Raw genomic sequence first — 56,898 nt, 5'->3', positions numbered from 1 at the left:
ACCACAGGTTCTGCGCCTGGTAGTCGACGATGTCGCGCATGTTGAACGAGCCGGCCTGAACCACCACGCCCATCAGCGCAAGGCCCAGGAACACTTCGTACGACACGGTCTGGGCCGAGGCACGCAGGCTGCCGAGCAGGGCGTACTTGTTGTTCGACGACCAGCCGGCGAACAGCACGGCGTACACCGACAGACCCGCCATGGCGAAGAAGAACAACAGGCCGATGTTCAGGTCCGCCACGCCCCACAGCGGGGTGATCGGGATGATCACGAAGGCGATCAGCAGGGCGCTCATGGCCACCACCGGTGCCAGGGTGAAGATCATGCGGTCGACGAAGGGCGGGTTCCAGTCTTCCTTGAAGAACATCTTCAGCATGTCGGCAGCGATCTGGAACATGCCGAACGGGCCGACACGGTTCGGACCGTAGCGGTCCTGCCACCAGCCCAGCAGGCGGCGCTCGACGAAGCTGAGCAGCGCGCCGCAGACCACCACCGCCAGCAGGACCACGATGGCCCGGACGACGGTGAGGATCACATCGATCACTTCGGGGGTGAACCAGCTCATTGTGCTGCCTCCTGCAGGCCTTCGACGGATGCGCCGAAGATGGCTGGCGGAATACCGGCCAGGCCTTTCGGCAGGGCGACCAGGCCTGCGCCCAGCTGTTCATTGATGCGCAGCGGCAGGCGCAGCGACACGCCGGCCACGTTCAGGCTCAGCAGGGCACCATCGTTGACGCCCAGGCGGTCGGCCTCGGACTTGGCCAGGGCCACGTAGGCGGCCGGGATACGCTCTTGTACCGGGGCTGCGCGGGAGGAGGATTCCTCGCTGCCGAACAGGTGGTAGAACGGCACGGCAGTCCAGGTGCCGCGGGCCGGGTTGAAGGCGCCCGGGATGGCAGTGAACCAGTTCAGGCGATCGCCCTGCGACTCGATCAGGCGTACACCCGGGTCGCCGGCGCGCAGGTGGCCACCGACCTCGTCCTGGAACTTGTTCCAGGCCTGGGGCGAGTTCCAGCCAGGGGACCAGGCGAACGGTACCTGCTGGCGCGGTTCTGCGCTGCCCGAGTAGCCTTCCATGGAGAAGGCGAAGGCGGTGTCCTTGTCCTGCGGAGTGCGCGGCTCGTGCACGCTGATGTTGGCGCGCATGGCGGTGCGGCCGGAGTAGCGCAGGGGTTCACGCGCCAGCTTCAGGCCCTTGATGCGGAACGCAGCGCTTGGCGCGGCATTGACGATGCCGGCCAGCTGCGGCGCGACCTCGGCGCAGGCACTGGTGACCTGGTCGAGCTGGGTCCAGTCGACCGGCTTGTTCAGCAGGGTGGCACGCAGGGCGTGCATCCAACGCCAGCCTTCGTGGACCAGGATGCTGCTGTCCAGGTACTGCGGGTCGAACACCTGGAAGAAGCGCTGGGCACGGCCTTCCTGGCTGACCAGGGTGCCGTCGCCTTCGGCGAAGGTGGCGGCCGGCAGCACCAGGTGGGCGCGGTCGACGGTCGGGGTTTTGGAGTGGTCGGCGACGATCACTACTTTGGCCGCAGCCAGGGCTGCGTCGACCTTGGCGGCCGGTACGCGGGCGTACAGGTCGTTCTCCAGCACCACGATGGCGTCGGCCTTGCCGCTGATGACGGCGTCCAGCGCGGCGTCGACGGACTCACCGCCCATCATGGCCATGCCGAGGCTGTTTGCCTCAGGCACGACCAGGCTCAGCGAGCCGTTCTTCTCGCGCAGCTTCAGGGCCTTGGCGATGTTGGCGGCTGCTTCGATCAGTGCAGGGTCGGCCAGGGAAGTACCGGCGACCACCAATGGGCGGTTGGCGGCGACCAGGGCGTCGGCGATGCGCTGGGCCAGGGCCTTGGCTTCGTCGTCCAGGCCGGCAACGGCAGGCGCGCTCGGGTCGATGGCGTGGGCCACGGCGAAGCCCAGGCGGGCGAGGTCGGCTGGGGCGGCGTGCACGCACTCCTCGGCGACGTCGTCCAGCTTGGTTTCAGCCAGGCTGGCGATGAACAGCGGATACAGCGCGTGCTGGCCGATGTTCTTCACCGCGGCGTCGAGCCAGGGCTGTACGCGCATGGCGTCGGCCATGGCCTCGGCCTTGCCCTTGGTGGCCTGGCGCACGGCCAGGGCGACGCGGGCGGCGGTCTGGGTCAGGTCTTCACCGAGTACGAACACCGCGTCGTGGTCTTCGATGTCGCGCAGGGTCGGGACCGGCAGCGGGCTGTTGTTCAGCACGTCCAGTACCAGGCGTACGCGGGCCAGCTCGCCGGCTTCCATACCCGAGTAGAAGTAGTCGGCGCCAACCAGCTCGCGCAGGCCGTAGTTGCTCTCGAGGCTCGCGCGCGGCGAGCCGATGCCGACGATGGTACGGCCGCGCAGCAGGTCGGCGGCCTTGTCCAGGGCAGCGTCCAGGCCCAGCTTGGTGCCATCGGCCAGATGTGGCTGGCGCGGGCGGTCGGTGCGGTTGACGTAGCCATAGCCGAAGCGGCCGCGGTCGCACAGGAAATACTGGTTGACCGAACCGTTGAAGCGGTTCTCGACGCGGCGCAGTTCGCCGTAGCGCTCACCGGGGCTGATGTTGCAACCGCTGGAGCAGCCATGGCAGATACTCGGGGCGAACTGCATGTCCCACTTGCGGTTGTAGCGCTCGGAGTGAGTCTTGTCGGTGAACACACCGGTCGGGCAGACCTCGGTCAGGTTGCCGGAGAATTCGCTCTCCAGCACGCCATCCTCGACGCGACCGAAGTACACGTTGTCGTGGGCACCATAGACACCCAGGTCGGTGCCGCCGGCGTAGTCCTTGTAGTAGCGTACGCAGCGGTAGCAGGCGATGCAGCGGTTCATCTCGTGGGCGATGAACGGGCCGAGGTCCTGGTTCTGGTGGGTACGCTTGGTGAAACGGTAGCGGCGCTCGTTGTGGCCGGTCATTACCGTCATGTCCTGCAAGTGGCAGTGGCCGCCTTCCTCGCACACCGGGCAGTCGTGCGGGTGGTTGGTCATCAGCCATTCGACGACGCTGGCGCGGAACGCCTTGGACTCTTCATCGTCGATGGAGATCCAGGTGCCGTCGGAGGCAGGGGTCATGCAGGACATGACGATACGACCACGGGTGTCGTTCTCGTCGGTGTATTGCTTGACCGCACATTGCCGGCAGGCGCCGACGCTACCGAGCGCCGGATGCCAGCAGAAATAGGGGATGTCGAGGCCGAGCGACAGACAGGCCTGTAACAGGTTGTCTGCACCGTTGACTTCGAGCGCTTTGCCGTCTACGTGGATAGTGGCCATGGTTCAAAGTTCTTCGTTGGCCCGCGTGAGCGGGCGTGGCTAATGGAAATCGGTGTGCCTGCGGCTCGCGTCTGGGCGAGCCTGCTGGCGGGCGGATGGCATGGGCCATCCGCGTTTCATCTTGTTATGCGCCGACCACGACCGGCCCGGCCGGGATAGGCTTTGCCAGGTTCGGGCGCAGGGCGTCGCCAGCCGCGGCTGGGGCGACACCGGCCTCGAATTCCGAGCGGAAGTACTTGATGGCGCTGCCCAGTGGCTCCACGGCGCCCGGTGCGTGGGCACAGAAGGTGCGGCCTGGGCCGAGGAAGTTGACCAGACCCAGCAGGGTCTCGATGTCTTCGGCGCGGCCCTGGCCTTTCTCCAGGGCGCGCAGCATCTTCACGCTCCAGGGCAGGCCGTCGCGGCACGGGGTGCACCAGCCGCAGGACTCACGGGCGAAGAACTCTTCCATGTTGCGCAGCAGCGAGACCATGTTGATGCTGTCGTCGACCGCCATGGCCAGGCCTGTACCCATACGGGTGCCGACCTTGGCGATGCCACCGGCGTACATCTGCGCATCCAGGTGCTCAGGCAGCAGGAAGCCGGTACCGGCGCCGCCAGGCTGCCAGCACTTGAGCTTGTAGCCGTCGCGCATGCCGCCGGCATAGTCCTCGAACAGCTCGCGGGCGGTGACGCCGAACGGCAGTTCCCACAGGCCCGGGTTCTTCACCTTGCCGGAGAAGCCCATCAGCTTGGTGCCGTGGTCCTCGCTGCCTTCGCGGGCGAGCGACTTGTACCAGTCGTTGCCGTTGGCGACGATGGCCGGGACGTTGCACAGGGTTTCGACGTTGTTCACACAGGTCGGCTTGCCCCACACGCCGACGGCGGCAGGGAAGGGCGGCTTGGAGCGCGGGTTGGCGCGGCGGCCTTCCAGGGAATTGATCAGTGCGGTTTCTTCACCGCAGATGTAGCGCCCGGCACCGGTGTGCACGAACAGCTCGAAGTCAAAGCCGCTGCCGAGGATGTTCTTGCCCAGAAGGCCTGCGGCCTTGGCTTCCGCGATGGCGCGGTTGAGGTGCTTCGCCGCGGTGGTGTATTCGCCACGCAGGAAGATGTAGCCGCGGTAGGCTTTCAGGGCGCGGGCGCTGATCAGCATGCCCTCGACCAGCAGATGGGGCTGTTGCTCCATCAGCATGCGGTCCTTCCAGGTGTTGGGCTCCATCTCGTCCGCGTTGCACAGCAGGTAGCGGATGTTCAGGGACTCGTCCTTGGGCATCAGGCCCCACTTCACGCCAGTGGGGAAGCCTGCGCCGCCACGGCCTTTTAGGCCGGAGTCCTTGACGCTCTGCACGATGTCGTCCGCGGACATCTGCGCCAGCGCCTTGCGGGCGGCGGCATAGCCGTTCTTGGCCTGGTATTCCTCGAGCCAGATCGGCTCGCCGTCGTCACGCAGGCGCCAGGTCAGCGGGTGGGTTTCAGCCGAACGCGCGATGCGGTTGGCCGGGCCGAAGGAAGTGATGGTCATACGTAGCCCTCCAGCAATTTGGCAACGCCGGCTGGCTGCACGTCGCCAAAGGTGTCGTCGTCGATCATCAGGGCCGGAGCCTTGTCGCAGTTGCCCAGGCAGCACACCGGCAGCAGGGTGAAACGCCCGTCGGCCGTGGTCTGACCCAGGCCGATGCCCAGCTCGCTCTGGATCTGACTGACCACCGACTCGTGGCCGCCGATATAGCAGACCATGCTGTCACAGACACGGATGATGTGGCGGCCGACCGGCTGGCGGAAGATCTGGCTGTAGAAGGTGGCCACGCCTTCGACATCGCTGGCCGGGATGCCGAGCACTTCGCCGATGGCATAGATGGCGCCGTCCGGCACCCAGCCACGCTCCTTCTGGACGATCTTCAAGGCCTCGATGGACGCCGCGCGCGGGTCCTCGTAGTGGTGCATCTCGTGCTCGATGGCCGAGCGCTCGGTTTCGCTCAGGACGAAACGGTCGGTTTGGATAAGCGTGCTGTTCATGCTTAGCGGTCCACGTCAGCCATAACGAAGTCGATACTGCCCAGGTACGCAATGAGATCCGCGACCATGCTGCCTTTGATCACCGAAGGGATCTGCTGCAGGTGCGGGTAGCTCGGGGTACGGATCCGGGTGCGGTAGCTCATGGTGCCGCCATCGCTCGTCAGGTAGTAACTGTTGATGCCCTTGGTCGCCTCGATCATCTGGAACGACTCGTTGGCCGGCATGACCGGGCCCCACGAGACCTGCAGGAAGTGGGTGATCAGGGTCTCGATGTGCTGCAGGGTGCGCTCTTTCGGTGGCGGCGTGGTCAGCGGGTGGTCCGCCTTGTACGGGCCTTCCGGCATGTTGCGCAGGCACTGGTCGATGATGCGGATACTCTGGCGCATCTCCTCGACGCGGACCATGCAGCGATCGTAGGCATCGCCGTTGTGGGCCAGCGGCACTTCGAACTCGAAGTTCTCGTAGCCGGAGTAGGGGCGGGCCTTGCGCAGGTCGAAGTCGCAACCGGTGGCACGCAGGCCGGCACCGGTGGTACCCCACGACAGCGCTTCCTGGGTGTTGTACGCGGCGACGCCGATGGTACGACCCTTGAGGATGCTGTTCTGCAGGGCCGCTTTCTCGTACTCGTCCAGGCGCTTGGGCAGCCATTCGACGAAGTCCTTGACCAGCTTGTCCCAGCCGCGCGGCAGGTCGTGCGCGACGCCACCGATGCGGTACCAGGCCGGGTGCAGGCGGAAACCGGTGATCGCTTCGATCACGGTGTAGGCGCGCTGGCGGTCGGTGAAGGTGAAGAACACCGGAGTCATGGCGCCGACGTCCTGGATGTAGGTGCCCAGGAACAGCAGGTGGCTGGTGATCCGGAAGAACTCGGCCAGCATGACGCGGATGGTGTCGACCTTCTGCGGCACCTTGATACCGGCCAGCTTCTCGACGGCCAGCACGTACGGCAGGTTGTTCATCACCCCGCCGAGGTAGTCGATACGGTCGGTGTAGGGGATGAAGCTGTGCCAGGACTGGCGCTCGGCCATCTTCTCGGCACCACGGTGGTGGTAGCCGATGTCCGGGACGCAGTCGACGATCTCTTCGCCGTCCAGTTGCAGGACGATCCGGAAGGCACCGTGGGCGGAAGGGTGGTTAGGGCCCAGGTTGAGGAACATGTAGTCCTCGTTGGCGCCATGGCGCTTCATGCCCCAGGCTTCGGGGTTGAAGCGTGCCGATTCCTCTTCAAGCTGCTGCTTGGCCAGGTTCAGGCTGTACGGGTCGAACTCGGTGGCGCGCGCCGGGAAGTCCTTGCGCAGCGGGTGGCCTTCCCAGGTCGGCGGCATGAGGATGCGCGACAGGTGCGGGTGGCCGGCGAAGTCGATGCCGAACATGTCCCAGACTTCGCGCTCGTACCAGTTGGCGTTGGGCCAGATACCGGTGACCGACGGCAGGTTCAGGTCGCCTTCGCTCAAGGCCACCTTGATCATCACGTCGCTGTTACGCTCGACCGACAGCAGGTGGTAGAACACGCTGAAGTCGGCAGCCGGCAGGCCGCGGCGCTGGGTACGCAGGCGCTCGTCGACGCCATGCAGGTCGAACAGCATGCTGTACGGCTTGGCGACGTTGCGCAGGAAGGAGAGGACATCTTTGAGCTGGGCGCGGTTCACCCACAGGACCGGCATGCCGGTGCGGGTTTCCTGGGCGACGAAAGCGTCGGCGCCAAAACGGTTGTGCAGTTCGACGACCACATCCTGGTCGTCAGCCTTGTAAGGCGGAATATAAATAGCGGTGTCCGCTGTCATGGTCTCGGTCGCTTTGAGTCAACGTAGAGAATGAAGCCAGGCCGCCGGCTCCTTCCGGAACGGGCGGCATGTCGCTGGATCAGACTTCGTCGGGGCTGCGCAGGTTGGTGACCTGGATGCGCTGTTCACGACGCAGGTCTTTCTGGGCGGGCATCTCGGCACGGTAAATGCCTTGATCGCCGACGACCCAGGAAAGCGGGCGTCGCTCCTGGCCGATCGACTCCTGCAGCAGCATCAGGCCCTGCAGGAAGGCTTCGGGGCGAGGCGGGCAGCCAGGCACGTAGACATCCACGGGGAGGAACTTGTCGACCCCCTGAACGACCGAGTAAATGTCGTACATGCCGCCGGAGTTGGCGCACGAGCCCATGGAGATCACCCACTTGGGTTCGAGCATCTGCTCATAGAGGCGCTGGATGATCGGCGCCATCTTGATGAAGCAGGTGCCAGCGACGACCATGAAATCGGCCTGACGCGGCGAGGCCCGGATGACTTCGGCGCCGAAGCGGGCGATGTCGTGGGGTGCCGTGAAGGCCGTGGTCATTTCCACATAGCAGCAGGACAGGCCGAAGTTGTACGGCCAGAGGGAGTTCTTGCGACCCCAGTTGACCGCGCCACGCAGCACATCTTCGAGCTTGCCCATGAAGATGTTCTTGTGGACTTGGTCCTCTAGCAGCTGATCGGTGACGGTTTCCCGTTCACCGACAGGATACTGCTCGTTGGGCGCATCCGGATCGATTCTGGTGAGATTGTATTGCATGCCAAAGCCTCATTGTTTCAGCTTCGCTTGCCGCTTGCGGCGACCTTCGGGAGCCCAATCGAGCGCCCCGACGCGCCATAGGTAGACAAGACCAGCCAACAGAATTGCAATGAAAACGAGTGCTTCGACGAATCCGGTCCAGCCGCTTTCGCGGACGGACACAGACCATGCATACAGGAATAGGGCTTCGATATCGAAGATCACGAACAGCATCGCGACCAGATAGAATTTGGCGGACAGGCGCAGGCGGGCGCTGCCGACGGGCAGCATGCCGGATTCGAAGGGTTCGTTCTTGGCGCGGCCCCAAGCCTTGCTACCGAGCAGGCTGGACAGGCCGAGCATGAAGGCACACAGGCCGACGACACCCAGGAGGAAGATGGCAAAGCCCCAGTTATGGGCGATGAGTCCTACCGAATCGGACATGCTAGAAATCCTTATACAGAGACCCAGCTCTGCAGTCTGAAATAAGTAGAGCGGCGACGCGGTGTCGCGGTTGCAGTGACCAAATGTCGCAGCTGAATCAATCGGGCTGATTTTATGGGTAAACCCAGTGCAAGTAAAATTTCTGTGGCAAATTTATTCGTAGGATTAAGAACAAAAAATGTTCGTAAATGGCTGAAACCCTTGAGTTTCGGGCATTCCCGCCGCTTTTGTTAATTATGTTTCTTGCGTGGCGTAACGACACCCTGTTTATGTAATGATAATTACTATCATTTGAGGTGTTCTGCCATTTTTAACTTGGCCTGGTGCTTGCAAAGTGCATTTCAGCGGCGCCCCATCTTGCCAATGCGAAAGGGTCTCGTTCTAGCAGGTGCGCACAACCTTTGTACCGCTCTAGGTCAACACTTTATCGATTGAGCCGCCTGGGCCGGATCGTGACCGCTGGTCGATGCATATATAGGAGGGCGCGACCGGAGCGCGGACTCTTGTGGCGAACAGTCATAAGCATAGACGCGATTCGCAGGGATGCTGCGCTGGCCTTATCGCCGGTAAGCCCGCTCCCGTAACACCCGAAATAAGAAGGCCCAGGGCTTTCGCAAGCCCTGGGCCTTCATTAGCGCTTCCCTATCAGTGGAACTGCTCTTCCTCGGTCGAGCCGGTCAGCGCGGTCACCGAAGACGCACCACCCTGGATCACGGTGGTCATGTCATCGAAGTAGCCGGTACCGACTTCCTGCTGGTGCGCCACGAAGGTATAGCCTTTGCTCGCGTCGGCGAACTCCTGCTCCTGCAGCTTCACGTAGGCGGTCATGTCGTTGCGGGCGTAGTCGTGCGCCAGGTTGAACATGCCGTGCCACATGTTGTGGATGCCTGCCAGGGTGATGAACTGGTGCTTGTAGCCCATGGCCGACAGCTCGCGCTGGAACTTGGCGATGGTGGCGTCGTCCAGGTTCTTCTTCCAGTTGAAGGACGGCGAGCAGTTGTACGACAGGATCTGGTCCGGGTATTCCTTCTTGATCGCCTCGGCGAAGCGGCGGGCTTCGTCCAGGTCCGGCTTGGCGGTTTCACACCAGATCAGGTCGGCGTACGGGGCATAGGCCAGGCCGCGGGCGATGGCCTGGTCGAGGCCGGCGCGCACCTTGTAGAAGCCTTCGCGGGTGCGCTCGCCCACCACGAACGGCTGGTCGTACGGGTCGCAGTCGCTGGTCAGCAGATCGGCGGCGTTGGCGTCGGTACGGGCCAGGATGATGGTCGGTACGCCGGCGACGTCGGCTGCCAGGCGTGCGGCAACCAGCTTCTGCACCGCTTCCTGGGTCGGTACCAGGACCTTGCCGCCCATATGGCCGCATTTTTTCACCGAAGCCAGCTGGTCTTCGAAGTGCACGCCGGCGGCGCCTGCCTCGATCATGTTCTTCATCAGTTCGTAGGCGTTCAGTACGCCGCCGAAACCAGCCTCGGCGTCTGCCACGATCGGCGCGAAGTAATCGATGTAGCCTTCGTCGCCTGGGTTCTTGCCGGCTTTCCACTGGATCTGGTCGGCGCGGCGGAAGGCGTTGTTGATGCGCTTGACCACGGTCGGCACCGAGTCGACCGGGTACAGCGACTGGTCAGGGTACATGGACTCGGCCGAGTTGTTGTCAGCGGCCACCTGCCAGCCGGACAGGTAGATGGCCTGGATGCCGGCCTTCACCTGCTGGACTGCCTGGCCGCCGGTCAGGGCGCCCATGCAGTTGACGAAATCTTTCTCGGGGCGGAAGGACGGGTGGGCACCTTCGGTGACCAGCTTCCACAGTTTTTCTGCACCCTGGCGGGCGAAGGTGTGTTCCGGCTGCAGAGAACCACGCAGGCGGACGACATCGGCGGCGGTATAGGTACGGGTCACGCCTTTCCAGCGCGGGTTCTCGGCCCAGTCTTTCTCAAGGGCTGCAATTTGCTGTTCGCGTGTCAGTGCCATGGAAATAAAACCTCGTCGCATCAGTCTTGTGAAGTAGGTGCTTGTGCTCGACGCGGTCAGGGACTTGGCGGCTGTCTACTCGGCGGGAAAGCGCTTGCGATCGGGAGGCTCGAAGGGGGAAGAGGGTGCAGGCGGGCAGGGTGTGACTACAGGTCGGCTCGTGGTTGCCTTGCTGCGGTACGACAGGACTGCCGGTTGCTGCGGTGATGCGCTTCCGTCCCTCGGGACAACTTCTTCGTCGCAGTCGCAATCCCGTCGAACCGCCTTGTGGGCCGTATGGACACGAGACGCCTCCAAGGGGTAGGGAGGAGCGCATCTCGAAGGCCCTTGCCAGGGCCTCTGATTAGCGGGAGCGAGGCCATCATGCCCTTGGGAAAAAGTGCCTGTCAAATGTTTTGTAGTGCTTTTTTTCGCTTACTACATCTTTGGTCTAATGAGACTCTTCGGTCAGTTTCAAGGCCTTTGGTCGAGGCCTTGAATTGCCTGGGATCACTCCAAAAGGTCGACTTTGACCCGTAATGTCATGTTTTCACCCCGCTGGGTGCTGTAGGTAATGGCCGAGGCGCTTTGTCCGGCCTGGCTCTGCTGGTTGTGTCCGGCCAGGGTGATCCACTCGCCGAGCTTGCCGGTGACCGTCGTGTCGGTGCTCTGGACTTTTACTACATCCTGGCGTTCGCTGCTCAGTCGGTCATTATTGGTGCTTATTTGCAGACGAACCGTATCGCCGCTCAGGCTCGGGGTGACGTAGAAACCCTGGGTGACATTGCGGTATTCGGTGTCGCTATGAAGGCGGCCGTAGCCGTCGGTGCTGGTGCGGGTGATGGGGATGCTCTGGCCCACCTGGATCAGCGCCGGCTGGCCTTCGCTGGCCTGTATCTGCTGCATGCCGCCTTCGCGGTTGCTGGTGCCGTATTGGATGACCCGGGCGTTGCCGCGGTTGTCCTGGAAGTTGCTGTCGTCGTTGTCGACGCTGATCAGCAGGCGCTTGGGCGCGGTGTCGAGTTGCTGCAGCAGGGTGCGCAGGTCGTCGATGCGCTCGGGGCTGGCATTGACGATCAGTTTGTTCTCGAAGGCGCTGACGGTGCCATCCTTGCCCAGGAGCGACTGGGCCGTCGGCAGCAGTTCGGCGCTGGTGCGGTGCTGCAGCGGCAGGACTTCGGTGGCGGCCAGCGCATTGAGGCTCGCGGCCAGCAGCAGGGAGGCGATGAGAGGGCGTAGCGGCATGTCCATGATCTCCGCGGGTGGAATGATCATGATGGCAAATTTGTCGCAGATGTGCCGGGCCTGGATCACGGTGTCGGGCATTTTTGCCTGCCTGGGGCCATTCGCGGGTAAAACCATTCCCACAAGATTCTGTGGGAGCGGGCTTGCCCCGCGATAGGGCTCTCGCAGGCCACATGAACCTTTGCTCCGATCCGGCAGTCGCAGCCAGGGGAAGCCAACGGATTGTCACCTATGAAACCGGTTCTCGCCTTGCTGCTCTGCCTATTCGCATCCATCGCCAATGCCTCCCAGGAGCCCCTGCGCATCAAGCAGCTGCAGCGTTGCGCCGACCTGCTCAGCGATGCTCCACAGCAATGGTGCCTGCGCGCCCAGGGCCTGGGGCAAGGCAAGCCGGCGGTATGGATCGATGGCGTGCAGCTTTCCGAAGCCCAGGTCCTTCGTGATGGCGACATGCTCAAGCTGACCCTCGATCGGCCTCGCCAGCGCAGTGCCCCGCTGTGGCTTCAGGCCCATGGCCAGCAGAGCAACCCTGTGTGGCTTACCCAACGGCGCAGCCACGTGGTGGCTGCCGGCCCCGACGAGGTGGCGAAGAACATGGACGGCCTGACCACCTACCTGGACCTGGTCAGCCTGCTGATCGAGGAAAAGCACGATGGCCTGCCTGAGGCGCAGCGCATTGCCGCGAAGTACGGTGCCCAGGTGGTCGGTGCCATCCCGCCGTTGAACGTCTATCAGTTGCGCCTGCCGGTGCGCAACCTGGTGCAGCGCGATGCGCTGATCCTGCGTATGGGCAGCGAGACCAGCGTCGATGCCGTGATCATCGAGGAGTCCGCCCCGGAGCGAGGGGAGGAAAGTACCGATCACGCGGCCAAGGCCATCGACCAGCAAGACGAGTGGGCGGCCAATCGCTTCCTGGATGCGCTGTATTTCTACCAGAGGCGCATCCCACTGTCGTCCATACCCGTCCAGCCGCTGCGCGTCGGTGTCATCGAGCGGGAGGTGGACTTCGATGCGCCGGCATTCAAAGCCTACCGCGGTGGTTGTGGCAAAGCGCCGGTGTGCCTCTATGCCCGCGATGGCGACCAGGCGGACAGCCATGGCAGCCATGTGGCCGGCATCCTGGCCGGGCGCGGGGAGGGTGTGCAGGGCGGTTTCTTCAGCGGCCTGGGTAAGGCCAGCCCGGGCTTCGAAGTGATCGTCGAGCGCAACGCGGATGCTGGCATCACGGCCAACATCGCCGCCTCGGTGAACCTGGTGGAGGATGGCGTGCGGGTGTTGAACTGGAGCTGGGGCATCCACCGCGTCGGCGCGAAGAACGTGCAAGGCGACGAGGTCGATTCCCTGGTGCGCTCGGGCCTGGCCATGAGCGGCTACGAAGAACTGCTGGAAGAATTCTTCCTCTGGCTGCGCAAGGCTCACCCTGATGTGGTGGTGGTCAACTCGGCGGGCAACGGAGCGTCCTGGTCCGGCACCGACGAGTACCGCTTGCCGTCGTCGTTCGTCACCGAGCAGTTGCTGGTGGTCGGCGGCCACCAGCGCAGCGATCGCGCCGTTCCTGTGGAGGCCCCGGAACATGTGGTCAAGCGGCGCAGCTCCAACATCGACATGCGCGTGGACGTCAGTGCCGCGGCCTGTATTCGCCCGTCCCAGGCCGGCGACCCGCACTGTGGCACCTCCTACGCCACGCCGTTGGTGACCGCGACCGTGGCGGCCATGGTGTCGATCAATCCGCAGCTGGCCCCCGAGCAGGTGCGAATGCTGCTACGCCGCAGTGCCCTGACCCTGGGCCCGCGGCAGGATTTCGAGGCCATGGATGCCGAGGACCTGACGGCGCCGATCCTGCCGTCGGAGCGCAACGGTCAGTTGCAGCACCCTGATCTGGGCCGCTCGGCACGCCTGGACATGCAGCGAGCCCTCGACCTCGCGATACAGAGCCGTGAGCGGGTGCGCTGAGGTCGCCGCGGTGGCTGCTCGAAGACAAATTTCGTAACATCGCGCCCCTCGATGTTCAGCCCGGGCCGTCGTCACATCCCCGGAAACCATAGGAAACCCATGAAACCCGCCCGACTTCGCGCCGACGTGCTCGCCGGCCTCACCACCTCATTCGCCCTGGTACCCGAGTGCATCGCCTTCGCCTTGGTGGCGCACCTCAACCCGCTCATGGGCCTGTATGGCGCCTTCATCATCTGTACCCTGACTGCGCTGTTCGGCGGCCGCCCGGGCATGATTTCCGGCGCTGCGGGCTCCATGGCAGTGGTCATCGTCGCGCTGGTGGTACAACACGGTGCCCAGTACCTGCTGGCCACGGTCCTGCTCAGTGGCGTGGTGATGATCCTGTTCGGTGTGCTGCGCCTGGGCAAGCTGGTGCGCCTGGTGCCGTACCCGGTGATGCTTGGCTTCGTCAACGGCCTGGCCATCGTCATCGCCCTGGCCCAGCTCGAGCACTTCAAAGACGGCGAGCACTGGCTCAGCGGCTCACCCCTGTACCTGATGATCGGCCTGGTGGCCCTGACCATGCTGGTGGTCTACGTCCTGCCGCGCCTGACCCGCGTCGTGCCACCGGCCCTGGTCGCGATCCTGGGGGTGGGCTTGCTGGTCTACCTGCTCGACCTGCCGACCCGCACCCTCGGCGACATGGCCCACATCGCCGGCGGCCTGCCGCAGCTGGCGCTGCCGCAGGTGCCCTGGAACCTGGAGACCCTGACGATCATCTGGCCCTATGCGGTGTTGATGGCCATGGTCGGCCTGCTGGAAACGCTGCTGACCCTGAACCTCACCGACGAGCTCACCGAGAGCCGTGGCTATCCAGATCGCGAATGCGTAGCCCTGGGCGCGGCCAACATGGTTTCGGGGCTGTGCGGCGGCATGGGCGGCTGCGCGATGATCGGCCAGACCGTGATCAACCTCAGCTCCAATGGCCGAGGTCGACTGTCAGGCGTGGTGGCCGGGGTGATGATCCTGTTGTTCGTGCTGTTCCTGTCGCCGCTGATTGAGCGCATCCCGCTGGCGGCGCTGGTGGGCGTGATGTTCGTGGTGGCCCAGCAGACCTTCGCCTGGGCGTCGCTGCGGGTGTTGAACAAGGTACCAGCGAGCGATGTGCTGGCGATCATCGCGGTGACCGTGGTCACGATCTTCACCGACCTGGCCGCCGCGGTGCTGTTCGGCATCGTCATCGCGGCGATCAATTTCGCCTGGCAGCACGCCCGCGAGCTGTATGCCGACAGCCATGTCGATGACGAAGGCGGCAAGGTCTACCAAGTGCACGGCACCCTGTTCTTCGCCTCGACCACGCCGTTCCTCAATCAGTTCGACCCGGCGCAGGACCCGGCCAGCGTGACCCTGGACTGCAGGCACCTGAGCTTCGTGGACTATTCAGCAATCGCGGCATTGAAGACCTTGCGCGAACGTTATGCCAAGGCGGGCAAGCACCTGCGGGTGGTGCATCTTTCGGAACGCTGCAAGAAGCTGCTCAAGCGGGCGGGTGAGCAGCACTGACAAGCAGCACTGTCTGATCTGATGCATTCGCGGGTAATCCCGCTCCCACAGGATTTCGCGATCCCTGTGGGAGCGGGATTACCCCGAGTCGAGCGCGTAGCGCTCGCCTTATGACTCCCCGCGATTCTTCTTCACGATGACATCGGCGATGCTCGCCGGCGCTTCGGCATAGCGGGTGAACTCCATCGAGAAGCTGGCCCGACCCTGGGTCATCGAGCGCATCGAGGTGGCGTAGCCAAACATCTCGCCCAGCGGCACTTCGGCGCGGATCACCTTGCCCGCCGGGGTCTCGTCGCCGTCCTGGATCATCCCCCGGCGCCGGCTCAGGTCGCCGAGGATATCGCCCTGGTATTCCTCGGGGGTCACCACCTCGACCTTCATCACCGGCTCCAGCAGCACCGCCCCACCTTTTTGCGACAGCTGCTTGGTGGCCATCGATGCGGCGATCTTGTAGGCCATCTCGTTGGAGTCGACGTCGTGGTACGAGCCGTCGTACACCGCAGCCTTCAGGCTGATCAGCGGGTAACCGGCCAGCACCCCGTTCTTCATCTGCTCCTCGATGCCTTTCTGGATCGCCGGGATGTACTCGCGCGGCACCACGCCACCGACGATCTCGTTGACGAACTCCAGGCCTTCCTTGCCCTCGTCGCCTGGGGCGAAGCGGATCCAGCAGTGGCCATACTGGCCGCGCCCGCCGGACTGGCGCACGAACCGGCCCTCGATCTCGCAGGTGTTGCGGATCTTCTCACGGTAGGCCACCTGCGGCTTGCCGATATTCGCCTCGACGTTGAACTCGCGTTTCATGCGGTCGACAATGATGTCCAAGTGCAGCTCGCCCATGCCGGAGATGATCGTCTGGCCGGTTTCTTCATCGGTCTTGACCCGGAACGACGGGTCTTCCTGGGCCAGCTTGCCCAGGGCGATGCCCATCTTCTCCTGGTCGGCTTTGGTCTTGGGCTCGACGGCCACGGAGATCACCGGGTCGGGGAAGTCCATGCGTTCGAGGATGATCGGCTTGTCCATATCGCACAGCGTATCGCCGGTGGTCACGTCCTTCATGCCGATCAGTGCGGCGATATCGCCGGCGCACACGTCCTTGATCTCGGCGCGCTGGTTGGCATGCATCTGCACCATGCGGCCGATGCGCTCCTTCTTGCCCTTGACCGAGTTGAGCACAGCGTTGCCTGAACTGAGCACGCCTGAGTACACCCGGGCGAACGTCAAGGTGCCGACGAAAGGGTCGGTGGCGATCTTGAAGGCCAGGGCCGAGAACGGCTCGTTGTCGTCGGCGTGGCGCTCCAGGTGCTTGCTCTCATCGTCCGGGTCGGTACCCTTGATCGCCGGAATTTCGCTGGGGGCGGGGAGATAGTCGATCACCGCGTCGAGCATCAGTGGCACGCCCTTGTTCTTGAACGACGAACCGAGGATGGTCGGCACGATTTCGTTGTTCAGGGTGCGCTTGCGCAGACCGGCCTTGATCTCTTCGGTGCTCAGTTCTTCGCCTTCGAGGAACTTGCCGAGCAGCTCGTCATCGGCCTCGGCTGCCGCCTCGACCATGTGCGCCCGCCATTCATCGGCCAGCGCCTGCAGTTCGGCGGGGATGGCTTCTTCGCGATAACTGGTGCCCTGGTCGGCGTCGTTCCAGTAGATGGCCTTCATCTTTACCAGGTCGATCTGGCCCTGGAAATTTTCCTCGCTGCCGATGGCCAGCTGGATCGGCACCGGATGGTGGCCCAGGCGCTGGTCGATCTGCCTGACCACGCGCAGGAAGTCAGCGCCCTGGCGGTCCATCTTGTTGATGTAGGCCAGGCGCGGGACGTGGTACTTGTTGGCCTGGCGCCAGACCGTCTCGGACTGCGGTTCGACCCCGTCGGCGCCGCTGAACACCACCACCGCGCCGTCGAGCACGCGCAGCGAGCGTTCCACCTCGATGGTGAAGTCCACGTGGCCTGGGGTGTCGATGATGTTGAAGCGGTACTTGTTGGCGAACTGCTTGGTCGAGCCTTGCCAGAAGGCCGTGGTGGCCGCCGAGGTGATAGTGATGCCGCGCTCCTGCTCCTGGGCCATCCAGTCCATGGTGGCGGCGCCGTCATGGACCTCGCCCATCTTGTGGTTGACCCCGGTGTAGAACAGGATGCGTTCGGTGGTGGTGGTCTTGCCGGCGTCGACATGGGCGACGATGCCGATATTGCGGTACAGCTCGATGGGAGTCGTGCGGGCCATGGTCAGTCACCTGTGGGTGAACGGGTTCTCCCAAGGTAGCAGACGATGACGAACCTGACGGGGCCGTGGATGAGTATCCGACGGTTGCCAAGGCAAGGGCATGTGCCGCCTAATCCAAGGCTCGTTCGCTGACCTCCTGGAGTCGCCCATGGCCCTTGCCGTCCCGCTGGAAACCTGGTGCCAGCAGCACCCATTGATTGCCGACCTGGTGCGTCATGCGCAGGTTGCCTGGTTCAATCCGGGCGTCGTGCCCTGTGCCCAGGCGCTTGGCGATGTGCCGCTGGGCGCCGCCGATATCGCCCAGGCCAGCGCCCGGCTTGAGCGTTTTGCGCCGTTCATCGCCTCGGCGTTCCCGCAGACGGCAGCGTCCGGTGGCCTGATCGAGTCGCCCTTGAGGCCCTTGCCCACGCTGCAGGCAGCGCTGTGCGACGAGCTGGGTATCGCACCCAGCGGCCGGCTTTGGCTCAAGGCCGACAACCAGCTGCCCATTTCCGGTTCGATCAAGGCCCGTGGCGGTATCTACGAGGTGCTCAAGCATGCCGAGGACCTCGCCCTGGCCCACGGCCTGCTCAAGCCAGGCGATGACTACGCGGTGCTCGACAGCGACGCAGCGCGGGCTTTCTTCGGTCAATACAGCATCGCCGTCGGCTCGACCGGCAACCTGGGGCTGTCCATTGGCGTGATGGGGGCCCGGCTTGGGTTCCGTACCACAGTGCATATGTCCGCCGATGCCCGCCAGTGGAAGAAGGAGTGCCTACGCGCTTGTGGCGTGGAGGTGCGCGAGTACGAGGCCGACTACGGCGTTGCCGTGGCCCAGGGGCGGCGCGAAGCGGATGCCGACCCCAACTGCCATTTCGTCGATGATGAAAACTCCACCGACCTGTTCCTCGGCTACGCCGTGGCCGCCGAGCGCCTGCGCGGGCAGTTGCAGGGCGCAGGCATCCAGGTCGATGCCGATCACCCTCTGTTCGTCTATCTGCCGTGTGGCGTGGGCGGTGGGCCTGGCGGCGTGGCCTTTGGCCTGAAGCAGGCGTTCGGCGATGCGGTGCATTGCCTGTTCGCCGAGCCCACCCATTCGCCCTGCATGCTGCTGGGGGTCTATACCGGGTTGCATGAGCAGGTGTCGGTCTACGATTTCGGCCTGGATAACCATACCGCCGCCGACGGGCTGGCGGTCGGGCGGCCCTCAGGGTTCGTCGGGCGCAGCATGCAGCGCCTGGTAGATGGCTATTACACCGTCAGTGACGCAGAGCTGTTCCGCCTGCTGGCTTTGATGGACCGGCTCGAAGGCGAGCGGTTGGAGCCCTCGGCATTGGCGGGCGTGCCGGGCATGGGCCAGGTATTGCTGGAAAAACAGGGGTTTCGCCAGCGCATGGGGCTGGACGAGCGGCGCATGGCCAATGCCACCCATCTGGTATGGGCGACGGGCGGCAGCATGGTGCCGGACCAGGAGATGGAGGCGTACCTGGAGAAGGGGCGCGCCATCCTGCATGGCCGCCAGGGGCATTGAGCCCGAGCGGCCATCGGCGTGTGTCAGTCGGCCAGGGCCTGCAAATGCCACTGGCCGTCGCTTTCCCGGGCCAGGCCGCTGGCGGGCAGCAGGGCCAGCAGGCGCTCGTGCAGCGCAGCCTCGGTGAACGCCTTGACGGTACCCAGGTCCAGCTCGCCCACTGGTTGCAGGTCGGCCTTGGTGTAGGACAGCCAGGCTTTCTTCAGCACCTGCAGCACATCGCTGGCGGCAGTGTTGGCGAAGCGGCGATGCAGCGTGCGGCCTTCCAGGGCGAAGGTGTGGCGGTGGGCGTAGCCGGTCTCGTCGCCGCTCAGGTCTACGCAGCGGTGGCAGCGGCAGGTGCCTTCACCGAAGGCGTTGCGCAGGTAGCTGTTGAAATCCACGACGGGCTTGAGGGTCAGGCGTTTGTCGACCTCGAACAGGTCGGCGATCAGGGGTTCTTCGGCGCTCACTCGGAATCCTCGTGTGGTGTGGCGTGCATCGGCGGGCACCCTAACAGATTGGGGCGGGGGAGGCCATGTCGGTAGGCAGAAGGATGTTGTCCTGCAATGCCGACTCAATCGCCGGCTAGCCGGCGATTGGGCCAATGCTGCCGGTGCAAATATTCCCCGCACCACTCGCGCCTGGTCGTCACCTGCCGTACCCTAGGTACCCCTGGCGCCTGCTGCGCCGTCCCAGTTCCCACGAGGCACCCTGATTGAGCAAATACCCGTACATCGCCACCGTAACCGTCAGCGCCGAAGACCGTGGGGGTGACGCCGAAGCGATGGAAAACCCCAACATGCGTGTCGGCCTGGAAGCGGTTACCGAGACCCTGAAGAAAGTGCATTTCGTCGGCACCCTGGCAGCGCCGGAAAAGCCTGCCACACATATCTGCGTGACCTTGGAAAACGGCCTGACTTACTACGGCCCAATCGTCAACGGCCACGCCGAGCTCGAAGGCGGCTGGATCGCCTTCGAGTCCGACATGCTCACGCCCGAGGAGCTGGGGCTCTAAGCGCAGCCCAGTTCGGCCAGGCACTGTTCGAGGATATCCAGGCCTTCCTCGAGCACATCAGGTTCGATCGTCAACGGGGCCAACAGGCGAATGATGTGTCGCGCCTTGCCGCTGGGCATCAGCAACAGGCCCTTGGCTCGTGCAGCCTCCATCACCTTGGCCAATTGCGCAGGTGCCGGGCTGCCGTCGGCATTGACGAACTCCAGGCCGCGCATGGCCCCGGTGCCTGTCAGGCGGCCCAGCGCCGAAGTCAGCCCGGACGCCTTCCAGCGTTCGTAGCGTGCGACGATGGCCTGTTCCTGGCGCTCGCCCCAGGTGGCCAGGTTCTCATCGCTCATCTGCGCCAGGCTGGCCAGTGCCGCCGCGCAGGCGATCGGGTTGCCGGAATAGGTGCCGCCCAGGCCGCCCTTGGGCAGCGAGTCCATGATCGCCTTGCGCCCGACCACGGCCCCCAACGGCATGCCGCCGGCAATGCTCTTGGCCAGCAGCAACAGGTCTGGCTCGATCCCCAGGCGCGGGAAGGCGAAGCGCTGGCCGGTGCGGCCGAACCCGGACTGGATCTCATCGATGATGATCAGGATCCCATGCGCGTCGCAGAAACGGCGTAGCGCCTGGGCGAATGCCGGGTCCAGCGCCAGGAAGCCGCCTTCGCCCTGCACCGGCTCGAAGATGAATGCCGCCACATCCTCCACGGCCAGCTCGACGCTGAACAGCCGGTCCATCGCCTTGAGCGCCTGTTCGCAGGTCACGCCGGTGTCGGCGCTGGGGTAGGGCAAATGGTAGACCGGCCCTGGCAGCTCACCCACGCGCTGCTTGTAGGGCACCACCTTGCCGTTGAGGTTGAGGGTGGCCAGGGTACGGCCATGGAACCCTCCATCGAAGGCGACGATGGCACGTTTGCCGGTCGCGCCACGCGCCACTTTCAGGGCATTTTCAGCTGCTTCCGCACCGCTGTTGGTGAGCATGCCCGCCAACGGGTAGCTGACCGGCACGAAGTGTCGCAGGCGTTCCATTAGCTCCAGGTACGGGCCATGGGGCGCTGCATTGAACGCGTAATGGGTCAGGCGGGTGGCTTGGGCCTGGATCGCCTCTACCACGGCAGGGTTGCAATGGCCCAGGTTGAGTACGCCGATACCCCCGACGAAATCGATATAACGCTTGCCATCGGTATCCCAGACTTCGGCGTTGCGGCCATGGGAAAGTGTAATCGGGTGAACGATGGCAATGGAGTGGCTGATACTGTCCTGTTGCATGGGCATGCAAACCTTTTGTTTGGGTTTCTTATTATCGAAGCGTGCGGGCTCGGATTCGTGCAAACGAATTATTCGATTGCGGTCATTCCTTTAATTCTTGAATAAAGCAGGCCAGGTCGAACGGCTCCAGCGCGTTGAGGATATCTGGGTGCATGCATGGGTTACGTTTACCGATCCCCTTGAGCAAAAAAGGGAAGGAATTCATTCCGTAACGGAATTATGTGCTTCGAAAAGGTCGTTTGTTGACCTTGCCTTATAGATTAATACTGACCCGCGTCAACGATTACAACCCGCTGTCGATGTAGGAGAAAAACATGACGGTTGTCGATCTGCCCGCGCCTGTTTCCGAATAAAACAACAACAACTCAGCAACTACGACTTACTCGCATCCTGCTCCATTTTTCAGCCGCCCCTTGCGGCGGCCGACCCATTCGAGGGTTCCCCATGGCATCGCAACAACAAAAGAAACAGCGTTCGCTGCAGCACGGCCTGACCTCACGTCAGGTATCCATGATTTCCATCGCCGGCATCATCGGCGCGGGCCTGTTCATCGGCTCCTCCAACGCCATCGCCACCGCCGGCCCGGCCATCCTCATCTCCTACGCAATGACCGGCCTGCTGGTGCTGCTGGTGATGCGCATGCTCGGTGAAATGGCCATCGCCAACCCCAACAGCGGTTCGTTCTCCACCTATGCCGCCGAGGCCATCGGCCCTTGGGCAGGCTTCACCATCGGCTGGCTGTACTGGTGGTTCTGGGTGTTGATCATCCCGGTCGAGGCCATTGCCGGCGCGGACATTCTCCACGCCTACTTCCCGGTGGTGCCGTCCTGGCTGTTCGCCTTCCTGATCATGATCGTGCTGTCGGGCACCAACCTCATCAGCGTGAAGAACTTCGGTGAGTTCGAATACTGGTTCGCCCTGGTCAAGGTGATCGCCATTCTGGCCTTCATCGGTATCTGCAGCTTGGCTGTGTTCGGCGCCTGGCCCCTGGCCGAGACCTCCGGCGTCAGCCAGCTGTGGGCCAACGGCGGTTTCATGCCCAATGGTTTTGGTACCGTACTTGGGGGTGTGCTGATCACCATCTTCTCGTTCTTCGGCGCGGAAATCGTCACCATCGCGGCTGACGAGACCGCCAACCCCAAGGAGAAGATCCGCCGCGCGACCAACCTGGTGGTGTACCGCATCGCCATCTTCTACCTGGCGTCCATCTTCCTGGTGGTGTCGCTGGTGGCCTGGAACGACCCGGGCCTGAAGGCCGTCGGCTCGTTCCAGCGCGTGCTCGAGGTACTGAACGTGCCGGGTGCCAAGCTGATGGTCGACCTGGTGGTGCTGGTGGCGGTGACCAGTTGCATGAACTCGGGTCTCTACACCGCATCGCGCATGCTCTACTCCCTGGGCGCGCGGGGCGAGGCGCCGCGGATGATCAAGCGCATCTCAGGCAATGGCGTACCCACTGTGGCGGTGGTGCTGTCGACCCTGGCGGGTTTCGTCGGCTGCTTCGTCAACTACGTGTTCCCAGGCAAGGTGTTCGGCTTCCTGCTGTCGACTACCGGCGCCATCGCCTTGCTGGTGTATCTGGTGATCGCCGTGTCGCAGCTGCGCATGCGTGCCCGCGCCGAGCGCGAAGGCACGGAGCTGGCACTGAAGATGTGGCTGTTCCCCTGGCTGACCTGGCTGGTGATCGGCCTGATCGTCATGGTGCTGGGCTACATGCTGTTCAGCGATGCGTATCGCTACGAGACATTGATGACCGCCGCAGTGACCTGCTTCATCCTGTTGATCGCCTTGACCCGTCGTCGTACGGCTGCAAGGGCCGCGCAGCCTGCCTGACTAGGTTCGTGAAGCAAGGCCCAGCTGCTGTAGGGCCTTGCCTGCGATCTGCCGGGTCAGCTCGCCCGCATCCAGGTGCTGCCCCAGGCGCAACGCCTGGCCTGCCCATAGGTTGCTGAAGTCGCTGTTGCCTTGGGGGTCGCGGATCGCCCGCAGTGGCATCAGCGCGCCCCCGGCAAGGGGGAAGCGCGGCGCCAGCGGGCTCATCGGCCCGAGCTCGCGCATGATGCGGTTGTTGATGCCGCGCGCCGGGCGGCCGGTGAACAGGTTGGTCAGTGCTGTGTCGCTGGCCGGGGCACTGTCCAGCGCGCGGCGGTGGGCCGGCGATACCTTGGCCTGCGGGCAGAACAGGTAGGCGGTGCCCACCTGTACCGCCGAGGCGCCCAGGGCCAGGGCGGCGACCAGGCCGCGGTGGTCGCCGATACCACCGGCGGCGATCACTGGTACCCGCACCGCATCCACCACCTGGGGTACCAGTGCAAAGGTACCGACCTGGCTGGTGATGTCTTCGCTCAGGAACATGCCGCGGTGCCCACCCGCCTCGTAGCCCATGGCGATGACCGCGTCACAGCCATTGGCCTCCAGCCACACGGCTTCTTCCACCGTGGTGGCGCTGGACAGCACCTTGGCGCCACTGGCCTTGACTCGTCGCAGCAGGTCGGCCTGGGGCAGGCCGAAGTGAAAGCTCACCACCTCGGGGCGCAGCTGCTCCACCAGCTGGCAGCTCTGCTCGTCGAACGGGGCACGGTTGGAGACCGGCGTCGGGGCGTCGAAGTCCGCGCCCACTTCCTCGTAATACGGCTTGAGCGCCTGCTTCCAGCGCCGGTCGCGCTCGGCATCGGGTGCCGGTGGCTGGTGGCAGAAGAAGTTCAGATTGAGCGGGCCTTGGCAGCCGGCACGAAACGCCTCGATCTCGGCGCGCACCTGCTCGGCACTGAGCATGGCGCAGGGCAGGGCGCCGAGCCCGCCGGCATTGCCTACGGCGATGGCCATGGCTGAACCGGTGGCTCCCGCCATGGGTGCCTGGAGGATGGGCAACTGGATGCCCAGCAGATCGAGAATGCGTCGGTCGGGCCAGTTGCTCATGCGTTACTCCTTGTGGCGGGGGCGGGCGGGGATTACAGGGCCTTGCTGACCTGGATGTCGCTGATTTTCTCGGCGTCCTCGCCATGGATCTTGCGCAGCGCTTCCAGGGCTTGTTCCTGGGAGGCGTCCGGCATCAAGGCGAAGTCCCAGCGGCGCTCGCCGTCGAGCTTGTACTTGATCACGTATTTGATGGTCTGGGTCATGGCGGGGCCTTATCCGAGTCTGGAGGACGAACGGCGAATGATCTTGATCTTGTGGGTGAAGGTCGGCTTGCGCGTCACCGAGATCGGGCGCGGGCTCACGGTATCGATGGTGATGTTCCAGAAGCCGGTGCTGGGCACGGTGATCTTGGCCGGGAACTTGATGAAGTGCCCACCGTGGTAGGTGTGCCGGCCGCCATTCTTGAAGCTGCGGAAGTTGGCGTCGTTCATCAGGCGGATATTACAGCGCTGGGAGCATTCGATGACGACCACGTCGTCCTCGTTCAGGTGCTCGCGCTGGTGTACGAATTTCATGGGGTGCTCCGCAAGGGTTGGTTCAGCAAAGGCAAACGATACCACGATGTCAGGATGGACTCGCGCCCGGATGGTCGGGCCGAAGATAAATCTGCCAAAGCAGGGAGCAAATCCGCCCGGCTGTTGTCCAAGCGTTTCTTGTCGATTCCGAGGGTGGTGCGAATGAAGTGGTTGGTGGCGGCGATGTCGTTGGTGGTGCTGGGCGGCTGTGTCAGTGTTTCGGAACTCGAACAATCCCGGGAAACCCTGGACGTGATGTCCGGCAAGACGCCTCGCCAGTATGCCGACTGCGTCAAGAGCAAGTTGGCCGAAACGCGCGACCCTCTGGTGGAGGAGCCCCGCGGCGACGACGGCCTGCGCCTGATCGTGCCGCAGAAGCTTTCCGCAGGTGCCGGCCCTGCGGCCCTGGTGGATATCGACAAGCGTGGCAGCGGCAGCAGCATCAAGCTGCACGAGCGGCTGAACAACTTCCCTCTGCGCCTGGGTGACGTGCGCACCGCGGCGACCCAGTGCATCTCAGGATCTTGATCCAGCTCAGCCAATGAGCGATTAACAGGCAAATTGCCATTTTCTTGTCCGGTGGGCGTTGTTCCCCACCAGGGATAGGCCTACTCTTTCTAAGCTTATACCGAATAAGCCTAAGCTTATAACAAGGAAAATGGAGCGTCCCTGATGAAACCGTTGAGTCGCGTCGTGATCGGCAGCCTGCTGATCCTGGCCTGGCCCACGGCGCATGCCGTCGATGGCCAGAAGATCTTCACCCAGGGTGGGCAGAACCCCGCCGCCATGGCTTGCCTGGGCTGCCACGGCCCGGACGGCAAAGGCATCGCTGCCGCCGGCTTCCCCCGCCTGGCTGGCCTGCCGGCCGGCTACTTGAGCAAGCAACTGGTCGATTTTCGCGATGGCAGCCGCAAGCAGGCCGTCATGGAGCCGCTCGCCAAGGCCCTGGACGAGGACGAAATCAAAGCCGTCAGCGCCTACCTCGCCAGCCTGCCTGCCGACCCCGCGCCAACCCTGCGCCGCCAGCAGATCGCCAAGGACTCGGTGTCGCGCCTGGCCCTGTATGGCGACTGGAGCCGCCAGATACCGGGCTGCGTGCAGTGCCACGGCCCGGGCGGTGGTGGCATCGGTGAGCACTTCCCGCCGCTGGCCGGGCAGCCGGCCAGCTACCTAGTGGCGCAACTCAATGCCTGGCGCGACGGCAGCCGCAGCAACGACCCCAGCCAGCTGATGGTCGGTGTGGCCAAGGCCATGACCGATGACGAGGTCAAGGCCATCGCCGCATTCTTCGCCCAGCCCACCAGCCAGGAGGCCCAGCCATGAAGCCGGTTTACCCAGCCCTGTTGCTCCTGGCCCTGGGCACTGCCCAGGCGGCGCCGATCGCCATGGAAGACCAATCCCAGCTCAAGGTACCCGGCAGCCAGGCTGCACCGGTGTTCAGCCCACCGGCCGAAAGCGACCTGCCCGACAATGCCTTCGGCCAGATGGTGCGCCAGGGGCATGCCCTGTTCGTCGACACCCGCCGGTTGATGCCCGAGGCGGTGGGCAATGGCATGAACTGCAGCAACTGCCACCTGGACCAGGGGCGGCTGGCCCATTCCGCGCCGTTGTGGGGCGCCTACCCGATGTACCCGGCGTATCGCAAGAAGAACGACAAGGTCAACACCTTCGCCGAGCGTATCCAGGGGTGCTTCCAGTTCAGTATGAACGGCAAGCCGCCGGCGGCCGACAGCCCGCAGATGACGGCGCTCAGTGTCTATGCCTACTGGCTGTCGACCCAGGCGCCCACGGGGGTCGAAACACCAGGGCGCGGCTACCCGGAGGTGGCGCAGCCGGCCGCCGGCTATGACTTCAAGCGCGGCGAGCAGGTCTACCACGAACAGTGCGCGCTCTGCCACGGTGACCAGGGCGAAGGCCAGAAGGTGGCCGGCGAGTACGTGATGCCGCCGTTGTGGGGCAAGGATTCCTACAACTGGGGCGCCGGCATGCACCGGATCAACACCGCGGCCTCGTTCATCAAGCACAACATGCCCCTGGGGCGCGCCGGCAGCCTGAGCGACCAGCAGGCTTGGGACGTGGCTGCCTGGATCAACCGTCATGAACGACCCCAGGACCCGCGCCTGGTGGACGGCTCGATCGAGAAGACCCGGGTGAAGTACCACGCCAACGACGGCGTCAACCTGTACGGGCAGAAGGTCGATGGCGTGTTGATTGGGCAGGGCACCGGCAGCTGACGTGTCACACCCTTGACCCCGGGCTGTCACGGCCCTGCAACGGCGTCTGGGGTGCAATGGCCGCAATCTTCGAAAGGGAGTGCGGCCATGGAACTCTGTGTGATCGGGGCGGGGTATGTGGGGTTGGTCACGGCGGCCTGCTTCGCCGAAATGGGCAACCGTGTGGTGTGCCTGGAGCGCGACCAGGCGCGCCTTGCACAGTTGTGCCAAGGGCAGTGCCCGATCTACGAGCCCGGGTTGCAAGCGTTGCTGCAGGCGGGCCTGGGTACCGGCCAGCTGAGTTTCAGCGACCAGTGGGGCCAGGCCCTGGCACGTGCCGAGGTGGTGTTCATCGCCGTTGGCACGCCGAGCCAGGAGGATGGCTCGGCTGACCTGCAGCACGTGCTGGCCGTGGCCGACAGCCTTGGCCGTCACCTGGGCAGGGCGTGCCTGGTGGTGAACAAGTCCACCGTGCCGGTAGGCACGGCCGAGCGCGTTGCCCGGCATATCGCCAATGGCCTGCGCGAACGGGGAGTGCGCTATGCCGTGGACGTGGCGAGCAACCCTGAGTTTCTCAAGGAAGGCAGCGCCGTGGACGACTTCATGCGACCCGACCGGGTCATCATCGGCAGCGACAGTGAGCCGGCCAGCCAGTGCCTGCAGCGCCTCTACGCGCCGTTCGTGCGCAACCGCGAGCGGGTGCTGCTGATGTCCACGCGCGCCGCCGAGTTCACCAAGTACGCGGCCAACGCCTTCCTCGCCACGCGCATCTCCTTCGTCAATGAACTGGCCGGGCTTTGCGCGCGCCTGGGCGTGGATATCGAGCAGGTGCGCCGGGGTATCGGCAGCGACCGGCGTATCGGCAGCCATTTCATCTATGCCGGTTGTGGCTACGGTGGCTCCTGCTTCCCTAAGGACGTCCGTGCGTTGATCCATTGCGCCGAGCAGCAGGGTTACCAGCCGGCCATTCTCCAGGCCGTACAGGCGCGCAACGAAACGCAGAAGACCTTGCTGTTCGAAGCCCTGCGCCAGCACTTCGGCGGTTTCCTGCGCGGGCGCAACGTGGCGATCTGGGGGCTGGCTTTCAAGCCCGGTACCGACGACCTGCGCGAGGCGCCCAGCCTGGTCTTGCTCGATGCCCTGCTGGCAGCCGGGGCGCGGGTGCAGGCCTGCGACCCGGCCGCCCTGGGCGGCGTCGCCGCGCGTTATCCGCAGGCGGTGGCCAGCGCCCAGTTGCGCCTGACCCAGGACCCCTATGCCTGTGTCGAAGGCGCCGATGCGCTGGTGTTGGTGACCGAATGGAAGCAGTTCCGGCAACCGGATTTCTTGCGCATACGGGGCCTTATGCGCATGCCGGCGCTGTTCGATGGTCGCAATATTTATGACCCATCGGAACTATCGGCACTGGGTTATCTCTATCATGGCATCGGTCGGCCAGGGGTAGGGCATTGTAAGGTGAGTGCCGCCTGATTAGACTGCGCCGAACTCCACAGGCCCAGCCTTTGTTTAAGGATGTATATGATCAAGAAATGCTTGTTCCCGGCAGCCGGCTACGGCACCCGCTTCCTGCCTGCTACCAAAGCCATGCCCAAGGAAATGCTGCCGGTGGTCAACAAGCCACTGATCCAGTATGGCGTCGAGGAGGCCCTGGATGCCGGCCTGAGCGAGATCTCCATCGTGACTGGCCGCGGCAAGCGCGCCCTGGAAGACCACTTCGACATCAGCTACGAGCTGGAAACCCAGATCAAGGGCACCGACAAGGAAAAATACCTGGTCGGTATCCGCCGTCTGCTGGACGAGTGTTCCTTCTCCTACACCCGCCAGACCGAGATGAAAGGCCTGGGCCACGCCATCCTCACCGGCCGTCCGCTGATCGGCGACGAGCCGTTCGCCGTGGTGCTGGCGGACGACCTGTGCGTCAACCCCGAAGGCGACGGCATCCTCACCCAGATGGTCAAGCTGTACAACCAGTTCCGTTGCTCGATCGTCGCCATCCAGGAAGTCGACCCGCAGGAAACCAACAAGTACGGTGTGATCGCCGGCGACATGATCCGCGATGACATCTACCGGGTCACCAACATGGTCGAGAAGCCCAAGCCCGAAGATGCCCCGTCGAACCTGGCGATCATCGGCCGCTATATCCTGACCCCGGATATCTTCGACATCATCCAGAATACCGAGCCAGGCAAGGGCGGCGAGATCCAGATCACCGACGCGCTGATGAAGCAGGCCCAGGACGGCTGCGTGCTGGCGTACAAGTTCAAGGGCAAGCGTTTCGACTGCGGCGGCGCCGAAGGCTACATCGAGGCGACCAACTTCTGCTTCGAGAACTACTACAAGACTGGCAAGGCGTACTGATCCGTCCTGCGCTGGTACGAAAGCCACCCCTCGGGGTGGCTTTTTTGTCCCCAGCGCGCAACGGCGGTATGCTGGGCGCCAGCCAAGGAGACTGAATGCATGGCCTACGATTTTGATCTGTTCGTGATTGGCGCCGGTTCCGGCGGTGTGCGTGCGGCGCGCTTCGCCGCGGGGTTCGGCGCCAAGGTGGCGGTGGCCGAGAGCCGCTACCTGGGAGGCACCTGCGTCAACGTCGGTTGCGTGCCCAAGAAGCTGCTGGTGTACGGTGCCCATGTGGCCGATGAACTCGAGCAGGCGGCAGGCTTCGGCTGGACCCTCGAGGAGGGGCACTTCGACTGGGCCACGCTGATCGCCAACAAGAACCGTGAAATCGAGCGCCTCAACGGTATCTACCGCAACCTGCTGGTCAACAGCAGTGTGACCCTGCTCCAGGGCCATGCGCGCATCACCGGCGCCCATGAGGTGGAGGTCGAAGGCCAGCGCTACAGCGCCCGGCATATCCTCATCGCCACCGGCGGCTGGCCGCAAATACCGGACATCCCGGGCAGGGAGCTGGCCATCACCTCCAACGAAGCGTTCTACCTCAAGGCATTGCCGCGACGCGTGCTGGTGGTCGGCGGCGGCTACATTGCCGTGGAGTTCGCCGGGATCTTCCAGGGCCTGGGCGCCGATACCACGCTGCTGTATCGCGGCGACCTGTTCCTGCGCGGCTTCGACGGCTCGGTGCGTACCCACCTCAAGGAAGAGCTGGAAAAGCGCGGCCTGAACCTGCAGTTCAACAGCGACATCCAGCGCATCGACCAGCAGGACGACGGCAGCCTCAAGGCCACCCTCAAGGATGGCCGCGAGCTGGTCGCCGACTGCGTGTTCTACGCCACCGGGCGCCGTCCGATGCTGGACAACCTGGGGCTGGAGAATACCGGCGTTGAACTCGATGCTCGCGGTTTCATCCGTGTCGATGAGCAGTACCAGACCACCGAGCCTTCGATCATCGCCATCGGCGACGTGATCGGCCGCGTCCAGCTCACCCCGGTGGCCCTGGCCGAAGGCATGGCCGTGGCGCGCCGTCTGTTCAAGCCCGAGGACTACCGGCCGGTCGACTACCAGAATATCCCCACCGCGGTGTTCAGCCAGCCGCCGATCGGCACCGTGGGCCTGACCGAAGAGCAGGCGCTGGAGGCCGGGCACAAAGTGCAGATCTTCGAGAGCCGCTTCCGTGCGATGAAGCTCACCCTGACCGATATCCAGGAGAAGACCCTGATGAAGCTGGTGGTCGATGCCGACACCGACAAGGTCCTGGGGTGCCACATGGTCGGGCCGGATGCCGGGGAGATCATCCAGGGCCTGGGTATCGCTCTCAAGGCCGGCGCCACCAAGCAGCAGTTCGACGAGACCATCGGCGTGCACCCGACGGCGGCCGAAGAGTTCGTCACCATGCGCACGGCCACGCGCTGACGCAAGGCCGCTCCCAGCAGATCCTGAGGGAGATTACCCAGCCCTTCGGGCTGCGCAGTCACGCGGAGAACCATTGATTAGCGCAGCCCTGTGGGAGCGGGCTTGTCCCGCGATCAAGGGCGAAGCCCTTGCCATGCCGCCGCGATGGCAGGGCCGGGTCAATCGCGGGGCAAGCCCGCTCCCACAAGGACGCATCCCGTCGTGAATACCCGCAATCCTTTGCTCAGCCCAATCCCTTCTATTAATTATCCTCGGTTATAGCCAAAACCAATCACGAGCATGAGGTTTGCCAATGAGCGTTTATCGATCTCGTTGGTTAGGATTCTCTCCGTCAACTGATTTCAACCCCATGAAGGAGTGTCTCTCATGCCAATCATCAACAGCCAGGTCAAACCGTTCAACGCTACCGCCTACCACAAGGGCGAGTTCGTCCAGGTCAGCGAAGCCGACCTGAAGGGCAAGTGGTCCGTCGTGTTCTTCTATCCAGCCGACTTCACCTTCGTCTGCCCGACCGAACTGGGTGACCTGGCCGACAACTACGCCGAGTTCCAGAAGCTGGGCGTGGAAATCTACGGTGTGTCCACCGACACCCACTTCACCCACAAGGCCTGGCACGACACTTCGGAAACCATCGGCAAGATCCAGTACCCGCTGATCGGTGACCCGACCCACGTCATCGCCCGCAACTTCGACGTGCTGATCGAAGAAGCCGGCCTGGCCGATCGCGGTACCTTCGTGATCAACCCTGAAGGCCAGATCAAGATCGTCGAAATCAACGACGGTGGCGTAGGCCGCGATGCCAGCGAGCTGCTGCGCAAGGTCAAGGCTGCCCAGTACGTTGCCGCCCACCCGGGTGAAGTCTGCCCGGCCAAGTGGAAAGAAGGCGAGGCCACCCTGGCGCCGTCCCTGGACCTGGTCGGCAAGATCTGAGGTCCATGCGTCAATCGCGGGCGGTAGCCAGCCGCCAAAGCTGAAGTAGCTGCCGCCCCGTCAAACGCCCGGGCGATCTCGCCTGGGCGTTTTTGTATCCGAGTTTTGAAAAAGGAATCGCCCGTATGTTGGACGCCACGCTTAAATCGCAACTGAAAACCTACCTGGAGCGGGTCACCCAGCCGATCGAGATCGTTGCTTCCCTCGACGACGGCGCGAAGTCCCGCGAATTGCACGACCTGCTGGTGGAGATCGCCGGCCTGTCGAACCTCATCACCCTGCGCGAGGACGGCAGCGACGCCCGTCGCCCTTCGTTCTCGCTCAACCGCCCGGGTGCCGACATCAGCCTGCGCTTCGCCGGCATCCCCATGGGCCATGAATTCACCTCCCTGGTGCTGGCGCTGCTGCAGGTCGGCGGCCATCCGTCCAAGGCCAGTACCGACGTGATCGAGCAGATCCAGGCCCTGGAAGGCGAGTTCACCTTCGAAACCTATTTTTCGCTGTCGTGCCAGAACTGCCCGGACGTGGTCCAGGCGCTGAACCTGATGGCGGTGCTCAACCCCAACGTACGCCACGTGGCCATCGACGGTGCGCTGTTCCAGGATGAGGTCGAGGCGCGCAAGGTCATGGCGGTACCGAGCATCTACCTGAACGGTGAAGTCTTCGGCCAGGGCCGCATGGGCCTGGAGGAGATCCTCGGCAAGATCGACACCAACGCCGGCAGCCGCCAGGCCGAGAAGATCAACGCCAAGGACGCCTTCGACGTGCTGGTGGTCGGTGGTGGCCCGGCAGGCGCCTCAGCGGCCATCTACGCGGCGCGCAAAGGCATCCGTACCGGTGTCGCGGCCGAGCGTTTCGGCGGCCAGGTGCTCGACACCCTGGCGATCGAGAACTTCATCTCGGTGCAGGAAACCGAAGGCCCGAAACTGGCCACGGCGCTGGAAGAGCACGTCAAGCAGTACGACGTGGACATCATGAACCTGCAGCGCGGTGAAGCGCTGGTTCCAGCCACCGACGGCGGCCTGCACGAAGTGCGCCTGGCCAGTGGTGCGTCGCTCAAGGCCAAGACCGTGATCCTGGCCACCGGCGCCCGCTGGCGCGAGATGAACGTGCCTGGCGAGCAGCAATACCGCGCCCGTGGCGTGGCCTACTGCCCGCACTGTGACGGCCCGCTGTTCAAGGGCAAGCGCGTGGCGGTGATCGGTGGTGGCAACTCCGGCGTGGAAGCGGCCATCGACCTGGCAGGCATCGTCGCCCAGGTGACCTTGATCGAATTCGACAGCCAACTGCGTGCCGACGCCGTACTGCAACGCAAGCTGCACAGCCTGGCGAACGTCAAGGTCATCACCAGCGCCTTGACCACCGAAGTGCTGGGCGATGGCGAGAAGGTCACCGGCCTGCGCTACAAGGACCGCAGCAACGACCAGATGCATGACGTGGCGCTCGAGGGGATCTTCGTGCAGATCGGCTTGCTGCCGAACACCGATTGGCTCAAGGGCACCGTCGAGCTGTCGCCGCGTGGCGAGATCATCGTCGATGCCAAAGGCCAGACCAATATCCCCGGTGTGTTCGCCGCCGGTGATGTGACCACGGTGCCGTACAAGCAGATCGTCATCGCCGTGGGCGAGGGCGCCAAGGCCTCCCTGGCTGCCGTCGAGCACCGGAGCCGTCCCGCGGCGCCGGCTGCAGCCGCCGGGGGCGCCCGTGCGGCCCTGGCGCGGCACAAGCCCGCTCCTCCGGGTGGTGTAGGCGCGGGCTTGTCCCGCGAAAGGGCCTCGAGGCGTATCTGTCTATAGTGTTAGACAGACCCGCTGACGGACCACGCCCATGACCCTCATCAGCCGCGAACCCTGGTGGCTAGTGCCGCCCAAGCCCGGGCAGCAGGAGCAGGACCTGCACTGGGGCTACCTGGAAATCTATTCCGACGGCCGTACCGTCTTCGTCGACCAGCGCCCCAGTGACCGGGAGCTGGCCGAGCGCAAGAGCTGCCGCAACTTCCCCGACCCCGAACAGCCCTGACTCAGCCCTCGAGCTCGGCCAGGCGTGCCTCCAGCGCAGCGACCCGCGCCTCCAGGGCTTCGATCCGCTCTTGCGACACATTGCTGGCAGCGCTGCGCTCGCCGCCACTTTGCTGGCGCGCGGCCAGGATCGCCTCGATGTCCGCCGGGTCGCCCAGGGCATGGGTGTAGCGGTCTTCACGCTGGCCGGCCTGGCGTGGCAGGTGCAAGGCCAGGCCACGGGCGATCAGGCGCTCGAGCTGATGCTGGATCTGTTCCACATCGTCGAAGTCGTGCAGGCGGTTGCTGCGGGTCAGCAATTCGCCGAGTGTCTGTGGCCCGCGCAGGAACATCAGCCCCATCAGCACCAGTTGCGCCGGCACCAGTTCCAGGGCCTTGTCCACCCGATGCTCCCAGCGGTCGGCGCGGCTGCCCATCTGCAGGCGGGTCATGTCCTGGCCTTCCAGGGTACGCAAGGCCTGGCCGACCTGGCCGGGCGAGAGGTTCATCACCGGTTCACGGCTGGTTTTCTGGTTGCAGGCCAGGACCAGGGCGTTGAGTGTCAGCGGGTAGGTTTCCGGGTTGGTGGCCTGTTTTTCGATCAGCGAGCCGAGTACACGGATTTCGATGCTGTTGAAGCGGCCTGCGCTTGCGGTTTCGTGTTCTGACATGGCCCTGTCTCATGGCGAGGAAAGGCCCCTAGCCTAGGTAATGCAGCTGCGTTAGGCAATCAGCTTGCCGTCTCGGCAGCCGGTTGCGGCGCACGATTGGGGGGAAAGCCCGCGCACGGCGCTAGCCGGCGCGGGAGGGGCGATCAGAAGCGATAGGCCACGCTCGCTTCCAGGGTCCGCGGCGCACCTGGGGTGATCAGGTCCACCGAGCCGTGGGCGGAGGCGTAGTAGTCGCGGTCGAAGGCGTTCTTCAGGCGCAGCGCCATGTCCCAGTGTTGTTCGCTGTACAGCAGCGCGGCGTCGAAGGTGGTGTAGCCGGGCATCACCACCTGGTTGTCCAGGGCGGTGTAGCGCTCGTCCACGTAGTTGGCACCGGCGGCCACACGCCATTGCGGGGTGAGGGTACGCACCAGCCACAGGTTCGCGCTGTTGCGCGGTGTCAGCGTCGGGGTCTGGCCCTCGTTGGAGACGCCGTTGGTCTTGGCGTTGGACTTGACGATCTCGGCATCCAGGAAGGCGTAGCCGGCGTAGACCTGCCACTTGTCCGAGAGCTGGCCGCTGATGGTGGCTTCGAAGCCGTCGGTGCGCTGCTCGCCGGCCAGGATGGTCAGTCCAGGGGTCACCGGGTCCGGGGTACGCATGTTGGTGCGTTCCAGGCGGAAGATCGCCGCGGTCACCGACAGCTTGCTGTCGAGCAGGTCCCACTTGGCGCCCAGTTCGTAGTTGGTGGTTTTTTCAGGTTCCAGGTCGGCGTTGCCTGCGTTGACCGCGAACATTTCGCCCGAAGGCTGGTAGCTGCGGCTGACGGAGACGTAATACGACTGGATCTGGTCCGGCTGGTACACCAGGCCGACACGTGGGCTCCAGGTTTTGTCGGTGCGATCCAGATCGACGTCGGCTGCGCGGATGTCGTCGTATTCCTGGCCGAAGATGTCGTAGCGCACGCCGAGCAGGGCTTTCCATTGGTCGTTCAGCTCGATCAGGTCCTGCACATAGAAGCCCGCGGTCTGCTGATAGTTGGTGCCTTTGGACGACAGGTTGGCCGCATGTTCCGGTACCGGTACCAAGGCATCGCGATAGACCGGAACCTGGGCCACGTTGTTCTGGTTGAACACCCGCTGGTACTTGTCCTGGTAGCCCACTTCCACACCATAGAGCAGGTTGTGCTGCATGCCGGCCAGTTGTGCTTGCTGCTTGAGTTCGGTCTGGTTGAACACGCCGTACTCGTCGCGGGCCACGTTGCCGCGGTTGAGCTTGACCAGCAGTTCGCCGTTCGGCGCGGTGACGAAGCGGGTAGGGCTGCTGTCGGCCAGGGTGTTGTTACGGTCCAGGTCGTAGTGGTAGTAGCGGCTGGTATTGGTCAGCGTGAAATCGTCGTTGATGCGGTAGTCCAGGCTCGCGGTGAACGAGAACACCTCGCTGCGGGCATAGTCCTGGTCCGCATCGCCGGAGCCGAAGCGCTTGTCACGGTCGACGTCCACCGGGCGGTTGCCCAAGGCCGGGATGCCGAAGTCGATCAGGCGCTTGTCGTACAGGTAGGTGGCGCCGAGGTTCAGCTCCAGGTCGTCGGAGAGGCGGAAGTAGGCCGACGGGGCGATGGCCTTGCGGTCGATGTAGCCATCGTCGCGGAAGGTGTCGCTGTCTTCGAAGGCGCCGGTCAGGCGGTAGGCCTGGTTGCCTTGCGGGTCGGCCCAGCCGGTGTCGAACTGGGTGCGGCGCTTGCCCTCGGTGTCCAGGGTCATGCCCACTTCGTGCTTGGGCGCGAAGCCTGGCTTCTTGCTGACGCTGTTGATCAGGCCGCCGGACGAGCCACGGCCATAGAGCACGGCTGCCGGGCCTTTGATGACCTCGACGCGCTCGATGTTGGACAGGTCGCGGAAATACAGGGCGTCGTCGCGCACGCCATCGATGTACATGTCGCCAATGGCGTTGAAGCCACGGATGGTGACCTGGTCGCGCTGGCCGTCGCCGTTGGACAGGCCGACGCCAGGTACGTTCTTGAGTACGTCCTCCATGGACTGGGCACCCTGGTCCTTGATCACGCTTTCAGGGACGACATTGACGGTCTGGGGGATGTCGCGCAGGGGCGCGTCGATCTTCAGCGCGCTCTTGCTTTCGGTGGCCTTGTAGCTCTGCTGCTCGTAGGCACCGGTCACTGAAGTCGCCGGCAGGGCCAGCGTGTCCTGGGTTTCAGCGTGAACAGCAGGCACTGCCAGCAGGCCCAGCATCGACAGGGATGCTGGGGCGACGTACTTTTTTGCCATTGAGAATCACTCGCGTTGTTTTTATTGGGTGCGAATACTATCGATTCACAAATGTAAATCAAGTGTAAAGATGAACATTCGAACGAATACCTGGGCAATGGCGGGCACAAGCAAAACGGTGTCTTGAACAGTCAAGTCCGTGCGGGACAGGCACGCTGAGCGCCTAGTCCGAATGGAGGGTGCGGGGTGGTTTTTGGAGGGAGTAGGGTCGGGTCTACAATCACCCGTCAAGGAAGGTGAACGCAGTGGACCTGGAACAACGCATCGACCGCCTGGAAGCCCTGGAGGCTATCCGCCAGCTCAAGCATCGCTACCTGAACGCCTGCGACCTGAAGGACGTGACGACCATCCGTGACTGCTTCGCCACGGGCGAGGTGCTGATCGACTATGGGCCGCTGGGCCTCTTCCGTGACCGGGAACCGTTCCTGGCGTTGTTCCGCGAGTTGGCCTGCGTGCCCAGGGTGATCGACCTGCACCACGCCGCCAACCCGGAGATCGACTTCCAGGACGCCGACAACGCCAGGGCCCGTTGGGCCCTGCATTACCAGAACCGCGACGGCGAGACCGGGGCGACCCGCCAGTTGGGCGGGTTCTACCAAGACCGCTACCAACGGGTGGAAGGGCAATGGCGTATTGTCGAAACGGTGTTCCGCGGTCACTTCGAAGTGGCTCGTCCAGGGATCGGTTGATCACTCCCTGGCCTTGTGGCCACCCTGGTCGCGGCCCACCTGGTTCGAGGCTTCCGGCAGCGAGGTCACCTTGATCGCCCGCGCCGGCACGGCGAATTTCGCGCCGATGCCGGCGAACTGTTCCAGCAGTTGGAAGTTGATCGCCTGCTGGATATCCATGTACAGGTTGTACCCCGGGTCGAGCACGATGTAGACGCATTCGAACTCCAGCGACTCCTTGCCGAAACCGCGCAGGTGGGCACGGTCGAAGCGCACCTTGTCCTGCTTCTGGATCACTTGCGCGACGATGCCCGGCGCCTTCTTCACCGCTTCGGTGGGGGTGTCGTAGGAAAGGCCGAACTCGAAGACGATGCGCCGCTCCTGCAGGCGCTTGTAGTTCTGGATGGTGCTGCTGATCATGCCGGCGTTGGCCATGACGATCTGCTCGCCGCCGAGGCTGCGGATGCGTGTGGTCTTCAGCCCGATGTGCTCCACCGTTCCGGCCAGCGGGCCGATGACGATGAAGTCGCCCACTTCGAACGGCTTGTCCACGGCGATGGAGAGCGAGGCGAACAGGTCGCCGAGAATGTTCTGCACCGCCAGCGCCACGGCGATACCGCCCACGCCCAGGCTCGCGACGAAGGCGGTGATGTTCACCCCGAGGTTGGAGAGCATGGCCAGCAGCACCATCGACCAGAGCAGCACCCTGGCGCCCCAGGCGGACAGCGTGGCCAGGGCACTGCCCTGGTAGAGGCCGGCGCTGCTGTGCCGGGCGAAATAGCGGGACAGGCCAAGGGCGATGGCGCGGTTGGCCCACAGGCCTATCTGCAACGCAGCCACCACGAACCATAGGCTGCCGACCCGGTCCAGCCAGCGCTCCGGCAGGTCCAGCACGCTCAGGCCGATGAGCAGGGCGGCGAGGAACAACAGGACATTGCTGGTGCCTTCGAGCACCTTGGCCAGCACCTGGGCGAAGTGACCATCATGGGCGGACCAGCCCTGCACCCTGCGCTTGACGAAGCTGATGGCCCAGCGGGCGACCAGGAAGGTGACCAGGCTGACTCCCAGGGCCAGCAACCAGTTAAGGACAGAGATGCCAAAGATGGTCGAGTTCGTCAGCGGGTCCAGCAAGCGTTCGTTCATTGTCGATTGCCCCTCCGAGGCGGTGATGCGCACATGGTCGTTAGAAGGGCGTGGGCTGCGGGGGTTGGGCTGGGTGGGTGGGAAGCTCGACGAATGGTCGAGCGTCGATCATGGGCTGTGCGGGCCGACAACCTGGCGCTGTTCGTGCCGCCTCGATCGCTGCCAGGCCGGCTCCCACGTGTATTGCGCTGCGGTCGTAGACACCGCCGAACCTGTGGGAGCCGGCTTGCCGGCGATGGGGACACGGGGCCCGCTAGGCTTCGGGCTTGGGCGCAAAGCGCAGGATGGCGCAGGCGATCAGTGCCGACAGCAGCGAGCCGAGGAGGATGCCGATCTTCGCTTCGTCGATACGCTCCGGCTGCCCCGGGAAGGCCAGTTCGCCAATGAACAGGCTCATGGTGAAGCCAATGCCGCAGAGCATGGCCACGCCATAGATCTGCAGCCAGCTGGCGCCGCGCGGTTTGGCCGCCAGACCCGTCTTGACCGCCAGCAGCACCCCGGCGAACACCCCCAGTTGCTTGCCCAACAGCAGACCCAGGGCGATGCTCAGCGGCAGCGGGGCGAGTACGTCGCTCCAGCTCAGGTGGCTGAAGGACACACCGGCATTGGCGAAGCCGAAGGCCGGCACGATCAGGAAACCGACCCAAGGTGCCAGGCCATGCTCAAGCTTGAGCAACGGGCTGGCGTCGTCACCTTTGCCGGCCCCGGCGCTGTAGGGAATCAGCAGCGCGCCGACCACGCCGGCGATGGTGGCATGCACGCCGGAGAGCAGGGTCACGTACCACAGCGCGACGATGCCCAGCAGGTAGGGCCACAGCGACACCACACGCAGGCGGTTGAACGCCAGCAGGACAACGACGATCCCGGCCGCCGCCGCCAGGGCCACCAGGTTGATCGACGAGGTGTAGAACAATGCGATGATCGCCACTGCGCCCATGTCGTCGATGATTGCCACCGAGACCAGCATCACCTTCAACGACAGCGGCGCATGCCGCCCCAGCAGCGCCAGGGCGCCGACGGCGAAGGCGATGTCAGTGGCGGCAGGGATCGCCCAGCCACCGGCAAGCCCCGGTTCGTTGCGCGAAAACGCCAGGTAGATCAGCGCCGGCAGGGCCATGCCCATCAGTGCCGGCAAGGCCGGCAGGCGCCGTTGTTCCCAGGTGGCGAGCCGGCCATCGACCAGCTCACGCTTGATCTCCAGGCCCACCAGCAGGAAGAACACCGCCATCAGGCCGTCGTTGATCCACAGGTGCACGGTCATCGGCCCGAGCTTGTCGCTGAGCGTCGGCCCCACGGGCAGGTGCAGCAGGTGTTGGTAGGCCTCGGCCCAGGGGCTGTTGGCGATCACGATGGCCAGGGCTGCGGTGAACATCAACAACACGCCGCCTGCGGCTTCGCTGGCCAGCAAGCGGCGCAGCACCGATTGCGAGGTGAGGGTGGGAAGGGGAGCATTCATCAAGGAGTCCTCGTTCATGGCGTCGCCTGCGCAAAAGCAGCGGTGCGTCGGAGCGTGGACACAGCGAAACGATGGCGCCGGATGGTCCGGACCACTGCAGCGAAAGGCGAGAAGAAGGGAAGGGTGTGGCGCATGGCCGTGCCGACCGCATAAAAGCGGAACAGCAAATGCCAGGAATGTGTGGAGGCTGCATGCAACATGGACTGACTCTCGGAAAACAAATGAATGTTCTCCGTATTCGGGAAGGCTCCCGGGCGCACGCAGCACACGCCAGGCAGCAATTCTACGGAGGTAGGTGGCGATCCGCCTGCGAAGTTTGCATCAAAATGTTGCCATTACTATGCGGGTGGGGCGCCGCAGGGGTCATGCCGCTGTCATGCGCCCTTGGTAAGGTCCTGGCGTTTTTGCGTCCAATAACAAGAAGGTGGCCTTGATGGTGAGTACCGGCACGCTCCGCAAACAGATCATTCTCCGCTCCCGGGACATGCGCAGCGAGGCGTTCGGTGCACTGTTCTCGCGCATGTTCGACAACCTCTACGCCGATTCGCTGGTGCTGTCGGACGACCTGCTCATCGGTGGCGTCTACGGTCGTCATGAGGGCGTCAGCTTTCGCCGCATGCACTACCAGGGCGATTGTTGCGTAACCTTCACCGACCCGCAGGACGAGATCACTTTCGTGTTGCCCAGCGCGGGCAAGGTGGTCTTCGGCCATCAGGGCGAAACCGTCGGGCTGCCTGGCATGGGCCTGGCCATCGAGAAAAGGTCGTTGCGTACCTTGCGCTTGAGCGACGGCCATGCCCAATGCGGCATGTCGATCCGCCGAAGCCTGATCACCGAGCGCTTGGCGACATTACTGGGCAAGCCGGTGTTGCAGCCGATCCGCTTCGAGCCGGTGGTGTCGCTGGAGGTTGCTGCCTGTCATGGCATTCGCGCCTTGCTCGAGCTGGCCACCGGCAACGAGTTCGACCAGCTGATCCATGCCGGTGCGCTGATGCCGGTGCGTTTGCAGGAAATGCTGGTCGACGCGGTGCTCGAGGCCTGGCCGCACAACCATAGCCAAGCCTTGCGCCGGCCCGTGCCGCAGATCGCGCCACGGCACGTGAAGCTGGCCATGGACTGGATCCGTGCCCACCCATCGAGCGCGACCAGCGGGACGGACTTGGCGGCCCTCGCCAACGTCAGCTTGCGTGCGTTGCAGCAGGGGTTTCGCAGGTTCCTGGGATGTTCGATCGTGGATTACCAGCGGCAAGTGCGCTTGGAGCAGGCCTACGAGTCATTGGTGCATGGGGAGCCTGTCTCGGTGTCTCAGGTGGCGTTGCGTCATGGCTTCAGCAATGCGGGGCGGTTCGCGCAGTATTTCCAGCAGGCCTATGGCGTGAGCCCGGCGCAGGTTCGGCGCAGAGGGTAGGCCGTTGGGGGGCTGCTACGCAGCCCCAAACCGTCAGAACGCGTAGCTGGCCTTCAGGCTACCGCTCACCCCATGGCTGTCACCGCCACCGCCAGCCGCCACTTCAGCCCCCACGCTGAACGCTCCGAGGGAGGCCATCGCATTGACCCCGGCAGTGAACAGGTCGCGGTTGTCGTACGCCGCGCGCTGTTCGATATCCAGCCCCAGCAGGTGGCCTTCGCTGTCGACCTGATGATCGCCCAACACATGCTCGTACCCCAGCGTGAACCCCGGCACCAGCTGCCAGCCACCGCTCAGCTCTACCGGCGCCAGGCTGGCCTGGAGGTTGGCTACCGCGCTGCGCCGGGTTTCCTGGAGGCTGTCCACCTCCAGCGCCAGCTCGCTGCCTTTTTCGGTGAAGCCCGAACGGTCCACCTGGCTGACGCGCACGCCTAGGCTTGGCTCCAGCGTCAGGGTGCCCGCCTGCATCCGATAGCCCAGCGCCAAGCCGGCCCCGGCCAGGTTGCCATGGCTGTCGCCCTTGGCCTGGCCCAGGCCGTTACCCAGGTCGCGTTTGCTCTGGTAGTCGAACCAGCCGGCATGGGCATCGGCCTCGATGAACAGCCCTTGCTCAAGGCTATCCGGCGCGAAGCGTGCGCCTGCGCTGAGGAAGGTCAGGTCGGTGTCCGCCTCGCCGCCGGCACCGCCGATGTTGCCGCGGCTGTAGCCGAAGCCTGCATGGGCGCTGAGCTGTTCGGAAAAGCGCTGGGTCAGGCCGATCATCAGTCCTTGGCTGTGCTCGTTGCTGCTGCGTGCGTGGGACGAGCCGTCGGTGCCCAGGTAGCTGGCCAGGGCTGTGCTCCACAACCGCGTCTGGCCGACCTTGAGGTCCGTGCCGCTGGCGAAGGGCGCGCTGGCCTGTTCGATCATCGTGCCCTGGCGCAGCAGGTAGCTGGCAGCGTCGGCATGCACCTGGCCACCGACGGTGGCCTCGACGCCGCCCAGGCTGCCGGCATCGATGGCCGATTGCAGGTAGTAGTTGTAGGCGCTGTAGGTGCCCGACAGGCGGCTGTCCTGTAGGCCCTGCAACAGCCGCGCGCCTGCCGCGGCGTTGCCTTGCAGGCCAGCCTGGCCGGGCAGGCTGTTGAATCGGACCATCTTGCCACGCAGCACGTAGAGGGTTTCCTGGGACAACCCCAGGCCTTGCTTGAGGTAGTTGTCCATGCTGCCGTAGCGTGCCTTCACCTCGTCCAGCCCTGCCTGCAGGTAGCTGGCCTCCACGCCGATCAACGGCCCATAGATCTCGGCCAGCTTCGGCGGCAGCGAATCGAGGATCGCCGCCATGCGCTCGGCGGTGTAGGCGTTGGTGGCCAGGTAGTCCTGCATGATGGTGGCGTCGTCGACACCGGCGATGCTCTGCAGCAGCGCAGCGGTCCAGCCGGTGCGGTCCTTGCCGGCGGTGCAATGGAACAGCGCCGCGTCCTCGGTGCGGGCCAGCTCGTTGAACAGCACGGTGTACTGGCTGCGCATGCCGGCATCGTAGACGAAGGCACGGTTGGTTTCCTTCATCATCGCTTCGGCTTCGGCGGCGCTGCGGAACACCATGTCGGTGATGTTGGCCCCGGAGGTATTGTTGCCGATGATGTCGATGTTCCGGTAGGCCGCACCGGCCGGCAGGGTGTCGGGGGTGGCGGCGATCTCGCTGGGGGTCCGCAGGTCGAACACCGTGCCGATGCCCAGAGGGGCCAGGGCAGCCAGGTCCGAGGCGGTCGGGGTCACGGCGTTGGAGCGGTAGAACACCCCTGCGCGCAGGGTGCCGTCATGAGCGGTGCTGTAGGCGGTGGTGGTGCCGGCGATGTCACGGAAGTTGTCCATGCCCACCAGGCGCGGGGTATCGAGCGGCTCGGCGCCATGGGCGGCGGAAATGGCGAGGGTCAACAGGGACAGGGAGCAAAGGACACGTGGGTACACGGAGCTAGCCTCGTTGTTGTGTGATTAGGCCAGCAACTATTAGCGTGATCGTCGACCGGTGTTAGCACCTTGATCGCTGATGGCAACGATGAGTGCGCGATCGGTCCGCAGGGTGCGTGATTTGTCTCTCCAGACCCGGTTCGTGGGGTGTTTTTGGGCCCTATCACGGGACAAGCTCGCTCACATAGTGATTTCACAAGTCTTGAGAGCGGCGCAATCGGTGGGAGCGAGCTTGCCCCGCGATAGGGAGCGCGCGATTACAGGCAGGCGTACACCACCAGCTCCACCAGCATTTCCTCGCGCGCCAAACCGGCCACCACGACGGCGGCGCGGTTAGGGTAGGGCGCCTGGAAATACTGCCCGTACAGGCTGTTGACCGTGGCCAGGTAGCTGCGATCGGTGACGTAGATCAGCACTTGGGTCACGGCGTCCAGCGAGCTGCCTGCGGCGTCCAGGGTGTGGCGCAGGTTGTCCAGGGTCTGGCGGGTCTGTGCTTCGATGCCGCCGGCGACCACCTGACCCTGGGCATCGATGGGGATCTGTGCGGTATAGAGCGTGCCGTTGCCGACGACCGCCCATTCCAGCGGGGCCTTTGAGGCGAACAGGTCGGTCTTGATGGCGTATTTCATGGGGACGGTTCCTGAAAAAGTGGACGCGGGTCAGTCGGCATCGCTGCCGCCGCCGGCGCCATGTCGGCGCGAGGCTTCGGTGCTTTCGACCAGGATGTGCTCGGCCAGCTGCTTGAGCCGCTGCCAGGTTTGCTCGCTGACGGTGAAGCCGTCCGTGGGCAGGGCCAGGGGAACGGCTACGGGCCCGGTGTGCTGGGCAGGCCGGTTGAACAGCACCGTGATGCACTGTTCGGGCGTGGTGGAGGCGACCTGTTCATCGTTGTGCAGCTCAGGGCGGACGCCACCGGCGGCGAAAGTCGCCACGTGTCGTTGGCGGGCATCGCCCCAGCGGGCCTGCACGTCGAGCCCCAGCTCCGCGGCCCGGCTCAAGTAGCCGAGCAGCAACAGGCGGTTGTGGCACTGGTGGATGCGCAACAGCGCCTGGCCAGTGCGCAAGGCCTTGCCCAGCGCCAGCTCCACCGTGGTCGCGGCACAGCGCAGCACGCTCTGGCCCTGGGCGTCGACCACCAGCACGGTGCTGTCTTCGTAGCGCAAGGCGTAGGGGCGGTCGGCTTCCCGTTGCAGGTAGTCCAGGGCTTTGGCCACGGTGCCGAGGCCATCGAGGCCTTGCAGGTGCAGCCAGCCGACCAGGTCGGCGGCATCCTCGCAATCGCCGGCGGCAAAGCCCATGCCTTCGAAGGCCTTGCGGCACATCACCTGGATTTCATTGAGCGATACACGCATGGTCACAGGCCTCCTTGCGGCATGACTGCGAAGTTCCAGTCGTCCGCGAACGGTTGGCCGATCTCGCTGACCAGCGGCGCGCCCTGGAACAGCGTGATGCGGACCCATCGGCTGGACTTGTGGTCGAACTTGCCGGCACCGAAGAACGCCAGCTTGCAGCGCAGCAGGTGGATCGGCAGCATGTCATGGGCCAGCAGGTTGGCGCGTATCTCGCCATAACGGGACTGCGCCATGCCTTGCAGGCGGCGCACCGTGCCCTTGAACGCCGGCTGGGCGATCAGGAAGTGCGCGGTCAGCGCCTGGGGCTGGGTGCGCAGATGCTCGAGCACGGCGGCGTGGCAGCGCTGGAGATTGCGCGCGATACCCAGTTGCATCTCCTTCTCGGCTCCCGGCTCCTCGGCGCGCATGCCGAGGCGAGGCTCTTCTTTTTCAGCCGAGCGATACCAGAAGAAGTGTTCGGCCTCCACGTCGCTAAAGTCATAGGCCAGGGCCCAGCCGTACTGCTGCTCGATCAGTGCCCGCAACTGCGTCAGGGGCATCTGCGCATCCAGGCGCCAGCCTTCGACCACGCCCATCTGGTCGGCCAGGGGGGTGACTTGTTCGGGGTACAGCTCCAGCAGCAGGCTGACCAACAGCTCCTGGCAACCCAGGCCCCCGTGGGCCTCGCTCCATGCCAGCAGACGAGGCCAGAGGTCGGCGCTCGCCGGTTGGCGTTCGAGCCATTCGGCCAGCGCAGCAAGCTCGGCCAGGGTGCACTGGTTTTGCCCATGCTGGCGCGGGTCTTCGGTCAAGGTCTGGGCAAGGTGCTGGTGGGCGCGCTGCAGCAGCGTATGCAGGCGCGCCAGGTGGGCGGGCTCGGCCGCTTGCGACAGCACCTGGGCCAGTGCGGTTTCGCGCACGCTGACCCAACGTTCCACCAGTTGCGGGTGGTTGACCAGAAAAGGCGCCATGCCAAGCCCTGTGGCGTTGCCGACGCCCAGGTAGCGTTGCAGCGCCGGGGCCAGCTTCACCGCCCGTTGCGGGTCGAGCGCGCGGGCCATGTGCTCGATCTGCTCGATGCTGAAATGGCGCAGCAGGTACACGGTGAACATCTGCGCCGCGAATGGCTGGTCGAAGTCCGGGTTGCCTTGCAAACAGGCAAAATCGGCGATGCCGAACTTGCCGTTGCCGTAGACGGCGGTGGTGCGGTAGAGGTAGCCGACCTCCGCCAGCTGGCGCGGGTCCGGCTGGCTGCCTTCGGCCAGCGCCGTCAGGAAGCGGTCGAAGTTGCGCAGGCTGCGGTTGGCCCGCGACAGCACCAGCACCCGGGCATCGAAGCGTCCGGCCTCCTGCAGCGGTACGTTGCGTGCAAGGTCGGCCAGTTGCGCCTCGTCCACATCCCCGGCCACCAGCACGAAGGTCACGTCCCACTGGTCGGCGATCACCCGGTCGCTGCGTTTCTCCGGCGGCAAGTAGGCCGAGAACAGCACGCAATGGTAGTGGGCGTTCGGTGTGTCGATACGATAGATGGCGGTGCCGAAGCCCTCACCGTCGAGATCGAAGCGGCTGCGTTGGACCTGCCAGCGCTGGTTCATCATCCGCCGCATGCTGCTGCGCACGAAGCTCAGCGGGCTCTGGAAGTGGCTGCCCAGCCGGGCCAGGTCCATGACCTGGCTGGCGGGGCGCAGCGTGGGCGTTGCAAGCACGGTGTTGGACATTGTCGTTGTACCTGGATGCCTCATGTTCAGATGCCTTGTTCGCGAGCCATGTGCCGGGCGATGCGTACCGCATCCCACAGCGCTGGCAGGATCACCAGCGACACCGGCACCGCGGTGATGACAATGAAGGACTGCAGGGCCGTCACACCGCCCGCGCCGATGGTGATCAGCACCACTGCCGCCAGGCCCATGCCGATGGCCCAGAAGCCGCACAGCCACTTCTTCGGTTTGTCGGTGCTGGACATTGCCAGCGCCACGGTGAACGCCATGGCATCGCCATTGGTGGCCACCGAGATGAAGCTCAGGAACAGGAACAGCGCGCTGACCAGACCACCGAGCGGCAGGTTCTGGGTCACGCCCAGCAGCAGGTCTTCAGGCTGTGAGCCGTGGGCAGTGACGATACCTGGGGTCTGCAGTTCCAGGCCTATGCCCGCGCCGCCGACCACGGTGAACCAGAACATGGTCACCAGCGGGGCGATGATCGACAACGTCATGATGATCTCGCGAATGGTGCGGCCCCGCGAGATGCGCGCGACGTACAGCGCCACCATGGGCGCGTAGCCGATGAACCAGCCCCAGTAGAACACTGTCCACCAGTCCAGCCACTTAGGGTCGGCGCGGAACATCGTCATTGGGATGAAGTGCTCGATGTGCAGGGCGAACGCTGCCGGGAAGCCGCCGAGGATGAACAGCGTCGGGCCGAACACCACCATGAACACGGCAAGGCCAAGCATCAGCCACACGTTGATCTCGCTGACGAAGCGGATGCCCTTGAGCCCCACCAGGCACGAGACGGTGTACATCAGCGTGACCAGGATGATGGTGACCGACTGGGTGACGATGCCGTTGGGCACGCCCCAGACGGCATGCAGTGCGCTGCTGATCTGCAGGCCTAGAAAGCCGATAGGGCCGATGGTGCCGGCCACCACGGCGACGATCGAGGCGGCATCGGCCAGGGTGCCGATAGGGCCCTTGAGTGCCCGCTCGCCGAACAGCGGGTAGAGCAGGGTGCGCGGTGCCAGCGGCAGGCCCTTGTCGTAATGCAGGTGCATCAGCACGATCGCCAGCAGGCTGCCGAGCACCGCCCAGGCCAGAAAGCCCCAGTGTACGAACGACTGCGCCAAGGCCGCGGTGGCCGCCGCTTCGCTGTGAGGCTGCAAGCCTGGGAACAGCGGGGGTGGGCTGGCGAAATGCATCAGCGGTTCGGCGGCGGCCCAGAAGGCGCCGCCACCGGCCAGCAGTGCGCACATGATCACCGCGATCCAGTTGAAGGTGCTGATATCCGGGCGTTGGGTCACGCCGCCCAGGCGTACGCGCCCGCACTTGGAAAAGCCAATGGCCAGACTGACCACGAAGGTCGCCAGCATCAACACCTGCCAGTACAGGCCAAAGGCCTTGGTCGACCAGGCGAACAGCGTGTTGACCAGGGCCGACACCACATCGATGTCGATCAGGGCCGCCAACAGGAATGCGCCGAGGAAACCGCCGCTGATCAGAAACAGCGGCCAGTCGATGTCCCGCGACAGCGGCAGGCGCAGGGTCTGGTCGTCAGCCGGCAGGGTGGTTGGGTTTTTCATTTAGCCTCCGGAACCTGTGATTGTTGTTTTTGTAAGGCTGTCCGTGCGGGGGGCTCAGGCCTGCGCTGTGGTGGCAGTTTCCAGCAGGCGCAACCAGTTCAGCCCCATGATCCTGCGCACGTCTTCCTCGGCAAAGCCACGGGCGCGCAAGCCCTGGGCGATGTTGGGGAAGTCGCGGCTGTCGCGGAACCATTGCAACGGCGCTGGCCAGTTGGCGTTGTCCTTGGAGCCTTCGCCGTAGTCTTTCTCCTTGCTCCAGCGGCCGTTACGCATCCATTCGAGCACCGACAGCGGCTGTCCCTGGCACAGGTCGGTGCCGATGCCGATGTGCTCGACGCCCATCAGGTCGGCGGTACGCGCGACCATGTCGCAGAAGCTCTCCAGGGAGCACTCCGAAGCGCCCTTGAGGTGGAACGGGTAGGTGCTGAAGCCCAGCAGCCCGCCGGATTCGGCGATGGCACGCAGCACCGTGTCGGACTTGTTGCGTTTGGCGGCATGGAAGCTCGACGGGTTGGCGTGAGAAATGATCACCGGCCGGCTGGACAGTTCGATGGCCTCCAGGGTGCTGCGCTCGGCACTGTGGGACATGTCGATCAGCATGCCGACCCGGTTCATCTCGGCGATCACCTGGCGGCCGAAGCGGCTGATGCCGTTGTCTTCACGCTCGTAGCAGCCGCTGGCCAGCAGGCTCTGGTTGTTGTAGGTGAGCTGCATGACGAACACGCCCAGCTGGCGGAAGACCTCCACCAGGGCGATGTCGTCCTCGATGGGCGAGCAGTTCTGGAAACCGAAGAAGATCCCCACCCGGCCTTCCTCCTGGGCCAGGCGGATGTCGCTGGCCGTGCGCACCGGGCGGATCAGCTCGGGCCAGGTTTCGAAACGGCGGTTCCACTCGCCCAGGCGCGACAGGGTCTCGCGGGCGTTCTCGTGGTAAGCGATGGTGGCGTGTACCGCGCTCAGGCCACCGGCCTGCATCTGCTGGAATATCTCCGGGCTCCAGTTGGAATACTGCAGGCCGTCGATCATCAAGAGGTCGTGCATGGCGGGTATTCCTTTCAGGGGCGCAGGTAGGTGGTCTTGACCACGGTGTAGAAGTCGCGGGCGTACTGCCCCTGTTCGCGTGGACCGAAGCTCGAGGCCTTACGACCGCCGAACGGCACGTGGTAGTCGGTGCCGGCGGTAGGCAGGTTGACCATCACGCAGCCGGTCTGGGCGCGGCGCTTGAACTCACTGGCGTGGCGCAGCGACTGGGTGATGATGCCGGCGGTGAGGCCGTAGCGGGTGTCGTTGAGCGTGGCCAGGGCCTCTTCGAAGTCCTGCACGCGGATTACGCAGGCGATGGGGCCGAAGACTTCCTCGCGGTTGATGCGCATGTCGTTGCGGCTGTCGATGAACAGCGCCGGGCGCATGTAGTAGCCGTCGGTCTCCAGTTGCAGGCGCTCGCCACCCTCGACCAGGGTGGCGCCTTCGGCCTGGGCCAGGCGCAGGTATTCCAGGTTCTGTTCCAGTTGGCGGGCTTCGGCCACCGGGCCGATCTGCACGCCGGCGTGCAGGGCATGGCCGACCTTGAGCTGGCGCATGCGCAGGCGCAGGGCTTCGACGAAGCGGTCATGGATCGCGTCGCAGACGATCAGCCGCGAAGACGCCGTGCACTTCTGCCCGGTGCCGAAGAAGGCGCCGTTGAGCGCGCATTCCACCGCCAGGTCAAGGTCCGCGTCGTCCATCACCACCAGCGCGTTCTTGCTGCCCATCTCCAACTGGCAGCGCACCAGGTTGCCGGCAGTGGCCATCGCCACGTGGCGACCGGTCTCCAGGGAGCCAGTGAAAGTCAGGGCGTCGATGTCGGCCGACTGCACGAGGGTTTCGCCGACGCTGGCGCCACTGCCCATGACCAGGTTGAAGGTACCCTCCGGCAGGCCCTGGCGGCTGATGATCTCGGTCAGCGCCCAGGCGCTGGCTGGCACCAGGTTGGCCGGCTTGAACACCACGGTATTGCCGAACGCCAGGGCCGGGGCGATCTTCCAGGCGGCGGTGGCCATGGGGAAGTTCCACGGGGTGATGATGCCCACCACGCCCACCGGCTCGCGATGCACTTCGATGTCGATGCCTGGGCGCACGGATGCGGCGGTCTCGCCCATCTGGCGCAGCACCTCGGCGGCGTAGTAGTGGAAGAACTGGCCGCTGCGGTAGACCTCGCCGATGCCTTCGGCCAGCGGCTTGCCTTCTTCTCGTGAGAGCAGTTCGCCAAGCTCTGCCTTGCGGGCGATCAGCTCGTCGCCGATGGCCATCAACACCTGCTGGCGAGCCTCCAGGCCGGTAGCGGCCCAGCGTGGCTGCGCGGCGCGTGCGGCCTGGATGGCCTGCCGGGTCTGTTCGGCGCTGGCCTGGTGGTAGCGGCCGATCAGGTCGCCGGTGTCCGAAGGGCTGTGGTTGTCGACGGTGGCGTGGCCTTCGCACCACTGGCCATCGATATAGTTCTTGTAGGTGTTGAGTGACATGGATGAAAGCCTCCGTTTGCCTGGCTTCCATCATGCGAGCATTATGGTGCAAATAAAAATTAATAAAAAAAATGCTTTGATAAGGATCGCTAACCATGTTGCCCGAGCTGAAGATCGCCCAGCTGCGCTATTTCGTGCTGGTGGCCGAGCTCAAGAGCTTCCACGCCGCTGCACGCCAGGCCTACCGCACCCAGCCCGCGATATCGCTGGCGGTGCGCGAACTCGAACAGAAACTGGGCCAGCCCTTGGTGGAGAAGGGCGGCGGCCGGGTCGAGCTGACGCCCTTCGGCGAGCATTGCCTGCCGCTGTTTCGCGGTTTGCTCGAACACCACGACCGCATCGCCCGTGAGGCCACGTTGCTGGCCCGGCACGAAATCGGCCAGGTCAGCATCGCCACCGTGCCGTCGGTGGCCAGCCGGCTGCTGCCTGGGCCATTGGCGCGTTTCGTTGCCGAGCACCCGAACGTGCAGGTGAGCATCCAGGACGGCACTGCCGAAAACGTCCAGCAGCTCCTGGCCCAGGGGCGGGTGGATTTTGCGATCAGCAGCCTGTGGGTGACCGACGAGCAGATCGACTTCGCGCCGATCCTGCACGACCAAGTGGGCGTGGTCTGTCGGGCCGACCACCCGCTGGTGCAGGTGGACCAGGCGCTGCACTGGTCACAGCTGCGCGGCGTGGCAATGATCGGCAACGGTACCTCGCGCCTGCTCGAAGGCACCGAGGCCGAGTGCTTGCTGGAACACAGCCGGTTGTTCGTCTCGAACATGATTTCGTTGATCGCGATGCTGGAAGAGGGCGCGGGCATCAGCACCTTGCCCTACTTGGCGTTCCCATTGGAGAACGAAAAACTCGCGTTCCTGCCCTTGGCTGAACCGAAGGTCGAGCGCCAGATCGGCATGCTGACCCGCAAGGGGCGCAGCCTGTCGCCGGCGGCGGGGGCGTTGATGGCGTTCTTGCGGGCGCACTTGCCTGGCGCCGAATGAAGCCAGGGCTACGCTGCCGTCAGCGAGCAAGTGGCTAGCACTTCAGCCGGGCATATACGGCCCAGCCCATCGTAGGCTGTCGCCAGCTCCTACAGAGGGGGCTACAAATCCTGATCTGGATGGGTCAACGCGAGGTCTCGATGCGCAGTACCTCGGTATAGATCGCATCGACCGTCTGGCCGATCTGGAGGTTCTTCATGCGGGCCTGCAGGTCCGGGTCCTCGACCTTGATCACCTGCACCTTGCCCTCAGGCGGCAGCAAGGTCACCTCGTGCTTGTCCAGGTCGATCTTGCTGATCTTGGACGTCACCTTGATCTGGCAGAACGCCTCGTGATCGGTTCCAGTTCGGCGCGCGTTGCGCACGCCCACCAAGCGTAGCCAGCCAATGGCGATATGCCCGCAGCGGTGCACCTGAGATTTTAACGAGGAATTATTTAGCGCCCCGTTGTATCTGATGCCATAGAACTCGCTCAGCTACAGGGACTGGCCATGAAACCACGGAAAAAAACCGTCAAGCCGATCGGCTTGAAAGACATCACCATCGTCGACGATGCCAAGATGCGCAAGGCGATCACCGCCGCCGCGCTGGGTAACGCCATGGAGTGGTTCGACTTCGGCGTCTACGGGTTCGTCGCCTATGCCTTGGGCAAGGTGTTCTTTCCCAATGCCAGCCCAGGCGTACAGATGATTGCCGCCCTGGCGACGTTCTCGGTGCCGTTCCTGATACGCCCGCTGGGCGGGCTGTTCTTCGGCGCCCTGGGCGATCGCTACGGTCGGCAGAAGATCCTGGCAGCGACTATCGTGATCATGTCCCTGAGCACCTTCGCCATCGGCCTGATTCCGTCCTACGCCTCGATCGGCATCTGGGCGCCGATCCTGCTGTTGCTGGCCAAGATGGCCCAGGGCTTCTCGGTGGGCGGGGAATACACCGGGGCGTCGATCTTCGTCGCCGAATACGCGCCTGATCGCAAGCGGGGCTTCCTGGGCAGCTGGCTAGACTTCGGCTCGATCGCAGGTTTCGTGCTCGGCGCAGGCCTGGTGGTGCTGATCTCCACCATACTCGGTGAAGCGCGGTTCCTCGACTGGGGGTGGCGCCTGCCGTTCTTCCTGGCCTTGCCATTGGGGCTCATCGGCCTGTACCTGCGCCACGCGCTCGAAGAAACCCCGGCCTTCCAGCAGCACGTCGACAAGCTCGAGCAGGGCGACCGCGAAGGCCTGGCCTCGGGCCCGAAGGTCTCGTTCAAGGAAGTCGCCACCCAGCACTGGCGCAGCCTGCTGACCTGCATCGGTGTGGTGATCGCCACCAACGTCACCTACTACATGCTGCTGACCTACATGCCCAGCTACCTGTCCCACAACCTGCACTACAGCGAAGACCACGGTGTGCTGATCATCATCGCGATCATGGTCGGCATGCTGTTCGTTCAGCCCATGATCGGCCTGCTCAGCGACAAGTTCGGCCGCCGGCCCTTCATCATCGCCGGCAGCGTGGGGCTGTTCGTCCTCGCCATCCCTGCCTTCATGCTGATCAACAGTGGCGTGCTGGGGGTGATCTTCGCAGGCTTGCTGATCCTGGCGGTGCTGCTCAATTTCTTCATTGGTGTCATGGCCTCGACGCTGCCGGCGATGTTCCCCACCCACATTCGCTACAGCGCCTTGGCCAGCGCCTTCAACATCTCGGTGCTGATCGCCGGCCTGACCCCGACCATCGCCGCCTGGCTGGTGGAGGGTACCCACAACCTGTACATGCCGGCCTACTACCTGATGGTGATCGCCGTGGTGGGCCTGGCCACGGGCCTGTCGATGAAGGAGACGGCCAACAAGCCTTTGCGCGGTGCGGCGCCGGCGGCCTCGGATATCGAAGAGGCGCGCGAACTGCTGCAGGAGCACCACGACACCATCGAGCAGAAGATCGAGGACATCGACGCGCAGATCGCCGAGCTCGAAGCCAAGCGCAAGCTGCTGGTGCAGCAGCACCCTCGCATCGAATAGCGGCTGGCATGAGGGTGCCGGGCTGCAGTGGGCTCGCCCGACACCCACCGTCACGGGGACATCCACTATGAAATCCAGGTGTGGCGAGGCTATGCATTAAAGGTCTCAAGTCTGTCGAATTATGACTTGGACGGTCTTGGTGGGCGAGGCTTAGGATTGCAGCCACTGGAGTTCACAACGACTCCCCACCAAAGGAAAACACTGCAATGAACCTCAAGTCCCTCATCGCCAACCCACTGGGCTTCGGTACCGCACCGTTGGGCAACATGTTCCGCAACGTGCCGGAAAGCGAAGTACAAGCCACCGTCGACGCTGCCTGGAACAACGGCGTGCGCTACTTCGACAGCGCCCCGTTCTACGGTGCCGGCCTGTCCGAAAGCCGCCTGGGCAATGCCCTGGTCGGCCGCCCTCGTGACGAATACGTGCTCAGCACCAAGGTCGGTCGCATCATCCTCGACGAACTGGAAGATCCTACCAGCCGCGAGCTGGGCGAGAAGAGCGGCCTGTTCGAACACGGCAACCGCAACCGCATCGTCAACGACTACAGCGCCGACGCCACGCTGCGCTCTATCGAGGACAGCCTGCGCCGCCTGAAGACCGACCGCCTGGACATCGTCTGGATCCATGACATCGCCCAGGACTTCTACGGCGACGAATGGCTGAGCCAGTTCGAAACCGCCCGTACCGGTGCCTTCCGCGTACTGACCCGTCTGCGTGAAGAGGGCGTGATCAAGGCCTGGGGCCTGGGCGTCAACCGCGTCGAGCCGATCGAGCTGACCCTGGACCTGGAAGAAGCCCGTCCGGACGGCTTCCTGTTGGCCGGCCGCTACTCGCTGCTCGACCACGACCGCGCCCTGCAACGCGTCATGCCGCAAGCGGTGGAGCAGGGTGTAGGCATCGTCGTGGGTGGCCCGTACAGCTCGGGTGTCACCGCCGGCGGCGAGCACTTCGAGTACCAGAAAGCCACCCAGCCGGTGCTGGCCAAGCTCGAGCGCATCCGTGCCGTGGCCCGTGCCCATGGTGTGGATGTGAAAGCGGCTGCCCTGCAGTTTGCCCTGGCCCATCCGGCCGTGGTCTCGGTGATCCCCGGTGCCACCCGCCCGGCACACGCCAACGAAGACCTCGCGGCACTGAGCGCCGTGATCCCGGCGGCCTTCTGGAACGAGCTGCGCCAACAAGGGTTGATCAACGCCCTGGCGCCCGTCCCGGCTGCTTGATGATGAACAGGCAGGGCCGTTCCAAGGCCCTGCCTGTGGTCGACCATTCTTCACCGCGCCATACAGGGCGCGGTCCGCTTTCAAGGCCCCTATGCTGGATTTCAGACAACTCCGTTATTTCGTCGCCGTGGCCGAGTTCGAGCACGTGGGCAAGGCGGCGGAGCACTTGCATATTTCCCAGTCACCCTTGAGCCGGCAGATCGCCCAGCTCGAAGAGCGCCTTGGCTTGCAGCTGTTCGAACGCAGTCAGCAACGGCTGCGCATCACCTCGGACGGTCGCACCTTCCTTCACGAAGCCAAGGCCCTGCTCAAGCACGCCGAACGCCTGGAGTCGCTTGGCCGACGGTTGGGCCGGGGCGAGTCGGGCGGGCTGTGCATCGGCTATGTCAGCCACGCGATCCATGCCGGGGTGCTGCCCAAGGCGTTGCGCCAGGTACGCGAGGAACGCCCGGGCATTCATATCGCTTTGTACAACCTCACCGCCCAGGAGCAGTTCGAGGGCTTGCGCCAACGCAGCCTCGACATCGCCCTGGTCTGCGAGCCGATGCCGACAGACGATCCGGACCTGTTGGCAACGCCGGTATTCAAGGACCCGCTCTACCTGGCGCTGCCGCTGGGGCACCCGTTGGCGGGCAAGGCAAAGATCGACCCCGCCGACCTGCATGAGCAGGACTGGATCATGGTCGAGGGCCAGGCCAACCCCAACCGCCGCGAGCGCTTCCTGGCCCGTTGCGTGGAGGCAGGTTTCACGCCGCAGATACGCCTGGAGGCGGCCGAGCCGCTGAGTGCGCTCGGGCTGGTGTCCGCGGGCCTGGGGTTGGCATTGATCCAAGAGAGCATCGGCTGCGACACCAACCCGAACGTGGTGCTGCGCGAACTGCCCTGGTTGCAGCAAAGCATCGGCCTGTGGGCCGCCTGGCATCGAGTTGACCTGCGGCCGATAGTAGGCGAGTTTCGTCAGATCGTATTGGCTGGTGCGGAGCATTGAGAGCCCCATGATTCCATCCCTGGACAGTATTTTCGCAAGGCTGCGCCTGCGTCAGTTGCGCCTGCTCATCGAGCTGGACCGCTGCGGCTCGCTGCACAAGGCCGCAGAAGCCATGGCCATCTCCCAACCCGGTGCGACCAAGGCGCTGCGTGAGGTCGAGGAAATCCTTGGCGTGCCACTGTTCGTGCGCCAGCCCAGCGGCCTGGTGGCCAACGATGCCGGGCGCTGCGTGGTGCGCTACGCGCGGCTGATCCACAGCGACCTGGGGCACTTGCGTGAGGAGGTGCTGGGGATCGTACAGGGGGAGGGTGGGCGCCTGGCGGTAGGCAGCATCATGGGCGCCATGCCGACCTTGGTGGGTGCGTTGGGGCGCTTGCGGCGCAAGCAGGCGCAGCTTGCGGTGGAAATCGCCGAGAACACCAGCGCCAACCTGCTGGCGCAACTGGATGAAGGGCGCCTGGACCTGGCGATCTGCCGCCCGAGCGTGGGACGCAACGCGGCGGACTACGGCTTCGTGGAGCTGGCCCAGGAACCCCTGGCGGTGGTTGCCCATCCCAAGCATCCACTGGCCGGGGCGCAGGCATTGGAAGTCGGTGACCTGAGCCACTTTCGCTGGATCGTGTACCCGGCCAACACCCCCATGCGCCAAGCCCTGGAGCGCGAGCTGAGCGAGGCGGGGGTGGAGGTGCCGCGCTATCCGCTGGAAACCTCGTCCACCTTCGCCACCTTCATGCTGCTGGAGGAAGACCACAGCCTGGTGGCGGTAATCCCCAGCGCTGTGGCGGCGTTCGCCGAACAGCGTGGGTTGCTGGTGTCGCTGGCGGTGCGGCTTCGGGCCCTGAGCGAGCCGTTCGGGGTGGTGCACCGGGTGGCGTCGCCGCTGTCCCATGCGGCGCAACTGCTGGTCGATGAGCTGACCGCGCCTTAGGCGCAAGGCCTTGAATATCCTGTTGTGGGGGCGGCGACACGAGGCCGCTCCCATAGAACAACGCATGACCATTTGATCTGCGGCATCCTGTGGGAGCGGCGGTGCGGCGGTCCGACTTGTCCCGCGATTAGGCCGGGCCCGATATCACCGTCGCCTGGCAAGGGCTTCGCCCTTGATCGCGGGACAAGCCCGCTCCCATAGAGGCTGCGCAGCAGCCCGGAACATCCTCAGAACTGCCGCTCGCGGTAGTCGATCAGGCTCGAGAACAGTGCGATCAGCAATGCCGCCACCACGAAGAAGATCAACGCATAGAAGTACTCACCCGTGAACTGCACGATCAGGCCGATGGCGATGGGCACCAGCACCCCGGCCATGTTGCCGCAGAAGTTCATGGTCCCGCCCAGTACGCCGGTGCGCGACGGGCCGCCGATGATCGCAGGCAGGCACCAGTACATGCCGCACCAGCGGATGAAGAACATCGCCACGCACAGCAGTGTGATCACCGGGCCCGTGCTGGCGACGAAGGCTGCTGCCAGGATGCACACCGCGGCGATCAGGGCCGAGCCGCTGAACATCGTGCGCATCACCAGGTTCGGCGAGGCGCCGCTGGCCCGCCATTTGTCTCCGATCCAGCCACCGATCAGTTCGCCGATGAAACCGCACATGAAGATCAGGAAGGTCGCCCCGCCCATGGCCGAGATATCCAGGCCGTGGGCCTTGTGCAAATAGCTGGGCATCCAGGTCAGCAGACCGTAGAACACTGCCAGGATGCAGCTGTAGCCGGCGAACATGGCGAAGATCGAGCGGTCC

At 64.5% G+C, this 56,898-nt stretch carries 47 protein-coding genes and 2 pseudogenes (2 of these 49 cut by a window edge); 21 read left to right on the top strand and 28 right to left on the bottom strand.

Features of this window, described 5'->3' with window-relative positions; all coding sequences use genetic code 11:
* From nuoH to ACNFCI_RS03585, 9 genes are all read right to left on the bottom strand, one after another.
* Positions 1 to 565, bottom strand: partial view of an NADH-quinone oxidoreductase subunit NuoH gene (gene nuoH / locus ACNFCI_RS03625; protein ID WP_084859172.1) — the 5' portion only. Its footprint begins 443 nt before the window's first position; 565 of the gene's 1,008 nt are visible here — the first part of the coding sequence; its start codon is at positions 563 to 565; its stop codon lies off the left edge, out of view.
* Complete coding sequence (nuoG, locus tag ACNFCI_RS03620) at positions 562 to 3,276, bottom strand: NADH-quinone oxidoreductase subunit NuoG (protein WP_084859170.1); 2,715 nt, start codon at positions 3,274 to 3,276, stop codon at positions 562 to 564. Before nuoG ends, nuoH begins: the two co-directional genes overlap by 4 nt.
* 124 nt (positions 3,277 to 3,400) lie before the next feature.
* Complete coding sequence (nuoF, locus tag ACNFCI_RS03615; protein ID WP_416767427.1) at positions 3,401 to 4,780, bottom strand: NADH-quinone oxidoreductase subunit NuoF; 1,380 nt, start codon at positions 4,778 to 4,780, stop codon at positions 3,401 to 3,403.
* Positions 4,777 to 5,274 (bottom strand): NADH-quinone oxidoreductase subunit NuoE, encoded by a 498-nt coding sequence (gene nuoE / locus ACNFCI_RS03610; RefSeq protein ID WP_084859167.1) that lies wholly within the window; start codon positions 5,272 to 5,274, stop codon positions 4,777 to 4,779. The genes nuoF and nuoE overlap by 4 nt, the downstream gene beginning before the upstream one ends.
* Before the next feature lie 2 nt (positions 5,275 to 5,276).
* The gene (gene nuoC, locus ACNFCI_RS03605; RefSeq protein ID WP_084859165.1) at positions 5,277 to 7,058 is read right to left on the bottom strand and encodes an NADH-quinone oxidoreductase subunit C/D; all 1,782 of its coding nucleotides are present in this window, start codon (positions 7,056 to 7,058) and stop codon (positions 5,277 to 5,279) included.
* Positions 7,059 to 7,137: 79 nt separating this feature from the next.
* Positions 7,138 to 7,815 carry a NuoB/complex I 20 kDa subunit family protein gene (locus tag ACNFCI_RS03600; RefSeq protein ID WP_043209157.1) on the bottom strand — a complete coding sequence of 226 codons (678 nt, stop codon included), beginning with the start codon at positions 7,813 to 7,815 and terminating at the stop codon, positions 7,138 to 7,140.
* Positions 7,816 to 7,824: 9 nt separating this feature from the next.
* On the bottom strand, positions 7,825 to 8,238 hold the full coding sequence (locus tag ACNFCI_RS03595; RefSeq protein ID WP_043209159.1) for an NADH-quinone oxidoreductase subunit A: 414 nt from the start codon (positions 8,236 to 8,238) through the stop codon (positions 7,825 to 7,827).
* Between the two features lie 645 nt (positions 8,239 to 8,883).
* Positions 8,884 to 10,209 (bottom strand): isocitrate lyase, encoded by a 1,326-nt coding sequence (aceA, locus tag ACNFCI_RS03590; protein ID WP_084859163.1) that lies wholly within the window; start codon positions 10,207 to 10,209, stop codon positions 8,884 to 8,886.
* Positions 10,210 to 10,698: 489 nt separating this feature from the next.
* Entirely contained in the window at positions 10,699 to 11,433 is a 735-nt protein-coding gene (locus ACNFCI_RS03585; RefSeq protein WP_084859213.1) for a secretin N-terminal domain-containing protein, read from the bottom strand.
* A gap of 231 nt (positions 11,434 to 11,664) precedes the next feature.
* Between ACNFCI_RS03585 and ACNFCI_RS03580 the strand changes: the two genes are divergently transcribed.
* Together ACNFCI_RS03580 and ACNFCI_RS03575 are read left to right on the top strand one after the other, a co-directional pair.
* Positions 11,665 to 13,386, top strand: coding sequence for a S8/S53 family peptidase (locus ACNFCI_RS03580; RefSeq protein WP_416767426.1), 1,722 nt, complete (start codon positions 11,665 to 11,667; stop codon positions 13,384 to 13,386).
* A gap of 99 nt (positions 13,387 to 13,485) precedes the next feature.
* A complete protein-coding gene (locus ACNFCI_RS03575) occupies positions 13,486 to 14,928 on the top strand; it encodes a SulP family inorganic anion transporter (protein WP_084859159.1) in 1,443 nt (480 codons plus the stop codon).
* Between the two features lie 108 nt (positions 14,929 to 15,036).
* On the opposite strand, the gene fusA is transcribed toward ACNFCI_RS03575, so the two are convergent.
* Positions 15,037 to 17,151 (bottom strand): elongation factor G, encoded by a 2,115-nt coding sequence (gene fusA / locus ACNFCI_RS03570; RefSeq protein WP_084859157.1) that lies wholly within the window; start codon positions 17,149 to 17,151, stop codon positions 15,037 to 15,039.
* Between the two features lie 148 nt (positions 17,152 to 17,299).
* Here fusA and dsdA point away from each other — a divergent pair, with 148 nt between their 5' ends.
* Positions 17,300 to 18,661, top strand: coding sequence for a D-serine ammonia-lyase (gene dsdA / locus ACNFCI_RS03565; protein ID WP_416767425.1), 1,362 nt, complete (start codon positions 17,300 to 17,302; stop codon positions 18,659 to 18,661).
* 23 nt (positions 18,662 to 18,684) lie between these two features.
* On the opposite strand, the gene ACNFCI_RS03560 is transcribed toward dsdA, so the two are convergent.
* Positions 18,685 to 19,113 (bottom strand): hypothetical protein, encoded by a 429-nt coding sequence (locus ACNFCI_RS03560; RefSeq protein ID WP_084859154.1) that lies wholly within the window; start codon positions 19,111 to 19,113, stop codon positions 18,685 to 18,687.
* Between the two features lie 245 nt (positions 19,114 to 19,358).
* Here ACNFCI_RS03560 and ACNFCI_RS03555 point away from each other — a divergent pair, with 245 nt between their 5' ends.
* On the top strand, positions 19,359 to 19,658 hold the full coding sequence (locus tag ACNFCI_RS03555) for a hypothetical protein (protein ID WP_084859152.1): 300 nt from the start codon (positions 19,359 to 19,361) through the stop codon (positions 19,656 to 19,658).
* On the opposite strand, the gene ACNFCI_RS03550 is transcribed toward ACNFCI_RS03555, so the two are convergent.
* Entirely contained in the window at positions 19,655 to 20,911 is a 1,257-nt protein-coding gene (locus ACNFCI_RS03550) for an aspartate aminotransferase family protein (protein WP_084859151.1), read from the bottom strand. The genes ACNFCI_RS03555 and ACNFCI_RS03550 overlap by 4 nt on opposite strands.
* A gap of 444 nt (positions 20,912 to 21,355) precedes the next feature.
* On the opposite strand from ACNFCI_RS03550, the gene ACNFCI_RS03545 reads away from it, so the two are divergent.
* A complete protein-coding gene (locus tag ACNFCI_RS03545) occupies positions 21,356 to 22,741 on the top strand; it encodes an amino acid permease (protein WP_368830049.1) in 1,386 nt (461 codons plus the stop codon).
* Here ACNFCI_RS03545 and ACNFCI_RS03540 read toward each other — a convergent pair whose 3' ends face one another.
* From ACNFCI_RS03540 to ACNFCI_RS03530, 3 genes are read right to left on the bottom strand one after another with little or no spacing between them, the layout of a single operon-like run.
* Positions 22,742 to 23,827 (bottom strand): NAD(P)H-dependent flavin oxidoreductase, encoded by a 1,086-nt coding sequence (locus tag ACNFCI_RS03540; protein ID WP_084859149.1) that lies wholly within the window; start codon positions 23,825 to 23,827, stop codon positions 22,742 to 22,744.
* Positions 23,828 to 23,859: 32 nt separating this feature from the next.
* Positions 23,860 to 24,030, bottom strand: a complete 171-nt coding sequence (locus ACNFCI_RS03535; protein WP_172403075.1) for a hypothetical protein — start codon at positions 24,028 to 24,030, stop codon at positions 23,860 to 23,862.
* A gap of 9 nt (positions 24,031 to 24,039) precedes the next feature.
* A complete protein-coding gene (locus ACNFCI_RS03530; protein WP_084859148.1) occupies positions 24,040 to 24,342 on the bottom strand; it encodes a DUF1883 domain-containing protein in 303 nt (100 codons plus the stop codon).
* Positions 24,343 to 24,504: 162 nt separating this feature from the next.
* Between ACNFCI_RS03530 and ACNFCI_RS03525 the strand changes: the two genes are divergently transcribed.
* From ACNFCI_RS03525 to ACNFCI_RS03485, 9 genes and pseudogenes are all read left to right on the top strand, one after another.
* Positions 24,505 to 24,870 (top strand): hypothetical protein, encoded by a 366-nt coding sequence (locus ACNFCI_RS03525; RefSeq protein WP_084859147.1) that lies wholly within the window; start codon positions 24,505 to 24,507, stop codon positions 24,868 to 24,870.
* A gap of 144 nt (positions 24,871 to 25,014) precedes the next feature.
* On the top strand, positions 25,015 to 25,665 hold the full coding sequence (locus ACNFCI_RS03520; RefSeq protein ID WP_416767421.1) for a c-type cytochrome: 651 nt from the start codon (positions 25,015 to 25,017) through the stop codon (positions 25,663 to 25,665).
* Positions 25,662 to 26,576 (top strand): c-type cytochrome, encoded by a 915-nt coding sequence (locus tag ACNFCI_RS03515; RefSeq protein ID WP_084859145.1) that lies wholly within the window; start codon positions 25,662 to 25,664, stop codon positions 26,574 to 26,576. Before ACNFCI_RS03520 ends, ACNFCI_RS03515 begins: the two co-directional genes overlap by 4 nt.
* A gap of 87 nt (positions 26,577 to 26,663) precedes the next feature.
* Positions 26,664 to 28,025 (top strand): UDP-glucose dehydrogenase family protein, encoded by a 1,362-nt coding sequence (locus ACNFCI_RS03510; RefSeq protein WP_084859144.1) that lies wholly within the window; start codon positions 26,664 to 26,666, stop codon positions 28,023 to 28,025.
* Between the two features lie 48 nt (positions 28,026 to 28,073).
* A complete protein-coding gene (gene galU / locus ACNFCI_RS03505) occupies positions 28,074 to 28,913 on the top strand; it encodes a UTP--glucose-1-phosphate uridylyltransferase GalU (protein WP_084859143.1) in 840 nt (279 codons plus the stop codon).
* Between the two features lie 99 nt (positions 28,914 to 29,012).
* Positions 29,013 to 30,368 carry a glutathione-disulfide reductase gene (gene gorA / locus ACNFCI_RS03500; protein WP_416767419.1) on the top strand — a complete coding sequence of 452 codons (1,356 nt, stop codon included), beginning with the start codon at positions 29,013 to 29,015 and terminating at the stop codon, positions 30,366 to 30,368.
* Between the two features lie 366 nt (positions 30,369 to 30,734).
* Entirely contained in the window at positions 30,735 to 31,298 is a 564-nt protein-coding gene (gene ahpC / locus ACNFCI_RS03495; RefSeq protein ID WP_043211767.1) for an alkyl hydroperoxide reductase subunit C, read from the top strand.
* Positions 31,299 to 31,423: 125 nt separating this feature from the next.
* A pseudogene (gene ahpF, locus ACNFCI_RS03490) lies at positions 31,424 to 32,980 on the top strand (alkyl hydroperoxide reductase subunit F); the annotation flags it as partial.
* A 145-nt stretch (positions 32,981 to 33,125) separates the two neighbouring features.
* Positions 33,126 to 33,317 carry a hypothetical protein gene (locus ACNFCI_RS03485; protein ID WP_084858909.1) on the top strand — a complete coding sequence of 64 codons (192 nt, stop codon included), beginning with the start codon at positions 33,126 to 33,128 and terminating at the stop codon, positions 33,315 to 33,317.
* A gap of 1 nt (position 33,318) precedes the next feature.
* Here the strand turns inward: ACNFCI_RS03485 and ACNFCI_RS03480 are convergent, their stop codons facing one another.
* Together ACNFCI_RS03480 and ACNFCI_RS03475 are read right to left on the bottom strand one after the other, a co-directional pair.
* Positions 33,319 to 33,966, bottom strand: a complete 648-nt coding sequence (locus ACNFCI_RS03480; RefSeq protein WP_084858908.1) for a YceH family protein — start codon at positions 33,964 to 33,966, stop codon at positions 33,319 to 33,321.
* 143 nt (positions 33,967 to 34,109) lie between these two features.
* The gene (locus tag ACNFCI_RS03475; RefSeq protein WP_216356247.1) at positions 34,110 to 36,230 is read right to left on the bottom strand and encodes a TonB-dependent receptor; all 2,121 of its coding nucleotides are present in this window, start codon (positions 36,228 to 36,230) and stop codon (positions 34,110 to 34,112) included.
* A 245-nt stretch (positions 36,231 to 36,475) separates the two neighbouring features.
* On the opposite strand from ACNFCI_RS03475, the gene ACNFCI_RS03470 reads away from it, so the two are divergent.
* Positions 36,476 to 36,919: a nuclear transport factor 2 family protein gene (locus tag ACNFCI_RS03470; protein ID WP_084858906.1), complete on the top strand. Its 444-nt coding sequence runs from the start codon at positions 36,476 to 36,478 to the stop codon at positions 36,917 to 36,919.
* Here the strand turns inward: ACNFCI_RS03470 and ACNFCI_RS03465 are convergent, their stop codons facing one another.
* Together ACNFCI_RS03465 and nhaA are read right to left on the bottom strand one after the other, a co-directional pair.
* Positions 36,920 to 38,041, bottom strand: a complete 1,122-nt coding sequence (locus tag ACNFCI_RS03465) for a mechanosensitive ion channel family protein (RefSeq protein ID WP_084858905.1) — start codon at positions 38,039 to 38,041, stop codon at positions 36,920 to 36,922.
* 253 nt (positions 38,042 to 38,294) lie between these two features.
* Positions 38,295 to 39,497 (bottom strand): Na+/H+ antiporter NhaA, encoded by a 1,203-nt coding sequence (gene nhaA / locus ACNFCI_RS03460; RefSeq protein WP_084858915.1) that lies wholly within the window; start codon positions 39,495 to 39,497, stop codon positions 38,295 to 38,297.
* A gap of 433 nt (positions 39,498 to 39,930) precedes the next feature.
* Here nhaA and ACNFCI_RS03455 point away from each other — a divergent pair, with 433 nt between their 5' ends.
* Positions 39,931 to 40,905, top strand: a complete 975-nt coding sequence (locus ACNFCI_RS03455) for an AraC family transcriptional regulator (RefSeq protein ID WP_324813022.1) — start codon at positions 39,931 to 39,933, stop codon at positions 40,903 to 40,905.
* Positions 40,906 to 40,938: 33 nt separating this feature from the next.
* Here ACNFCI_RS03455 and ACNFCI_RS03450 read toward each other — a convergent pair whose 3' ends face one another.
* From ACNFCI_RS03450 to ACNFCI_RS03420, 7 genes are all read right to left on the bottom strand, one after another.
* Positions 40,939 to 42,855: a tyrosine-protein phosphatase gene (locus tag ACNFCI_RS03450; RefSeq protein ID WP_368830296.1), complete on the bottom strand. Its 1,917-nt coding sequence runs from the start codon at positions 42,853 to 42,855 to the stop codon at positions 40,939 to 40,941.
* A 257-nt stretch (positions 42,856 to 43,112) separates the two neighbouring features.
* Positions 43,113 to 43,484 (bottom strand): RidA family protein, encoded by a 372-nt coding sequence (locus tag ACNFCI_RS03445; protein WP_084858902.1) that lies wholly within the window; start codon positions 43,482 to 43,484, stop codon positions 43,113 to 43,115.
* Between the two features lie 30 nt (positions 43,485 to 43,514).
* Positions 43,515 to 44,207 carry a DUF3726 domain-containing protein gene (locus tag ACNFCI_RS03440; RefSeq protein WP_324813016.1) on the bottom strand — a complete coding sequence of 231 codons (693 nt, stop codon included), beginning with the start codon at positions 44,205 to 44,207 and terminating at the stop codon, positions 43,515 to 43,517.
* A gap of 2 nt (positions 44,208 to 44,209) precedes the next feature.
* Positions 44,210 to 45,904: a hypothetical protein gene (locus tag ACNFCI_RS03435; protein WP_368830295.1), complete on the bottom strand. Its 1,695-nt coding sequence runs from the start codon at positions 45,902 to 45,904 to the stop codon at positions 44,210 to 44,212.
* Positions 45,905 to 45,930: 26 nt separating this feature from the next.
* Entirely contained in the window at positions 45,931 to 47,481 is a 1,551-nt protein-coding gene (locus tag ACNFCI_RS03430; protein WP_084858899.1) for a BCCT family transporter, read from the bottom strand.
* A gap of 54 nt (positions 47,482 to 47,535) precedes the next feature.
* Positions 47,536 to 48,522, bottom strand: coding sequence for a dipeptidase (locus ACNFCI_RS03425; RefSeq protein WP_368830294.1), 987 nt, complete (start codon positions 48,520 to 48,522; stop codon positions 47,536 to 47,538).
* Between the two features lie 14 nt (positions 48,523 to 48,536).
* Complete coding sequence (locus tag ACNFCI_RS03420; protein ID WP_084858897.1) at positions 48,537 to 49,979, bottom strand: aldehyde dehydrogenase family protein; 1,443 nt, start codon at positions 49,977 to 49,979, stop codon at positions 48,537 to 48,539.
* A 95-nt stretch (positions 49,980 to 50,074) separates the two neighbouring features.
* Between ACNFCI_RS03420 and ACNFCI_RS03415 the strand changes: the two genes are divergently transcribed.
* Positions 50,075 to 50,962, top strand: coding sequence for a LysR family transcriptional regulator (locus ACNFCI_RS03415; protein ID WP_324813005.1), 888 nt, complete (start codon positions 50,075 to 50,077; stop codon positions 50,960 to 50,962).
* Between the two features lie 124 nt (positions 50,963 to 51,086).
* Here ACNFCI_RS03415 and ACNFCI_RS03410 read toward each other — a convergent pair.
* Positions 51,087 to 51,293, bottom strand: a pseudogene (locus ACNFCI_RS03410) (hypothetical protein); the annotation flags it as partial.
* Positions 51,294 to 51,452: 159 nt separating this feature from the next.
* Here ACNFCI_RS03410 and proP point away from each other — a divergent pair.
* The 4 genes from proP to ACNFCI_RS03390 all read left to right on the top strand — a co-directional run bounded on the left by proP (position 51,453) and on the right by ACNFCI_RS03390 (position 56,088).
* Complete coding sequence (gene proP / locus ACNFCI_RS03405) at positions 51,453 to 52,955, top strand: glycine betaine/L-proline transporter ProP (protein ID WP_224456214.1); 1,503 nt, start codon at positions 51,453 to 51,455, stop codon at positions 52,953 to 52,955.
* A 206-nt stretch (positions 52,956 to 53,161) separates the two neighbouring features.
* Positions 53,162 to 54,172, top strand: coding sequence for an aldo/keto reductase (locus ACNFCI_RS03400; protein ID WP_368830293.1), 1,011 nt, complete (start codon positions 53,162 to 53,164; stop codon positions 54,170 to 54,172).
* 91 nt (positions 54,173 to 54,263) lie between these two features.
* Positions 54,264 to 55,160 (top strand): LysR substrate-binding domain-containing protein, encoded by an 897-nt coding sequence (locus ACNFCI_RS03395; protein WP_368830292.1) that lies wholly within the window; start codon positions 54,264 to 54,266, stop codon positions 55,158 to 55,160.
* 7 nt (positions 55,161 to 55,167) lie between these two features.
* The gene (locus ACNFCI_RS03390) at positions 55,168 to 56,088 is read left to right on the top strand and encodes a LysR family transcriptional regulator (RefSeq protein WP_416767413.1); all 921 of its coding nucleotides are present in this window, start codon (positions 55,168 to 55,170) and stop codon (positions 56,086 to 56,088) included.
* 227 nt (positions 56,089 to 56,315) lie between these two features.
* Here ACNFCI_RS03390 and ACNFCI_RS03385 read toward each other — a convergent pair whose 3' ends face one another.
* Positions 56,316 to 56,898, bottom strand: partial view of an MFS transporter gene (locus ACNFCI_RS03385; RefSeq protein WP_368829337.1) — the 3' end only. It continues 722 nt past the right edge of the window; only the last 583 of its 1,305 coding nucleotides appear in the window; its start codon lies beyond the right edge, outside the window — the gene reads right to left on this strand; it ends in the stop codon at positions 56,316 to 56,318.

This window comes from Pseudomonas sp. NY15356 (assembly GCF_048068175.1).
GTDB lineage: Bacteria > Pseudomonadota > Gammaproteobacteria > Pseudomonadales > Pseudomonadaceae > Aquipseudomonas > Aquipseudomonas putida_K.
Note: the sequence above shows the minus strand (reverse complement) of the source record. Positions and strands in the feature narration are given on the sequence as shown.

Excerpts from the sequence above, each read along its gene's own strand:
- nuoG (WP_084859170.1), bottom strand. The coding sequence starts at position 3,276 with ATGGCCACTATCCACGTAGACGGCAAAGCGCTCGAAGTCAACGGTGCA.
- nuoF (WP_416767427.1), bottom strand. The coding sequence starts at position 4,780 with ATGACCATCACTTCCTTCGGCCCGGCCAACCGCATCGCGCGTTCGGCT.
- nuoE (WP_084859167.1), bottom strand. The coding sequence starts at position 5,274 with ATGAACAGCACGCTTATCCAAACCGACCGTTTCGTCCTGAGCGAAACC.
- nuoC (WP_084859165.1), bottom strand. The coding sequence starts at position 7,058 with ATGACAGCGGACACCGCTATTTATATTCCGCCTTACAAGGCTGACGAC.
- ACNFCI_RS03600 (WP_043209157.1), bottom strand. The coding sequence starts at position 7,815 with ATGCAATACAATCTCACCAGAATCGATCCGGATGCGCCCAACGAGCAG.
- ACNFCI_RS03595 (WP_043209159.1), bottom strand. The coding sequence starts at position 8,238 with ATGTCCGATTCGGTAGGACTCATCGCCCATAACTGGGGCTTTGCCATC.
- aceA (WP_084859163.1), bottom strand. The coding sequence starts at position 10,209 with ATGGCACTGACACGCGAACAGCAAATTGCAGCCCTTGAGAAAGACTGG.
- ACNFCI_RS03585 (WP_084859213.1), bottom strand. The coding sequence starts at position 11,433 with ATGCCGCTACGCCCTCTCATCGCCTCCCTGCTGCTGGCCGCGAGCCTC.
- ACNFCI_RS03580 (WP_416767426.1), top strand. The coding sequence starts at position 11,665 with ATGAAACCGGTTCTCGCCTTGCTGCTCTGCCTATTCGCATCCATCGCC.
- ACNFCI_RS03575 (WP_084859159.1), top strand. The coding sequence starts at position 13,486 with ATGAAACCCGCCCGACTTCGCGCCGACGTGCTCGCCGGCCTCACCACC.
- fusA (WP_084859157.1), bottom strand. The coding sequence starts at position 17,151 with ATGGCCCGCACGACTCCCATCGAGCTGTACCGCAATATCGGCATCGTC.
- dsdA (WP_416767425.1), top strand. The coding sequence starts at position 17,300 with ATGGCCCTTGCCGTCCCGCTGGAAACCTGGTGCCAGCAGCACCCATTG.
- ACNFCI_RS03550 (WP_084859151.1), bottom strand. The coding sequence starts at position 20,911 with ATGCAACAGGACAGTATCAGCCACTCCATTGCCATCGTTCACCCGATT.
- ACNFCI_RS03545 (WP_368830049.1), top strand. The coding sequence starts at position 21,356 with ATGGCATCGCAACAACAAAAGAAACAGCGTTCGCTGCAGCACGGCCTG.
- ACNFCI_RS03540 (WP_084859149.1), bottom strand. The coding sequence starts at position 23,827 with ATGAGCAACTGGCCCGACCGACGCATTCTCGATCTGCTGGGCATCCAG.
- ACNFCI_RS03535 (WP_172403075.1), bottom strand. The coding sequence starts at position 24,030 with ATGACCCAGACCATCAAATACGTGATCAAGTACAAGCTCGACGGCGAG.
- ACNFCI_RS03530 (WP_084859148.1), bottom strand. The coding sequence starts at position 24,342 with ATGAAATTCGTACACCAGCGCGAGCACCTGAACGAGGACGACGTGGTC.
- ACNFCI_RS03525 (WP_084859147.1), top strand. The coding sequence starts at position 24,505 with ATGAAGTGGTTGGTGGCGGCGATGTCGTTGGTGGTGCTGGGCGGCTGT.
- ACNFCI_RS03520 (WP_416767421.1), top strand. The coding sequence starts at position 25,015 with ATGAAACCGTTGAGTCGCGTCGTGATCGGCAGCCTGCTGATCCTGGCC.
- ACNFCI_RS03515 (WP_084859145.1), top strand. The coding sequence starts at position 25,662 with ATGAAGCCGGTTTACCCAGCCCTGTTGCTCCTGGCCCTGGGCACTGCC.
- ACNFCI_RS03510 (WP_084859144.1), top strand. The coding sequence starts at position 26,664 with ATGGAACTCTGTGTGATCGGGGCGGGGTATGTGGGGTTGGTCACGGCG.
- galU (WP_084859143.1), top strand. The coding sequence starts at position 28,074 with ATGATCAAGAAATGCTTGTTCCCGGCAGCCGGCTACGGCACCCGCTTC.
- gorA (WP_416767419.1), top strand. The coding sequence starts at position 29,013 with ATGGCCTACGATTTTGATCTGTTCGTGATTGGCGCCGGTTCCGGCGGT.
- ahpC (WP_043211767.1), top strand. The coding sequence starts at position 30,735 with ATGCCAATCATCAACAGCCAGGTCAAACCGTTCAACGCTACCGCCTAC.
- ACNFCI_RS03485 (WP_084858909.1), top strand. The coding sequence starts at position 33,126 with ATGACCCTCATCAGCCGCGAACCCTGGTGGCTAGTGCCGCCCAAGCCC.
- ACNFCI_RS03480 (WP_084858908.1), bottom strand. The coding sequence starts at position 33,966 with ATGTCAGAACACGAAACCGCAAGCGCAGGCCGCTTCAACAGCATCGAA.
- ACNFCI_RS03475 (WP_216356247.1), bottom strand. The coding sequence starts at position 36,230 with ATGGCAAAAAAGTACGTCGCCCCAGCATCCCTGTCGATGCTGGGCCTG.
- ACNFCI_RS03465 (WP_084858905.1), bottom strand. The coding sequence starts at position 38,041 with ATGAACGAACGCTTGCTGGACCCGCTGACGAACTCGACCATCTTTGGC.
- nhaA (WP_084858915.1), bottom strand. The coding sequence starts at position 39,497 with ATGAATGCTCCCCTTCCCACCCTCACCTCGCAATCGGTGCTGCGCCGC.
- ACNFCI_RS03455 (WP_324813022.1), top strand. The coding sequence starts at position 39,931 with ATGGTGAGTACCGGCACGCTCCGCAAACAGATCATTCTCCGCTCCCGG.
- ACNFCI_RS03445 (WP_084858902.1), bottom strand. The coding sequence starts at position 43,484 with ATGAAATACGCCATCAAGACCGACCTGTTCGCCTCAAAGGCCCCGCTG.
- ACNFCI_RS03440 (WP_324813016.1), bottom strand. The coding sequence starts at position 44,207 with ATGCGTGTATCGCTCAATGAAATCCAGGTGATGTGCCGCAAGGCCTTC.
- ACNFCI_RS03435 (WP_368830295.1), bottom strand. The coding sequence starts at position 45,904 with ATGTCCAACACCGTGCTTGCAACGCCCACGCTGCGCCCCGCCAGCCAG.
- ACNFCI_RS03430 (WP_084858899.1), bottom strand. The coding sequence starts at position 47,481 with ATGAAAAACCCAACCACCCTGCCGGCTGACGACCAGACCCTGCGCCTG.
- ACNFCI_RS03425 (WP_368830294.1), bottom strand. The coding sequence starts at position 48,522 with ATGCACGACCTCTTGATGATCGACGGCCTGCAGTATTCCAACTGGAGC.
- ACNFCI_RS03420 (WP_084858897.1), bottom strand. The coding sequence starts at position 49,979 with ATGTCACTCAACACCTACAAGAACTATATCGATGGCCAGTGGTGCGAA.
- ACNFCI_RS03415 (WP_324813005.1), top strand. The coding sequence starts at position 50,075 with ATGTTGCCCGAGCTGAAGATCGCCCAGCTGCGCTATTTCGTGCTGGTG.
- proP (WP_224456214.1), top strand. The coding sequence starts at position 51,453 with ATGAAACCACGGAAAAAAACCGTCAAGCCGATCGGCTTGAAAGACATC.
- ACNFCI_RS03400 (WP_368830293.1), top strand. The coding sequence starts at position 53,162 with ATGAACCTCAAGTCCCTCATCGCCAACCCACTGGGCTTCGGTACCGCA.
- ACNFCI_RS03395 (WP_368830292.1), top strand. The coding sequence starts at position 54,264 with ATGCTGGATTTCAGACAACTCCGTTATTTCGTCGCCGTGGCCGAGTTC.
- ACNFCI_RS03390 (WP_416767413.1), top strand. The coding sequence starts at position 55,168 with ATGATTCCATCCCTGGACAGTATTTTCGCAAGGCTGCGCCTGCGTCAG.